Source organism: Burkholderia sp. Se-20378 (assembly GCF_017104665.1).
Classification (GTDB): Bacteria; Pseudomonadota; Gammaproteobacteria; order Burkholderiales; family Burkholderiaceae; genus Burkholderia; species Burkholderia lata.
Genome location: NZ_JAAGPG010000017.1, coordinates 1 through 45,279, shown reverse-complemented (window position 1 = coordinate 45,279; position 45,279 = coordinate 1). Strand labels below are relative to the sequence as shown.

The 45,279-nt window shown below is 64.6% G+C and carries 39 protein-coding genes; 12 read left to right on the top strand and 27 right to left on the bottom strand.

Features of this window, described 5'->3' with window-relative positions:
• Both G3N93_RS04470 and G3N93_RS04465 read right to left on the bottom strand, forming a co-directional pair.
• A partial coding sequence (locus G3N93_RS04470; protein ID WP_307873386.1) for an ESPR-type extended signal peptide-containing protein occupies positions 1-1,748 on the bottom strand: 1,748 nt, incomplete at its 3' end.
• A gap of 430 nt (positions 1,749-2,178) precedes the next feature.
• Positions 2,179-3,063 (bottom strand): LysR family transcriptional regulator, encoded by an 885-nt coding sequence (locus G3N93_RS04465; RefSeq protein WP_174985796.1) that lies wholly within the window; start codon positions 3,061-3,063, stop codon positions 2,179-2,181.
• 92 nt (positions 3,064-3,155) lie between these two features.
• Here G3N93_RS04465 and G3N93_RS04460 point away from each other — a divergent pair, with 92 nt between their 5' ends.
• On the top strand, positions 3,156-4,457 hold the full coding sequence (locus G3N93_RS04460; protein ID WP_206132357.1) for an aspartate aminotransferase family protein: 1,302 nt from the start codon (positions 3,156-3,158) through the stop codon (positions 4,455-4,457).
• Between the two features lie 35 nt (positions 4,458-4,492).
• On the opposite strand, the gene G3N93_RS04455 is transcribed toward G3N93_RS04460, so the two are convergent.
• The gene (locus G3N93_RS04455; protein ID WP_206132356.1) at positions 4,493-5,575 is read right to left on the bottom strand and encodes a LuxR C-terminal-related transcriptional regulator; all 1,083 of its coding nucleotides are present in this window, start codon (positions 5,573-5,575) and stop codon (positions 4,493-4,495) included.
• A 488-nt stretch (positions 5,576-6,063) separates the two neighbouring features.
• On the opposite strand from G3N93_RS04455, the gene G3N93_RS04450 reads away from it, so the two are divergent.
• Entirely contained in the window at positions 6,064-6,336 is a 273-nt protein-coding gene (locus tag G3N93_RS04450) for a DUF4148 domain-containing protein (protein ID WP_174936678.1), read from the top strand.
• A gap of 293 nt (positions 6,337-6,629) precedes the next feature.
• On the opposite strand, the gene G3N93_RS04445 is transcribed toward G3N93_RS04450, so the two are convergent.
• Complete coding sequence (locus tag G3N93_RS04445) at positions 6,630-7,379, bottom strand: SDR family oxidoreductase (protein WP_174936675.1); 750 nt, start codon at positions 7,377-7,379, stop codon at positions 6,630-6,632.
• 45 nt (positions 7,380-7,424) lie between these two features.
• Here G3N93_RS04445 and G3N93_RS04440 point away from each other — a divergent pair, with 45 nt between their 5' ends.
• Positions 7,425-8,402 carry an AraC family transcriptional regulator gene (locus tag G3N93_RS04440; RefSeq protein WP_174939034.1) on the top strand — a complete coding sequence of 326 codons (978 nt, stop codon included), beginning with the start codon at positions 7,425-7,427 and terminating at the stop codon, positions 8,400-8,402.
• 117 nt (positions 8,403-8,519) lie between these two features.
• Here G3N93_RS04440 and G3N93_RS04435 read toward each other — a convergent pair whose 3' ends face one another.
• The 7 genes from G3N93_RS04435 to G3N93_RS04405 all read right to left on the bottom strand — a co-directional run bounded on the left by G3N93_RS04435 (position 8,520) and on the right by G3N93_RS04405 (position 14,922).
• Entirely contained in the window at positions 8,520-9,323 is an 804-nt protein-coding gene (locus tag G3N93_RS04435) for an ABC transporter permease (RefSeq protein ID WP_174936669.1), read from the bottom strand.
• A 4-nt stretch (positions 9,324-9,327) separates the two neighbouring features.
• The gene (locus G3N93_RS04430) at positions 9,328-10,161 is read right to left on the bottom strand and encodes an ABC-2 family transporter protein (protein WP_206121772.1); all 834 of its coding nucleotides are present in this window, start codon (positions 10,159-10,161) and stop codon (positions 9,328-9,330) included.
• Between the two features lie 4 nt (positions 10,162-10,165).
• Complete coding sequence (locus G3N93_RS04425) at positions 10,166-11,146, bottom strand: ATP-binding cassette domain-containing protein (protein WP_206132355.1); 981 nt, start codon at positions 11,144-11,146, stop codon at positions 10,166-10,168.
• 425 nt (positions 11,147-11,571) lie between these two features.
• Positions 11,572-11,922, bottom strand: coding sequence for a VOC family protein (locus G3N93_RS04420; protein WP_174939031.1), 351 nt, complete (start codon positions 11,920-11,922; stop codon positions 11,572-11,574).
• A gap of 66 nt (positions 11,923-11,988) precedes the next feature.
• Positions 11,989-12,912: a DMT family transporter gene (locus G3N93_RS04415; protein WP_174939030.1), complete on the bottom strand. Its 924-nt coding sequence runs from the start codon at positions 12,910-12,912 to the stop codon at positions 11,989-11,991.
• 13 nt (positions 12,913-12,925) lie between these two features.
• On the bottom strand, positions 12,926-13,912 hold the full coding sequence (locus G3N93_RS04410; protein WP_206132354.1) for a 2OG-Fe(II) oxygenase: 987 nt from the start codon (positions 13,910-13,912) through the stop codon (positions 12,926-12,928).
• 29 nt (positions 13,913-13,941) lie between these two features.
• A complete protein-coding gene (locus G3N93_RS04405) occupies positions 13,942-14,922 on the bottom strand; it encodes a hypothetical protein (RefSeq protein WP_206132353.1) in 981 nt (326 codons plus the stop codon).
• Between the two features lie 132 nt (positions 14,923-15,054).
• On the opposite strand from G3N93_RS04405, the gene G3N93_RS04400 reads away from it, so the two are divergent.
• Positions 15,055-15,909 carry a LysR substrate-binding domain-containing protein gene (locus G3N93_RS04400; RefSeq protein WP_174936652.1) on the top strand — a complete coding sequence of 285 codons (855 nt, stop codon included), beginning with the start codon at positions 15,055-15,057 and terminating at the stop codon, positions 15,907-15,909.
• Between the two features lie 81 nt (positions 15,910-15,990).
• Here G3N93_RS04400 and G3N93_RS04395 read toward each other — a convergent pair whose 3' ends face one another.
• The 5 genes from G3N93_RS04395 to G3N93_RS04375 all read right to left on the bottom strand — a co-directional run bounded on the left by G3N93_RS04395 (position 15,991) and on the right by G3N93_RS04375 (position 20,973).
• Positions 15,991-16,692: an ABC transporter ATP-binding protein gene (locus G3N93_RS04395; protein WP_011354263.1), complete on the bottom strand. Its 702-nt coding sequence runs from the start codon at positions 16,690-16,692 to the stop codon at positions 15,991-15,993.
• Positions 16,692-17,465 carry a high-affinity branched-chain amino acid ABC transporter ATP-binding protein LivG gene (livG, locus tag G3N93_RS04390; protein WP_174936649.1) on the bottom strand — a complete coding sequence of 258 codons (774 nt, stop codon included), beginning with the start codon at positions 17,463-17,465 and terminating at the stop codon, positions 16,692-16,694. Before livG ends, G3N93_RS04395 begins: the two co-directional genes overlap by 1 nt.
• A complete protein-coding gene (locus G3N93_RS04385) occupies positions 17,462-18,733 on the bottom strand; it encodes a high-affinity branched-chain amino acid ABC transporter permease LivM (RefSeq protein WP_011354261.1) in 1,272 nt (423 codons plus the stop codon). Before G3N93_RS04385 ends, livG begins: the two co-directional genes overlap by 4 nt.
• Positions 18,734-18,744: 11 nt before the next feature.
• Positions 18,745-19,671, bottom strand: coding sequence for a high-affinity branched-chain amino acid ABC transporter permease LivH (livH, locus tag G3N93_RS04380; protein WP_041493199.1), 927 nt, complete (start codon positions 19,669-19,671; stop codon positions 18,745-18,747).
• Positions 19,672-19,854: 183 nt separating this feature from the next.
• On the bottom strand, positions 19,855-20,973 hold the full coding sequence (locus tag G3N93_RS04375) for a branched-chain amino acid ABC transporter substrate-binding protein (protein WP_006480712.1): 1,119 nt from the start codon (positions 20,971-20,973) through the stop codon (positions 19,855-19,857).
• Between the two features lie 811 nt (positions 20,974-21,784).
• Between G3N93_RS04375 and G3N93_RS04370 the strand changes: the two genes are divergently transcribed.
• Positions 21,785-22,411, top strand: a complete 627-nt coding sequence (locus G3N93_RS04370; protein WP_206132352.1) for a hypothetical protein — start codon at positions 21,785-21,787, stop codon at positions 22,409-22,411.
• 47 nt (positions 22,412-22,458) lie between these two features.
• Here G3N93_RS04370 and G3N93_RS04365 read toward each other — a convergent pair whose 3' ends face one another.
• The 10 genes from G3N93_RS04365 to G3N93_RS04320 form a co-directional block, all read right to left on the bottom strand.
• Entirely contained in the window at positions 22,459-22,908 is a 450-nt protein-coding gene (locus tag G3N93_RS04365) for an SMI1/KNR4 family protein (protein ID WP_206132351.1), read from the bottom strand.
• Between the two features lie 414 nt (positions 22,909-23,322).
• Positions 23,323-23,772 carry a hypothetical protein gene (locus G3N93_RS04360; RefSeq protein WP_206132350.1) on the bottom strand — a complete coding sequence of 150 codons (450 nt, stop codon included), beginning with the start codon at positions 23,770-23,772 and terminating at the stop codon, positions 23,323-23,325.
• Positions 23,747-28,066, bottom strand: a complete 4,320-nt coding sequence (locus tag G3N93_RS04355) for an RHS repeat-associated core domain-containing protein (protein ID WP_206132349.1) — start codon at positions 28,064-28,066, stop codon at positions 23,747-23,749. The genes G3N93_RS04360 and G3N93_RS04355 overlap by 26 nt, the downstream gene beginning before the upstream one ends.
• Positions 28,063-28,521 (bottom strand): DcrB-related protein, encoded by a 459-nt coding sequence (locus G3N93_RS04350; protein WP_206132348.1) that lies wholly within the window; start codon positions 28,519-28,521, stop codon positions 28,063-28,065. The genes G3N93_RS04355 and G3N93_RS04350 overlap by 4 nt, the downstream gene beginning before the upstream one ends.
• A 17-nt stretch (positions 28,522-28,538) precedes the next feature.
• Complete coding sequence (locus tag G3N93_RS04345; RefSeq protein ID WP_174936630.1) at positions 28,539-30,677, bottom strand: type VI secretion system Vgr family protein; 2,139 nt, start codon at positions 30,675-30,677, stop codon at positions 28,539-28,541.
• Positions 30,678-31,083: 406 nt separating this feature from the next.
• A complete protein-coding gene (locus G3N93_RS04340; RefSeq protein ID WP_174937278.1) occupies positions 31,084-31,593 on the bottom strand; it encodes an OmpA family protein in 510 nt (169 codons plus the stop codon).
• Between the two features lie 85 nt (positions 31,594-31,678).
• Complete coding sequence (locus G3N93_RS04335; protein ID WP_174936627.1) at positions 31,679-32,947, bottom strand: diguanylate cyclase domain-containing protein; 1,269 nt, start codon at positions 32,945-32,947, stop codon at positions 31,679-31,681.
• Positions 32,944-33,651 carry a YfiR family protein gene (locus tag G3N93_RS04330; protein ID WP_174936618.1) on the bottom strand — a complete coding sequence of 236 codons (708 nt, stop codon included), beginning with the start codon at positions 33,649-33,651 and terminating at the stop codon, positions 32,944-32,946. The genes G3N93_RS04335 and G3N93_RS04330 overlap by 4 nt, the downstream gene beginning before the upstream one ends.
• Before the next feature lie 281 nt (positions 33,652-33,932).
• Positions 33,933-36,179 carry a xanthine dehydrogenase family protein molybdopterin-binding subunit gene (locus tag G3N93_RS04325; RefSeq protein WP_206132347.1) on the bottom strand — a complete coding sequence of 749 codons (2,247 nt, stop codon included), beginning with the start codon at positions 36,177-36,179 and terminating at the stop codon, positions 33,933-33,935.
• Between the two features lies 1 nt (position 36,180).
• Positions 36,181-36,675: a (2Fe-2S)-binding protein gene (locus G3N93_RS04320; RefSeq protein WP_174936612.1), complete on the bottom strand. Its 495-nt coding sequence runs from the start codon at positions 36,673-36,675 to the stop codon at positions 36,181-36,183.
• Positions 36,676-36,804: 129 nt separating this feature from the next.
• Here G3N93_RS04320 and G3N93_RS04315 point away from each other — a divergent pair, with 129 nt between their 5' ends.
• On the top strand, positions 36,805-37,698 hold the full coding sequence (locus G3N93_RS04315; protein WP_174936607.1) for a LysR substrate-binding domain-containing protein: 894 nt from the start codon (positions 36,805-36,807) through the stop codon (positions 37,696-37,698).
• A gap of 9 nt (positions 37,699-37,707) precedes the next feature.
• Here G3N93_RS04315 and G3N93_RS04310 read toward each other — a convergent pair whose 3' ends face one another.
• On the bottom strand, positions 37,708-38,598 hold the full coding sequence (locus G3N93_RS04310) for a LysR substrate-binding domain-containing protein (protein WP_174939014.1): 891 nt from the start codon (positions 38,596-38,598) through the stop codon (positions 37,708-37,710).
• Positions 38,599-38,841: 243 nt separating this feature from the next.
• On the opposite strand from G3N93_RS04310, the gene G3N93_RS04305 reads away from it, so the two are divergent.
• The 6 genes from G3N93_RS04305 to G3N93_RS04280 all read left to right on the top strand — a co-directional run.
• Positions 38,842-39,744 carry an amidohydrolase family protein gene (locus G3N93_RS04305; RefSeq protein WP_206132346.1) on the top strand — a complete coding sequence of 301 codons (903 nt, stop codon included), beginning with the start codon at positions 38,842-38,844 and terminating at the stop codon, positions 39,742-39,744.
• Between the two features lie 36 nt (positions 39,745-39,780).
• The gene (locus G3N93_RS04300) at positions 39,781-40,686 is read left to right on the top strand and encodes an amidohydrolase family protein (RefSeq protein ID WP_174936598.1); all 906 of its coding nucleotides are present in this window, start codon (positions 39,781-39,783) and stop codon (positions 40,684-40,686) included.
• 81 nt (positions 40,687-40,767) lie between these two features.
• A complete protein-coding gene (locus G3N93_RS04295; protein ID WP_206132345.1) occupies positions 40,768-42,162 on the top strand; it encodes a UbiD family decarboxylase in 1,395 nt (464 codons plus the stop codon).
• Positions 42,159-42,773 (top strand): UbiX family flavin prenyltransferase, encoded by a 615-nt coding sequence (locus tag G3N93_RS04290; RefSeq protein WP_206132344.1) that lies wholly within the window; start codon positions 42,159-42,161, stop codon positions 42,771-42,773. Before G3N93_RS04295 ends, G3N93_RS04290 begins: the two co-directional genes overlap by 4 nt.
• On the top strand, positions 42,770-43,885 hold the full coding sequence (locus G3N93_RS04285; protein ID WP_206132343.1) for a GTP-binding protein: 1,116 nt from the start codon (positions 42,770-42,772) through the stop codon (positions 43,883-43,885). Before G3N93_RS04290 ends, G3N93_RS04285 begins: the two co-directional genes overlap by 4 nt.
• A 61-nt stretch (positions 43,886-43,946) precedes the next feature.
• Positions 43,947-45,279: nucleobase:cation symporter-2 family protein (locus tag G3N93_RS04280; RefSeq protein ID WP_206132342.1), on the top strand; the 1,333-nt coding region annotated here is incomplete at its 3' end.

Below are 45,279 nucleotides of genomic sequence, written 5' to 3'. Positions count from 1 at the left end.
TTCGCCGACGACAGGCCCGTCGAGGTCGAGGTAGACAGCGAAGTCACCGAACTGTTCGTCGAGCTGAGCCCCGTCGACAACGAACCAATCGAGCTGGTGGCTGACGACAGACCCGTCGACGTCGAAGTCGACAACGAAGTAATCGAGCTGTTCGCCGACGACAGGCCCGTCGAGGTCGAGGTAGACAGCGAAGTCACCGAACTATTCGTCGAACTGAGCCCCGTCGACAACGAACCAATCGAGCTGGTGGCTGACGAGAGACCCGTCGACGTCGAAGTCGACAACGAAGTAATCGAGCTGTTCGCCGACGACAGGCCCGTCGAGGTCGAGGTAGACAGCGAAGTCACCGAACTATTCGTCGAGCTGAGCCCCGTCGACGTCGAAGTCGACAACGATGTGATCGAACTGTTCGCCGACGACAAGCCCGTCGAGGTCGAGGTCGACAACGACGTCACCGAACTGTTCGTCGAGCTGAGCCCCGTCGACAACGAACCAATTGAGCTGGTGGCTGACGACAACCCTGTCGACGTGGAGGTCGACAGCGACGTGATCGAGCTGTTCGCCGACGAGAGACCCGTCGACGTGGAGGTTGACAACGAAGTAATCGAGCTGTTCGCCGACGACAGGCCCGTCGATGTCGAGGTCGACAACGACGTCACCGAACTATTCGTCGAGCTAAGCCCTGTCGACAACGAACCAATCGAGCTGGTGGCTGACGACAGCCCCGTCGACGTGGAAGTCGACAGCGAGGTGATCGAGCTGTTTGCCGACGACAGGCCGGTCGATGTCGAGGTCGACAGCGAAGTCACCGAACTGTTCGTCGAGCTGAGCCCCGTCGACAACGAACCAATCGAGCTGGTGGCTGACGACAGCCCTGTCGACGTAGACGTCGACAGCGACGTAATCGAGCTATTCGCCGACGACAAGCCCGTCGAGGTCGAGGTCGACAGCGAAGTGACCGAACTATTCGTCGAGCTGAGCCCCGTCGACAACGAACCAATTGAGCTGGTGGCTGACGACAGCCCTGTCGACGTAGACGTCGACAGCGACGTGATCGAGCTGTTCGCCGAAGACAATCCCGTCGACGCCGACGTCGACAGGCTCGCAAGCTGGCTGCCATTCACCGCATCCGTGCTCGCCGCGGACACCGTACCAGGAGCGAGATTGGTGATTTTCTGGTTGTTGAGGCTCGCGCCGCCATTCAATGACGCCAGGCCCGACACCTGGACGGCCCCGACGATGTTGGTGCCGTTCGTCCCACCGTTGATGTACGCGCCATTCGACAGCACATAGAAACCATATGCATTTGCGGTTGATCCGCCTGCCGTCGTCGTCCCGCCCGTCGACGTCGGCAACCCGCCGATCGCGCCCGTGCCGTTCGTTCCACCCACGATCAGGCTGCCGCTGTTCACCATGACAGCGGTCTGGCTGGCTGTGTTGCACGCGGAACTCCCGCCTGTCTGCCCGACCAGGCCTCCATCGTTAATTCGATAACACCCGGTGTCACCGTTATCGTTAACGATGAACTGTTGGGCATAGGCAGGAACAACGAAGCACGGAAAAAGAATAACGGATATACCTATTATTCTCAGCGCGTCTGATTCATATAATTTCCCAGACTTCTCAATTCCGTCATTCCGTATCGACACTCCCCCGCGAGACTTTTTTCCGCGAGATTTAACGATCTCTGCAACTGCGACCCACGTTCCGAGCGCTTCGCTCCAGATGCTCCGATAGCTGCGATTCACTGCGATTCCCCCGAGAATAAATCGCCAAACCCATGGCGGGCACGGTATTCGATTGCCTCTTCAAAATCGATTCGCAGGCCGTATTGAATCCGTCGTTGGCCTCGTGGAATTTCACAGAATTAATACACATAATTTGAAATTTTTTGTTGTCGTTTTCTTATTTTTTACAATGATTGACAATTACCGTGCCTTTATCGGGATGTTGCGTCATCGATGTAAACATGTGAACCGAGAATTCATCTGATGAAATGAAAAAATTACACAGGATTCCGATTTATCGCCCTGCCCCGGATTGCTCGCGCGCGACTTCGCTTGAATCAGCGCGACGATAAATCACAGGCAAACGTTTGCTTTTCGAGTGGCAAGTCGCCAGAGAAGTGAAAATGGAGAAATCAATCGAGGGCGACGATTGCCGGCGCCCCTCACGACATCACAGCAACGGCAACGCGTTCCGGATATGCTCGGCGAACGCCGCCGTCAGATGCGACGGCCGCTTGCGATCGAACTTCAGCGTAATGCCCACGGCCGGCAACGGCGGCAGACGCGGATCGCCGGTGACGATCGCCAGGTCGGCCGGCACCGCCGTCTGCGTCATCACCGCGAACGCCTGCCCCGAACGCACCAGCGCGATCAGCCCCGCGAGGCTGCTGCTCGCATATGCGACGCGATATTCGCGGCCCGCGCGATCCAGCGCGTCGCAGGCCGCGAGGTGATCGAGCGTGTCGCGATCGGACAGCGCCAGCGGCAACGGATCGAAATGCGCGGGTTCGAGCCCCGGATAGCCGATCCACACCAGTTGCTCGCGGCGAATGATGTCGTCGTTCGCGCCGTCGTCCGGCAATGAAATCATCGCCAGATCGACCGCGCGTTTCTCCAGCTGCTCGACGAGTCGCGGCGTCGGCCCGCACACGACTTCGACGATCGCCTGTGGATGCTGGCTCGAAAACTGCCGCAGCAGCGACGGCAGCCAGACCTCCGCGTAATCGTCCGGGCAGCCGAAGCGGATCGTCCCCGACAACCCCGTGCCGCACAGGTCGGCCATCGCCTCGTCGTGCAGCCGCAAGATGCGCTGCGCATGCACGAGCAGCCGCTCGCCCGGGTGGGTCAGCACCACGCCGCGCCCGGTGCGCTGGAACAGCGGCTGGTCGACGACCTCCTCGAGCCGCTTCATCTGCTGGCTGAGCGCGGACTGGGTCCGGCCGACGCGTGCGGCCGCGCGGCTGAGCGCGCGCACCTCGGCGATCACGACGAACGAGCGCAGCAGGTCGATTTCGAGCGAAAGCGCCAAGGTATTAGCTCCTTTTCTACCTTGCATAAGAACTATTCGTTTCCATCAAACCAGACGCGCGCCTAGACTGCAAGCGACCCTTGGCCCTTTGCCCCTTGCCTCTTGTCTGGAGACGCCCGATGTCCCTGAACGACGACCCGACCTTCTGGCGCAACGCCAGGCAGCACCTGGTCCGCTACGGCGGCACGTTCGAGCCGCTGATCATCGAGCGCGCGAAAGGCAGCTTCGTATACGACGCGGACGGCCGCGCGATCCTCGATTTCACATCGGGCCAGATGAGCGCGGTGCTCGGCCACAGCCATCCGGAGATCGTGTCCGTGATCGGCGAATACGCGGGCAAGCTCGACCATCTGTTCAGCGGGATGCTGTCGCGGCCGGTCGTCGACCTCGCGACGCGCCTCGCCGACGTCACGCCCGCCGGGCTCGATCGCGCGCTGTTGCTCAGCACCGGCGCGGAATCGAACGAAGCCGCGATCCGGATGGCGAAGCTCGTCACCGGCAAGTACGAGATCGTCGGCTTCGCGCAGTCGTGGCACGGGATGACGGGCGCGGCCGCGTCGGCCACGTACAGCGCCGGGCGCAAGGGCGTCGGCCCGGCGGCCGTCGGCTCGTTCGCGATTCCGGCGCCGTTCACGTACCGGCCGCGCTTCGAGCGCAACGGCACCTACGACTATCTGGCCGAACTCGACTATGCGTTCGACCTGATCGATCGCCAGTCGAGCGGCAACCTCGCGGCCTTCATCGCGGAGCCGATCCTCAGCTCGGGCGGGATCATCGAGTTGCCGGAAGGCTATATGGCGGCGGTCAAGCGCAAGTGCGAAGAACGCGGGATGCTGCTGATCCTCGACGAGGCGCAGACCGGCGTCGGGCGCACCGGCACGATGTTCGCGTGCCAGCGCGACGGCGTGACGCCCGACATCCTGACGCTGTCGAAGACGCTCGGCGCCGGGCTGCCGCTCGCGGCGATCGTGACGTCCGCGGCCATCGAGGAACGCGCGCACGAACTCGGCTACCTGTTCTACACGACGCACGTGTCGGACCCGCTGCCCGCGGCCGTCGGCCTGCGCGTGCTGGACGTCGTGCAGCGCGAGGGGCTCGTCGCACGGGCGAACGTGATGGGTGACCGGCTCCGGCGCGGCCTGCTCGACCTGATGGAACGCTTCGACTGCATCGGCGACGTGCGCGGACGCGGGCTGCTGCTCGGCGTCGAAATCGTCAAGGATCGCCGCACGAAGGAACCGGCGGACGGGCTCGGCGCGAAGATCACGCGCGAATGCATGAACCTCGGGCTCAGCATGAACATCGTGCAGTTGCCCGGCATGGGCGGCGTGTTCCGGATCGCGCCGCCGCTGACCGTCAGCGAAGCGGAGATCGATCTCGGGTTGTCGTTGCTCGAGCAGGCGATCCGGCGCGCACTGTAACGGAGCACCAGGCGCAACGCCGGGCGCCCCGAAACCTAGTCGAGCCGCCCGGCCCGAAACACGCTGCGCAATTCGTCGTGATTGTGTACGTTGAGCCGGCGATAGATCTTGCGAACATGATCGACGACCGTGCTGTCGCGCAGCGCGAAGTCGCGCGCAATCTCGCTGTGCGAGCGGCCCAGCACGAGCTGCACACAGAGTTCGCGTTGTCGCTCGGTCAGGCCGAACACGAAACCAAGGCGTTCGACCGTCAGCCTGAGCGGCGGAAAGTGTTCGATGTAGATCACGATCGCGGCATCGCGTTGCAACGCGGCCGCGTCGGTACATCGATAGGCCTTGAAGCGGAAACGCCCCGCCTGGTTGCGATGCTCGAGCATCGCGGGTGGCGCCGGGTAGCCGAGCCAGATCCGGTTGAGGTTCGACCGCAGCGGCGCGAGCCAGTCCGGCAAGCGTTCGTGATGGTAGAACGCGAGCGGCTCGCCGGTCGCGAGCGACAGCATTCGGATGCTGTCCGCGTTGTGCAGCAGGAGCCGGCCATCGTCGTCGACCACCATGATCGCGGACTCGCTGCATTCCGATTCGTGCAGCGTGGGCTGCACGGGCCGCGACAGTGCATGGGCCAGATGCCGCGCCACGGGTTCGATGTCGCGATGGTTCTTCTCCGAGAACGGACGGCAACCCGGTGCACGCGACAGCAGCAGACTGCCCCAGCCGCGCACGCCGTCCGTCGCGGTCAGCTCGAGGCAGTGGCGCATCGACACCGGCCGCCACAGGTCCGCATACATGTCGCTCGACAGCAATGCACGGTCGTAGTGCGCGCTGTTGTCGAAACCGCGCCCGCGGCGCATCGCATCGGAAAACGTGATGCCCAGCACCTCCTGCCGCGACGTGTTGTGGATGTTCGCGAAATACGTCGGCAACAGCGTATAGACCACCTCGTTTTCGCTGCACACGTCCGACACGGCGTAGTGTTCGTCGGCATAGAAGAACATGCCCCAATCGGCGCCGACGATATGCCGGGTCGCCTCAATCACATGAGGAATGACGAGATGCGGCTCGACGGCAAGCGAACAGAGCCGACGAATATGACTCGCAAGCGCGACGTGTTTGTCAGACATGACTGCGCTCCTCGAACATGCACCGGATTCGCTCGCGGGCCGCGGTGAGAAGCTCGACTTCATACGTTCCGCGATGTCTGTCCAGTGTAGGCACTCCACATGACAACGACGGCAATTACCCCCTTTCAGGAGGGCGTTAAACCGGCATGCGAGTTCTATCATTTCGCCATTCCGGCTGCATTCGCGTGACGAACCCACTCCTGCGTTCGGCATCGGGTATTTGCCCGGCGCGATGCCATGGCGGCGGAATGACGCGATTCACGATGCGCGAATCAAACGCGCACAAGACGACTCGACACGCGCGACAGAACCATCGCGCGAATCTGCGCAGGCCGGTGCGTCAGTCGCCGTAAAACCTTGGGGAATTGCCGGGGGAGGACCGACGTGACGCGTGCGGGCAACCGCACGCATGCGGAACGTCGACGTACGCGGACGATACGGAATCCGCGTCGTGGTTGTTGCATTGCTTTTTCATGTGGGGTGTCACGATGAAGAGCATGGTCAAGGCGGCACTGGCCGTCATTTGTGTGTTGGGTGCGTCAGGACTCGCCCGGGCACAGGACGATGGCGCCGCGGCAGCGTCGAGCAAGCCGTCCGACTCGGCGATCAGCGCGACGTCGATGGGCAGCATGCCCAGCGCCGGTTCGCAGGCGGGTGGGCCGACCGGGCTCACGCGCGCGCAAGTCAAGGAGGAATACCTGCGCATGCAGAAGTCGGGGGATCTTCAGCGTCTCAACCAGTTGTACGAAGGCGGTCAGTAGCAGCCGATGTCCGGCTCGGCATGGTCGCTCGTGTATCGGGTGGGGGGTAGCTGGCGCGACCATGCATGGCCGACGGATGGACCGGCAGCGAGCAGAAGCGCGCCCGGCGTTCTTTCATGCCGAGCGCGACCCGTTGAAACACACGGACGGCATCCGTCCGTGATGCATGCACATACGTGCATACCACCGCACCGCCGGCCCGTTGCAAGCCGGTGGCATCCCGCCTCACTCGCGCAAACAAACCTGCCTGATCCGGTCGTCGTTTAGCCCGTTCGCGCCCATGCTGGCGAGCCTCAACCCGCTTCGGCCGCCCACGCGATGGCATCGGCGCCCGCCGGAATGCGCATCGGGCACGAGGGATCGGTCGCCGCGCGCCACACGGCTTCGGCAACGTCCTGCGCATGGGTGATCGGCGCGGATTCGTCGACCAGGCGCGCGAAGGTCGCCGCGACGAATTCCGCATAAGCCTCGTGCTCGAAGCCGTGCATGTGCGCGCGCGCGTTGTCGGCGAAACGCGTGTCGGGCGCACGGCCCGGCAGCACGAGACGCGCACGCACGCCGAACGGTTCGAGTTCGAGCGCCACCGATTCGGTGTACGCATTGACCGCCGCCTTGCTGGCGCGATAGGCGGCAAGCAGCGGCAGCACCTTCAACGTGACGCTCGACGTGACGTTCACGACCACACCGGCCCCGCGCCGGCGCAACTGCGGCAGCACCGCTTCCGTCACCGCGATCGTGCCGATCGTGTTGGTCTCGAACAGCGCGCGCACGGTGTCGAGCGGCATCAGTTCGGCCGGTGCGGCCGCGCCGAAACCCGCATTGTTGACGAGCACGTCGATCGGGCCGGCGGCGTCGATCGCCGCGCGGATGCTGTCGGGGTTCGTGACATCGAGCGCCAGCACGCGCAGGTGCGCCGACGGCGGCAGCACGTCCTCGCGCGGCGTACGCATCGTCGCGACGACCTGCCAGTCGCGGGCCAGGAAATAGCGGGCAATCTCGAGGCCGAAGCCGGAGGAACAGCCGGTGATCAATACGGTCTTCATGCGAACTCACTCCTGTGACGTGTTGAGCATGTGTTCGTACGATAGATGGCCGGATCCGTATTCGCTACAATCGAAAATCCGATTTTCATTTGCGAGAGTCCGGCGATGATCGACCCGTTGACCGAAGTCGTGACGCTGCTGCAACCGGGTGCGCGGCACGCCAAATACATTCGCGGCGCGAGCCCGTGGTCGATCAGCCGCACGGTCGCGGGCGAGCCGTTCTATTGCGCGATCCTCGACGGCGGGTGCCGGATCGCGATCGACGGGCATGCGCCGATCGAACTGCTGCCCGGCGATTTCATGCTGATTCCGGCGGTGTACGGCGTCGCGATGTCCAGCCTCGAACCACCACCGCCCGGGGTCGAAACCGCCCCGCCGGTCGAACTCGACCCCGGCGAATTCCGGATCGGCGATCCCGCCAACCCGGTCGACACGCGGATGATGGCCGGCAACTGCACCTTCGGTTCGTCAGACGCATCGCTGCTGATTTCGCTCTTGCCCCGATTCGTGCACGTACGCGGCGAACCGCGACTGACCACGCTCGTGCAACTCGTGCGCGACGAATCGCGGGCCCAGCGCCCCGCGCGCGACATCGTGCTGGCGCACCTGCTGGAAGTGCTGCTGATCGAGGCGCTGCGCTTCACGTCCGGCACGAACGCGTCGCCCGGCCTCGTGCGCGGGCTCGCCGACAGCCGGCTGGCCGCCGCGATCCGCCGCATGCACGAACGCCCCGCGCATCCGTGGACGATCGTCGAGCTGGCGAAAGAGGCCGCGCTGTCGCGCTCGACCTTTTTCGAACGCTTCAGCCGCGCGGTCGGCCTCGCGCCGATGGAATACCTGTTGACGTGGCGCATGGCGCTCGCGAAGGATCTGCTCCGCCGCAACGAGGGCCGCATCGCCGAGATCGCGGGGCGCGTGGGCTACAGTTCGGCGAGCACTTTCAGCGTCGCGTTCACGCGCCACGTCGGCCGGCCGCCCGCGCAATATGCACGCGACGAACAGGCGGCGACGAACGAAACATGATGCGCATCCGCACGCCCTGCCCCGCGACCTGCGCCCCGTGTTTCCGGATTCCCGGATCGATCGACACGCGCCGGCGCCCGAGCCCGTTGCGCGAGACGAACAGGCAGGGCGCGTCGCTCAGGTCCCCGTCGACGTATATTTGCGCACGCCGAACCGCCACGCGACGAAGCACGCGCCCAGGAACACGAACGCGACCGCCGGCGCGAGCGGCAGGAACCAGCTCGGCGCGCCGAGCGGGTCGGGCTTGCCGAGGATCGCCAGCACCGGGAAATACGCGATGCACGCGATCGGCACGACGAACGTCAGGAAATGGCGGAGCCAGCCCGCATAGAGGCTGATCGGAAACTGCGCGGCCTGCACGCCGCCATACGTGACGACATTGACGATTTCCAGGCTTTCGACGGTCCAGAACGCGAGCGTTGCCTGCAGCACCATCAGCCCGAAGAACAGCGCGACGCCGCCGGCGATCGTCCACACGGCCAGCGCGATCGACGTGGCGTTCCAGTCGAAATCGAGCGCGCGCGTCGCGACGACCAGCACGACGATGCCCTGCAGCAACCGCCCGATCACGCGCAACCGGAAGTCATGGCCGATCAGTTGCAGCGTGGCCGTGCGCGGGCGCAGCAGCAGGCGGTCGAAATCGCCGGTCCGGATGAAATCGCTGCCGAACACGTCGAACCCGCGGCTGATGAAATCGGCGATCGCGAAGCTGACGCTGACCATCCCGAAGAACATGCAGATGTCGCCGAAACGCCAGCCCTGCACGTTGCCGAAGCGGTCGAACAGCGCCCAGATGCCGGCCAGCTCGATGATGGTCGTCAGGAACGTGCCAGCGCAGAGCATCAGGCTCGACGCCGGATACTGGAGCTGGGCGCGGATCGAGGTCGCGAAGTAGCGGGACAGCAGGCGAGCGGCATTCATCGGCTCAGCCTCCCTGCACGTGAAGCCGCGACATCACGCGGTGCAGCGCGATGCGCCCCAGCGTGACGAAGGCGGCGATCCAGAACGCCTGCAGCGCGAGCCCGGCCCAGGCGGCGCCCCCGCTCAGCGTGCCGATATAGATCCGCGACGGGATGTCGAGCATCCCCGCGAACGGCTGGGCGATCAGCAGCGGCTGCAGCCAGTCCGGAAACAGGCCGAGCGGAATCAGGTTGCCCGAGAACAGGATCACGAACGCGGGCGCGAGCGTGTTGATCCCGCGATCGGTCAGCGTCGCGGCGATGCACAGGTTGAGCAGCATCACGAAGGCGGCGGCGAGCCCGATCATCAGCAACACGGACACGACGAACAGCACGGCCCGCGCGGCATCCGCCGGCGGCTGCCAGGCCCATTCGCCGAAACCGGCAAGCGGCAGCGCGATCGCCGCCGCGACGAACATCAGCACGACGCGCGGCAACGCCCGCGCGCTCATCCACGCCATCGCCCGCACGTACCACCACGTGTAGGTATCGACCGGGCGCAGCCGGTCATAGCTGACCGCGCCAGTCCGCACCGCCGCCGCGACGTCGGGGTCGCCGGCCCACGGCAGCAGCGCGAACATCGCCTGCGCGATCCATGTGTAGGTCGTCACCTGTTCGAGCGTCATCGACGCGTGCGCGTGCGCGTGCGTGGCGTGACGATAGAACGCCGCGTAGATCATCACCTTGAGCGCCCCCCACCAGCATTGCGTGGTGAAGCCCGCGAGGGCGGCCGCGCGATACTGGAGCAGGGTCTTGAAGCGTGCCGAAAAGGCCGCGGCGTACGGGCGCAGGGCGTCCATCGGCTTACGCTTCCGTCGCGCCGTGCAGGCGATAGAAGCGCGCGATGACCTCCTCGATCGCCGGCTGCTCGACACGGATATCCTCGACCGCATGCTCGGCCGCGATGCGCGCGACGAGCGCGGGCGCACCGATGACGCCCGGATCGAACGCGAGCTCGACCGTGCGCCCCTCGCGTCGCAGCAACTGCGTCCCGGCGATGTCGAGTGCCGGTGCTTCGTTGGCGAAATCGACCAGGATGCGGCGGTCGGACAGCACGCCGGCGCGCAGCGCGTCGAACGTCTGGTCGGCCAGCACGCGGCCGTGCCCGATCACGATCACGCGCTCCGCGAGCGCCTCGATGTCGTGCATGTCGTGCGTCGTCAGCAACACAGTCACACCGCGCTCGCGATTCAGCGTCTTGACGAATTCGCGCACCGCGAGCTTCGACGGCGCATCGAGGCCGATGGTCGGTTCGTCGAGAAACAGGATCGGCGGCTCATGCAGCAGCGCCGCGGCAATTTCGGCACGCATCCGTTGCCCGAGCGACAACTGGCGTACCGGCTGGTGGAGCAGGCTGTCGAGGCGCAGCATCGCGACGAGCGCGTCGCGTGTCCGCCGGTACGCGCCGGGATCGACGCGATAGATGTCGCGCAGCAGGTCGAAGCCGTCGATGACGGGCAGATCCCACCACAACTGGCTGCGTTGCCCGAACACCGCGCCGATGCGCGCGACGTGCGCGATGCGGTCGTCGAACGGCACGCGGCCGTCGATGATCACCTTGCCGGCGGTCGGCCGCAGGATGCCGGACAGGATCTTGATGGTGGTCGACTTGCCGGCTCCGTTAGGGCCGATGAAACCGAGCAGTTCGCCGCGCTGCAGGCTGAAGCTGACGTCCTTGAGCGCTTCGACTTCACGCCAGCGGCGGCGCAACAGGCCGAGCATGCCGGGTTGCCGCTCGGCGATGCGGTAGGTCTTCGCCAGGCCTTCGACGATGATCTGGGACATGCCATCCTCGCGGGTTCGTTGACCGCCCGCGGCCGTCGTGCAGACGGTGCCGGCGCAGAAAGCGCGCGATCTTATCATGGGGCGGGACGAAGGATCGACAGGATGCCGCCGTGTGGCCGACCGCGACGTGTTTCGGGCAGGCGGTGCGGAGAATCCCGACTTCGTCGGGCTGGCGTTGCACGGGCCGGAGACGGCCGTAGGAAAGGCGGTGAAGGGGCGCGCGTTGCATGCCTGACGCAGCGCGTTCGACTACAAGATACCGCCCGCGTTGCCGGTTTTGTATCGATTCGGACGGTTTGCCCGGATGCAGCACATTTGGCTAGGCTCGAAGCCGATCTGGCTACACATTGACTGCGATCGGCACGCCGTCCGCCATGCCCAGGCGTTGCCGGTCACGACGCAGCCCACCACGATGCACGCCGGAATCAGCGATGCGCCAGCACGTTGACGAGCTTGCCGAACGGATCGCGCACATAGAACCGCCGCACGCCCCACGGCTCGTCCGCCGGGCCGTATTCGACCGGAATCCCGGCCGCCTGCACGCGTGCGAGCGCTTCATCGACGTCGTCGACCTCGATCGACAGATCGGGCGTCGGCGTGCCCGCCCCACCCTCCGATGCGAAGCTGATCTGCACGTCCATCTGCTCGGCGTTGCCGTAGGTCGCGATCCAGCCGTGATCCATCAGCAGGTCAAGGCCAAAGATCCGTTGGTAGAAGCGCTTTGCGTCGTCGACTGATCGGGTGTCGACATTGGCGACGATCCGTTTGACTTTCATCGGGTTCCTTCGCGGGGCATGACAGTACCGCGACGCTACACCGGAACCGCGCGCGCGACCAGTGCGTCAGCGGCCGGCCGCCTCCATGTTCGCCCGCCGCGCCCGCGCGGGCCGCTCCACGTGCTTGCCGGCCAGCCACACGCCAATCGCGACGACCACGATGCCGAGATAGGTCGTCACCTCGATCCGGTCGCCGAACATCCACGCGGCCCACATCAGCGTCACGGGCGGCTCGAGATAGACGAGGGTCGCCACGCGCGTCGCGGGCATGCGCTTGAGCAGCGCCCACAACGACAGGTAGGCGACGAAGGTCGAGAACACCGTCAGCCACACGACGGAGACCCACACGTTCGGCTGGGTCGGCACATGCAGGTTGCCCGTGGCGATCCCGCACGCCGCGAACAGCACGAGGCTCACGCAGCCCTGCACGAACAGCGGCAGGAACAATCCGTCCTCGTTGCTGCGCGCGGCCGTCAGCGCGCGGCGCCGCTGATAGATCGTCGCGATCGACAGCCCCAGCGCGGACACCAGCGGCAGCAGGTACATGACGAGCCCGACCGACCCGGCCGGCAGCGCATATTGCCCGCCGATCACGATGCCCACGCCGACGAACCCGACGACGAGCCCGGCCCACTGCCGCGCCCCGCTGCGCTCGCTGCCTTCGAGCGACGTCATCGCCGCGGTGATGAGCGGCTGCAACGCGGCGACGATCGCGGCGATGCCCGGCGGCAGGCCATGCTGAATCGCGATATACACGCAGGTCAGGTAGAGAAACTGCGACAGGAAGCCGATCACCGCGTGATAGCGAAGCTTCTCCCACGTCAGGCGCCCGAGCTGCCGGTTGAGGACGATCGCCAGACACAGCGTGACGAGCAGGAACCGCCAGAACAGCAGGTTGAACGCCCCGGCCGTCTCCGCGCCGAGCTTGGCGCCGATGAAGCCGGAACTCCACGACAACACGAAAACGAGCTGGAGCAGGAATAGCTGCATGGGGCGACGGCTCTCAGTAAGTTGCCGGGGACAGGCGCTGGTCTTCCAGATCCTCGGGGCGAATCGGTTCGAGCCCGAGGCGGAGGTACTGCAGTTCGGCGTCGTCCCGGAGCGCGCGCTGCAGCGCCAGCCAGTTGACGATCGTGCGCGGGATGCCGTCGTCGGACGCGAGATGCCAGAACCCGTTGTCGTCCTCCCGCGTATACGGGCAATGAAACGACAGCACCAGCGACATGCGCCGCCCCGACTCGACCGGTTCGACGCCATGGAACAGCTTGCTGCCGTAGATGAGCAGCGCGTCGCCCGCCGTGTCCAGATTCGCGGTCTTCACATGCCGGCGCTCGCGATCGTGGCGGTCGAACGTCTCGGCAGTCGATTCGTAGAACAGAAAGTTTCCGCCCTCGTAGTCGGATCGATCCGACAGCACGATGTTCAGCACGAAGCTGGTGCCGTCGGTGTGCCACATGCCCAGCTGCTCCTTGCCGTCGCGCTGGTCCATCGGGTAGTAGTAGTTGAACTGCGACCGCGCATTGACCATCGGATACGGAATCAGCGGCACACCGGCCAGACGCGACATCCTCAGCAGGAACGCGCGGTCGTGCATCATGTCGTCGATGAACCGCGAGCGCTCCGTCACCGCACGCACGCGCTTCGAGATGATCCAGTTGCTGCTCGACGCGCTGCGCTCCAGCGCGCGGCCGATCTCGCGCAACGCATGAACCGCTTCGTCGGAAAACAATCCGCGAAGATGGCACACCGCATTGAGCGCATCCGAGCGCGTGCCGCGCATCGGCACATCGCGATAGCCGAGATCGTCAAGGTTGCGCCGGTATCGCACTTCATAGCCATCGCGCAGGCAGACGCTGCTCCAGCGCATCGGTTCCGTCACGGCATCCAGCGTGCTGTCGACGTTCGCGCCGCCGGACAGCGACGTCTGCAGCGCGAGCCTCACCCGATCGAAGCCTCGCGCAAACACCGGCAATGCATTTCCCTTGTTCATCGCGTGCCTCGCTGTCGTGGTTGCGGCATTCAGCCCTTGAACTGGGCGATCTGGTACACGACGCTGCCGTCGCCGCTGTGCAGCTCGTCGATCACGCGGCAATTGGCGTGGCTATGGCGGACGTGGCGGAATTGCTCAGGCGTGTATTTCAGGCAGACGTTGGTGATCAGATGCCCGTCGGCCCCCGCTTTCGAAACGGGTTGCAGCGTGACCGCCACATGGAACTGGTCGCCGAGCAGATTGAGCCGGACGATCGACACATGGTGCTTGCCGAGCGGCTCGAAGCCCTGCTGCCGGCTGACGACTTCGGAGAACCGCACCATGTTCTCGTTCTGGTAGAAGTTGTAGATGGGCTCTTCGCGCCCCTCGACCAGCAACTGCATCTCCGACACGACGTAGGTCGACTTGCCGCCGAGATTGCGGATGAGCCGGCCGATCGTCACCGGCAATTCATTGCCCTCCTGGAACCCGAGCATCGTGATGAACGTCACGTCCTGGCCCACGTCGATGTGGTTCCATTGCACGTTCCGGTAATCGTCGGCGATGTAGTTGAAACAGCCGGGCGTTTTCAGGAACGGCATGATCGCGTGCCGCATCGCGTCTTCCGACGACTCGTTGATGTCGACGGCCGTGTAGCGCAGATGGTCCGGGCCGCCACCGCTGACGGCCTTCACGAGTTCGGTCGTCTTGACCGGCTCCGGCCCGAGCTCGATGTAATGCACATCGCGGCCGCGCGACAACGTCGCGAGCCGCTCGCTCAACTTGCCGATCGCTTCGCGCAACGAACCGTTGCCGTCGCGGTCCGCGCACAGCGCGGGGCTCCGCACGCCCAGCTCGTTCAGGTTCCGCATCAGCGAAAACACCTCGCGCCCTGCTTCCCTTCTCCTCGCGTCATCGTCGCCGTGCCTGAGCGTCGAATATTTTTCGTGATTCTCGACCGTCCATACCGACTCGGCCTTCAGCTTCCTGTCCCGCACCAATGCATCTACAACGAAATCGTTGATCGACATGAATCGTTCCCCGGATACGTGCAACGCCCGGCCGGCTGCCTGCCGTTGTCTGCCTGTTGACCGAGAATATGGGATGCCCAATAATTCCGTCAATCGACATTACCTGAATCACTGATTCGGAAAAACCAAATCATGCCGCGCACCCTGGACGTCGACCTGCTGCGTACCTTCCACGCCGTCGCGAAGCTCGGCCGCTTCAAGGATGCGGCCGCTCATGTGAATCGCAGCCCGTCGTCGGTCACGGCGCAGATTCAGAAGCTCGAGGAAATGGTTGCGCAGCGCTTGTTTACGCGGAACAACCAGGCCGTCGAACTCACGCAGTACGGCCACAAGCTGCTCAGCGACACCACCGAGTTTCTGCTGAGCCACGACCGGCTCGTCGAATCGCTGTCGCCGCAGATACTGACCGGCAAGTTGCGGCTCGGCATCCCCGATTCGTACGCCGCACACTTCATGGCGGAATTCCTGCCGCGCTTCGCCGCCGACCGGCCGCTGCTCGAGCTGACCGTCGAAGCGCGCTCCAGCGAAGAACTGCAGTCGCTGTTCTCGCGCGGCCAGCTGGACATCACGATCGCCGTGGTGCAGAAAGTGCCGCCGCACGGCGAGCTGCTCAGCAAGACCCATCCGGTGTGGGTCGCCGCGCGGACCTTCAAGTTCAATCCCGATGCGCCGCTGCCGATCGCCGTGCAATTGCAGGGCTGCCCGTACCGCGACACCGCGCTGAACGCGCTGAGGAAGGCGAAGATCGCGCACCGGATGCTGCTCGAAAGCGCCAGCTCGCCGGCGGTCGAGGCATGTATCGCCAACGGCCTCGCGGTCGGCCTCATCGAACACGATCGCGTATCCGGCAACCTGACGAGCCACGTCGCCGGGATCGTGCTGCCCGATCTCCCGCCGCACCTGATCACCATCCTGACGGACGACAGCAATCGCGCCGCGCTGCATCTGCGCGACGTACTGAAAAGCACGTTCAGGATCGGACTGTGAAGACAAGGCCGGGAACCGGCCTTGCAAGAGAAAGCAAAACAGAAGCGCCGCCGGCCCGTTGCAGGCCGGCGGCTTTCGGCATCAACCGCCGAGGTACGCCTGCTTGATGCGGTCGTTCGCGAGCAGGTTCGCGCCCGTATCGGCGAGCACCACGCGCCCCGTTTCGAGCACGTAGCCGCGATCGGCCACACCGAGCGCCTTGTTCGCGTTCTGCTCGACGAGGAACACCGTGACGCCTTCGTCGCGGATCGTGCGGATGATGTCGAAGATCTGCGCGATCACGAGCGGCGCGAGGCCGAGCGTCGGCTCGTCGAGCAGCAGCAGGCGCGGCTTGCTCATCAGCGCGCGGCCGATCGCCAGCATCTGCTGCTCGCCGCCCGACATCGTGCCGGCCCGCTGCGCCGCGCGTTCCTTCAGGCGCGGAAACAGCTTGAACACGTGCTCGATGCCGTCGTCGATCTCGTGACGGCTCGCGAAGAAGCCGCCCATCTTCAGGTTCTCGAGCACCGTCAGGCTCGGGAACACGCGCCGCCCTTCCGGCGAGATCGCCATCCCCTGCCGCATGATCTGGTGCGTCGACATCGCGGTGATGTCCTTGCCCTCGAACAGCACGCGGCCCGACGAGGCGCGCGGCGTGCCGCACACGGTCATCATCAGCGTCGTCTTGCCGGCGCCGTTGCTGCCGATCAGCGTGACGATCTCGCCCTTGTTCACCTCGATCGACACGCCCGCGAGCGCCTCGACCGCGCCGTAGTGCGTATGGACCTGTTCCAGCTTCAGCATCACTCTTCCCCCAGATACGCCTTGATCACGCGCGGGTCGTTGCGGACCGCTTCCGGCGTGCCGATCACGATCGGCCGGCCGTGCTCCATCACGAGGATGCGATCCGATACGCCCATCACGAGGCTCATGTCGTGTTCGATCAGCAGCACCGATACGCCGAACTCGCGGCGCAGCTTGTCGATCAGGTGCTGCAGCTCGATCTTCTCCTGCGGGTTGAGGCCGGCCGCCGGCTCGTCGAGCATCAGCAGGCGCGGCTCGGTGATCATGCAGCGCGCGATCTCCAGACGCCGCTGGTGCCCGTACGACAGCGTGCCGGCCTGGCGGTTGGCCACCGCCGTCAGCCCCATCCGGTCGAGCCACACGGCCGCGCGTTCGAGCGCCTCCTTCTCCGCGTGACGATACGCGGGCGTCGCGAACAGGCCGTGCAGCAACCCCGCCTTCACCTTGCGGTGCTGTGCGACGAGCAGGTTCTCAACGACGGTCAGCGACTTGAACAGGCGGATGTTCTGGAACGTGCGCACCAGGCCCTTCAACGCGATCTTGTGGCTCGGCAGCCCGGCGATCGCGTGGCCGTCGAGCACGACGTCGCCGCCCGTCGGCTTGTAGAAGCCGCCGACGCAGTTGAACACCGTGGTCTTGCCCGCGCCGTTCGGCCCGATGATCGCGAACACCTCATCGCGGCGCACGTCGAAATCGATGCCGTCCACCGCGAGCAACCCGCCGAAGCGCATCTGCAGCCCGGCGACCTTCAACAGTTCTGCATTCGCGCTCATTGCGGCAGCTCCACGTGGGGACGGCTCGCGGGCAGCAGGCCCTGCGGACGCCACATCATCATCAACACCATCACGAGACCGAAGATCAGCATCCGGTACTCGGCGAAGCCGCGCGCGACTTCCGGCAGCACGGTCAGCAGGATCGCCGCGAGAATCACGCCGAGTTGCGAGCCCATCCCGCCGAGCACGACGATCGCGAGGATCAGCGCCGATTCGATGAAGGTGAACGATTCAGGATTCACGAGGCCCTGGCGCGCCGCGAAGAACGCGCCGCCGATGCCCGCGAACGCCGCGCCGAGGGTGAACGCCGACAGCTTGATGCGCGTCGGGTTCAGGCCCAGCGAACGGCACGCGATCTCGTCGTCGCGCAGCGCTTCCCACGCACGGCCCATCGGCATGCGGATCAGGCGGCTCGTCACGAACAGCGTGAAGCAGACCAGCACCAGCGCGATCAGGTACAGGAAGATCACCATGTGCTCGCCGCTGTATTCCAGCCCGATCAGTTCATGGAAAGTCTTCGCGCCTTCGACGCTCGCGCTGCGCGCCATCTCGAAGCCGAACACCGTCGGTTTCGGAATGCTCGAGATGCCGTCCGGGCCGCCCGTGAGGCTCGTCAGGTTGTTCGCGAGCAGGCGGATGATTTCGCCGAAGCCGAGCGTCACGATCGCGAGATAGTCGCCGCGCAGGCGCAGCACCGGGAAGCCCAGCAGGAAGCCGAACGTCGCCGCCGCGATGGCCGCGATCGGCAGGCACTCCCAGAACGACAGCCCGAAGTACTGGTTCAGCATCGCGTACGTATAGCCGCCGACCGCGTAGAACCCGACATAGCCGAGATCCAGCAGCCCCGCGAAACCGACCACGATGTTCAGCCCGAGGCCGAGGATCACGTAGATCAGCGCGAGCGTCGCGACGTCCACCGCGCCGCGCGAGCCGAAGAACGGCCACACGAACCCGATCGCGAGCATCACCCAGATGATCACGCGCTGCTGCTGCGCGCCCATCGCGGGCACCGCCGGCAGCTTCACCGCCGCTTTCGCACGCACGAGCCACGGCTTGAACAACTGGAACAGGAACACGGCCGCGACCGCGATCCACACCGGGCGCCAGTGCGGCGTCAGCACGACCTGATAGCCGTCGAGCTTCAACTGCAGGCCGAGCACCGGAATCGTGAGGATCGCCGTCAGGAACGCGGCGGCCACGGCATTTTTCAGCGCCTGGCCGATCGATGCATCGGCGGCCGGGCGGCGAACGGAAATGACTTGACTCATCTGCGTCTCCCTCAAACCTTTTCGATGTCCGACTTGCCGAGCAGGCCGGTCGGGCGGAAGAGCAGGATCAGCACGAGCAGGCCGAACGCGACGACGTCCTTGTACTCGGCCGGCATGTAGCCTGCGGCGAAGGTTTCAGCGAGGCCGAGCAGCACGCCGCCGAGCATCGCGCCCGGGATGCTGCCGATCCCGCCGAGCACCGCGGCGGTAAACGCCTTGATGCCCGCGACGAAGCCGATATACGGGTTCAGCTTGCCGATCGTCAGCCCGATCAGCACGCCGCCGACGGCGGCCAGCATCGCGCCGAGCACGAACGTGAACGAGATCACGCGGTTCGTGTCGATGCCGAGCAGGTTCGCCATCTTCATGTCCTCGGCGCATGCGCGGCACGCACGGCCCATCCGCGAATGCGAGATGAACAGCGTGAGCGCGATCATCAGCACGAGCGTCACGCAGACGATCATCAGGCGCGAATACGGGATGGTCACGTCGAAATCGCCACCGAGATGGATGTCGAACGCGCCGGAGATCAGCACGGGCACGGACACGTCGCGCGCGCCCTGGCCGATCTGCACGTAGTTCTGCAGGAAGATCGACATGCCGATCGCGGAGATCAGCGGCACGAGGCGCGGGCCGCCGCGCAGCGGCCGATACGCGACGCGCTCGACCGCGAAACCGTACAGGCCGGTGACGATCACCGACACGATCAGTGCGGCGCCGAGCACGAGCGGCAGCGGATAGCCGGCGGAGATGCCGATTGCAGTGAGGGTCACGAGGCCCACGTAGGCGCCGATCATGTAGATCTCGCCGTGGGCGAAGTTGATCATGCCGATGATGCCGTAGACCATCGAATAGCCGATGGCGATCAGCGCATAGATCGCACCCAGCGTCAGGCCGTTGACCAGTTGCTGGGCGAATTGCGGAAAGAAGTCAGTCATGTGCGGGAAGCTCCCGTTGGCGTTGTGTCGCATGCCGCCGCCGGATCACGGCGTTCGGCCGCGCGCAACGCACGGTGTCGTCTCGGGCCGCCCCTTGGCTGCGCACTGGGCCGATGCGCAGCCAATACGCACCCGCCCCGTCCGGGTCTCGGACAGGGCGGGTGCGCGGGCGGGTACTCCGTATTACTTGGCGGCGGTCTTCGTCGCGTCCTTGTGCCACGTGTACACGACGAACTTGAACGCCTTCAGGTCGCCCTGTGCGTCATACGCGACCTTGCCGATCGGCGTGTCGAACGTCGTCTTGTGCATGTACGCGGCGACCTTGGTCGGGTCGGTCGTCTTCGCTCCCGCGATCGAGTCGGCGATGATCTTCACCGCTGCGTACGCCGGCATCTGGAACGGGCCGTTCGGGTCGCGCTTCTTGTCCGCGAACGCCTTCACGAGTGCCGCGTTGGCCGGATCGGCCGAGAAGTCGGCCGGCAGCGTGACGAGCATGCCTTCCGAGGCCGGGCCGGCGATTGCCGTCACGTCCTTGTTGCCCACGCCTTCAGGCCCCATGAACGTTGCCTTCACGCCCTGCTCGCGCGCCTGGCGCATCAGCAGGCCCATTTCCGGGTGGTAGCCGCCGAAGTAGACGAAATCGACGCCTTGCGACTTCAGCTTCGTGATGATCGCCGAGTAGTCCGAATCGCCGGCGTTGATGCCTTCGAACAGGACGACCGGGATCTTCGCGGCTTCGAGGTCCTTCTTCACCGACGAGGCGATGCCCTGGCCGTACGACTGCTTGTCGTGCAGGACCGCGACCTTCTTCGGCTTCACGTTGTTGATGATGTAGTGCGCGGCGGCCGGGCCTTGCTGGTCGTCACGGCCGATCGTGCGGAAGATGAAGTGGCGCTTCTTGCCTTCCGTCAGCTGCGGAGCGGTGGCCGACGGCGTGACCATCACGATGCCTTCGTTCTCGTAGATATCCGAGGCCGGGATCGTCGAACCCGAGCACACGTGACCGATCACGTACTTGATCTTCTGGCTGACGATCTTGTTGGCGACGGCGACGGCCTGCTTCGGTTCGCAAGCGTCGTCCATCATCACGACTTCAAACTTGTTGCCGCCCGCACCGCCCGCTGCGTTGATCTGCTCGATCGCGGTCAGCGCGCCGGCCTTCACCATGTCGCCGTATTGGGCGACCGAACCGCTCATCGGACCAGCGATGGCGATCTTCACGGTTTCCGCTTGCGCGGCGGCGGCGCCGGCGGCGAACAGCACGGCGGCGACGGAAATGGACGTAAGACGGGACAGCGTCATCAGGAGCTCCTCGATGTTGTTAGTCATACGGGCAAAGGCGGCATGACTTGCGCAATCGAACAGCACCCGGGGCGAGGACATGGGACACGCCCGAGACACATAGAAGACGGAACTCCGGCGGAATGTTGCGTAGCGGGGCCCGGCTCTTGCAGTCCCCGAAGGGGACGTCTGGTTCGGAAAGACATCGTGATGCGTCTTGCATTGCGCAAGCGTTTCGCCTGCCCCGCTTGCCAAATCGCTTGTTCGGAGGGATGGTCCGACAGCCGTTGGCAAGGCAGTCGAAATTATATGGGCGTTTTTAAATCGTCTGTCAAAAATGCCGGTCGACCGAGGGAAAACACGGAGGGTTTTGTGGGGTGGTGGTGGCGATCGGGGCGCAACCTTGGGCCGGGCGAGAACGTTTGCCTGGGGTGCAATTGGGTTGCTATGGGGTGGGCTGAATTGGCTGGTTGCCTTGCTGCGCGTGGTGTTCGACGATTGTTGATTCCGTGCGACGTGCTTTCGGGCTGCTAAGGGTCTGATCGTTGAAAATTAATCAACTGATGATTACTTGGCTGGGCACCAACTCGGGGCGTTCGCTTGAGGCGGCAATTCCTTCTGTTTACATACAAAACTAAACATTTGGAAGCAAGTTGTTATTTTCATGAAATAATACGAATTCGCTTCTGCAATCCAGCCAGCCTTCCTGTGAGTCGCGTACGCCGCGCCTCGCAGTCGCTTCAGGGTCGCTTCGACGCCCGTCCGTCGCCCAGCCGCCAGCCAGTGATCTGCCGTTTTTTTCTCATCGCATATCACCTGCTTCGGAACGCTGATGAATCACCTCCCCCGCTTTTCCTCCACCGCCGCCGCGATTGCGTGTGCGCTTTCTGTTTCTGCTGTCGATGCTTCCGGGCGCGATTCGTTGGCCGATCGGTCGGCGGGCGCCAATGTGTTTCGGTCGGAGCGTAGGGCTGCTGCTCGGGATGACGGGCATGCGGCGCGTATGGGCCATGGTCGCCTGGAGTACGCAGCGCCGGTGGAGCGCAGCCCGTTCGATACGCCGGATACGCGGCCGTTAAGGGTGACGGGCGATGCGCTTGTGGCGCCGACGCCTTCGGTTGAGCACGAGGCTGATTTTGTATTGCCGTCGAATCGCGTCGCGCTTGGTGCGGGTGGGAGCGATAGTTTTGGCCGTGCAGTGCCTGGGTATGAACAGCGCGAGCAGAACTGGAATGAATACCTGCGCGCTAACGGCTCACGGCCGGCTGGTAGTGGCGGTTCGTATGCGCCGCAGCGGCCGTACGATGCTCCGCGCGGTCCGCATGGTGCGCCGAATCCATTCGATCCTTCGGTGCCGCAATCGGAAACGCGGACGTTCTATGACAACGGCGCGGGGACGAAGTGCACGGCTACCGGCGGTGCGGGGACGTCGCGGTCGTCTTGCAATATTGGTTGGTGAGGGGTTGGGGTGGCTGCGGCGTGCTGGTTAGCCCAATTTCCACCCCATTAACTCGAAAGATACTTCACCAAATAATCCCCCCAGTTCTTCGCTGCCACCGAGCCCAATTTCCTTCCGTCAACAGGACTAATGAGTGCCATAGGCGACTCGCCATCCGCGTCCTTTTGAGACGTATCAATACACAAAATAGCGTCACCATCCTGGAAATCCAAGGCTACATATTGATTCGGCAAACCATAATTTCCACGCGTGTACCGTGTAAATGCCACGACATCGCCCATATCTCCGACGGGATTAGACGTGAGCCCAGCGAACGAGCGCCCATCGATCTCCATGGCACCATACTCTGACAAATATCCCCGATACGACGACGAAAACTTAACTCCAAGCAGAAGCTCTGCCTCTTGATTTTCTTCAATCGAAACAGGTCCAGAAATGACAATTTCAGATCCAGACCTTATATTTTCAGAAATCAGATCACCAAGGATTAAGCACATCGCAAGCTCCGCATCACCGCAATGGACGTCACCGGTACCCGGAGGTTACGCAGTGTTTCGAACGCCCACGGATATATTCCATCCGAATCACTTACGATTGGCGCCACTTCGAAGACGAGTTCATGGTAGCTTACGCGTCAATTTATTCGCCAGCACCTTTTTCCATCGATCAATATTCCCGCCTCCCCACAAACGTGGTTGACTTCGCGCAAGCCCGCCTCCCTGATCGAACAGTCCTACATTTTTTTGAAATACTTTTTAGCGCCTCCGAGATGAATCAAATCTGACCCACTCTCCCAAGGAAAGATCCCTGACACGAACCTCCAGACTCACCTCTTCAAGGGCACTTAAGAGTTATTCCATCCTGAGTCTTACACCTTTAGCGAGTCACACACGACAAAAAATTAAAACAAATTAAAGGTAATCCCTTTTTTCAGTTTGCACCACTTTTTTCGAAGAATCGAAATCATCCTCGTAACAAACAATATCCCCAAGAAACAAGTGATTTACAAAAAAATTCACCAACTTCACATCAATAAATTCATCAAATGAAATCAACACAGCCGGATACTTATCAAGAAAATCATAACCCTCCTGAAACTTCAATTCAACGGATCGAGAGGCAAAATAAACTTGACGTAGCCCACCGCATTGCGAGCTTCCTTGATCGTTTAGCTCAATTGTAGGTTCATTCAATCTCTCATCGTCTTCAAGATAGACGCAAGTCTGGATCGAAAAATATCCATCTTCCAACTTGAATGTGATCGCATTTGTATCCAATTCATCGAATACGAAATCGATCTCGATCGGATGTATTGTTAGTTTCACCACAGGCTCCTTACCTTGAGCATCCACCTGAACCACTCCCCTTTCTTGCGTTTCTTCGGGCAACGGCCTTCGCACCCTTGTCTGCGTCGGTGAACCATGAACCAGACTGCCCCTTGCCATCAGCCCAATGGTATTCAACCGTTAGATTCTTTGATGCCGCCGCTACGTTCATGTTGCCTCGACATCCTGAACATGGAGGCATGGTTGCATCCGTGAAGACCACCCGATCACCCGATTGAATTCGAGGATCAATAATACCCTTCGACTCCGTATGTGATGCTATTTGCTCTGGCCAAGAAGTTCCTGTCGCACCACCACTTTTCAGCGCTTCCGTGAACCTCGTGGTTCCATCGGGTGCGTAAACAGTCATCGTGGCGTAGTGAGGTGCCCAACCAAATGGGTCAGCCCACATAAGCGGATTCACTGCATAGCGATACAGATTTTCTCCGCCGAACAACCCGATTGGATCATGTGTAATAAATCGCCCGACGTCCGGATCGTAAAATCGGAAAGTGTTGTAGTGCAGGCCGGTCTCTCGATCCAAATACTGTCCTTGGAAGCGCAGGTTTTGTGGCCGTGGTGCGTGAGTCGGCGTTAGTACAGCTGCCTGCGCATCATTCCACGCAGGTGCAGGCCGCTGCGGCACACGTGCAATCCATTCCTCCTGTATTGCGTTGCCCCACACCTTGTAGCGGGCCTGCCATACGAGTTCACCGTCGACATCGGTCAACTCCTCCGGCAACCCTGATACGTCGTTGTGAAAATAGTAGACAGCGTCCCGTGCATCAGCGTCGTTCGCCGCAGGTGCGCTGTGATCGATCCGTGCAAGCGGAACATAGCTATTCGACTCGTACAGGTAGGTGAGCGCCTCTTCGCCACTCCTGTCATGGTATGTCTCCTGCACGAGCCGCATACCATCCCACAGGAAGTCCGTACTGGCGTAGCCACCGTTGAGTTTTCGAATCCGGCGACCAAACGCATCGTATTCAAAATGCGTGGTCGAGACGCCAAGCCGATCTTTTGTTACGACGGTCTTCAAATGGTGCCAGTCGTCATATTCGAGTATCAGCTCTTTGGCCGGTCCGTGACCGCTCAGTTTGCGCGCGAGCCGCCCGTACGCGTCATATTCGAAGCGCTTGTCTTCAAACATTTTCAGTCGATTGTGCTCGACATAGCCACCGGGGTAATCGCTTGACACCAGGTTCGCAGCTGCGTCCCAACGGAACACCTCCGACGGCAGCCCCGGCCCCATCGCCTGCTCGATGCGGCCTGTAGGATCGTAGCGGTAACTGACCGTGCCGTAGCGCTGATCGCGCTTCTGAATCACCTCTCCCACTGCATCGTACTGCCATTGTTTGCTCAACAGCGTGTCAGCGAGGGCACCCCGTTGTGCGGCAACTCTCGCACGGCGTCCGACCGCGTCATACCCGAATTGACTAGTCAGTCTGCCCTGCGTGCGCAGCACTTCTCGATGCAGGTCGTCGCGCTCGATGTCGGCGATCGCCGCACCATCGACACGGATCTGGTGGACGTGGCCTGAACCATAATGCAGCCAATCGATCGTACGCACACCTGAAATCGTGGTACTAACGCGGTTGCCGAGTTCGTCATACGTATGAACGAGCCAGCCAGTCGGCGTGTATTCTTCGAGCACGTCACCGCGCGCGTCGTATTTCAAACTGACTCGATTCTTCAGCGATGGTCCACGCGCCGTGACCGCGTACAGTTCGCCAGATGCGACGCGGCTCGCCTTGTCATACAAGTATTCGCAACGCTCACGCCCAGACGCCTTTGATACCAACCGACCGAGCGCGTCGCGCTCAAAGGTAGTCTGAAGTTTTCCCTCTCGGAGCGCGATGCCCAGTCCGCGAACATCGTACTCGTACGCGCGAACAATACCGTCCAGCCCGATCTCCTCACTCAGCAAATCACGACCGTCGTAACGGAAGCGGTAGGCTTCACGGTTCTCATTGGTCAAGCTCGCCAGTCGAAACGCATCGTCGTACCCGAATCGCACGACCCGATTAGCCGCGTCGGTACGCGAAAGCAGCAGCCCACGCGGATTGAGTTCATACCGTGTACTGCGCTGATTCGCATCAACAACCTCAATAAGACGCCCAGCCACGTCATAAAAGAACGCCTGACGCGCACCATCGGCCGTCCCGATCCCCGTGACCCGACCCATCGCATCCGTTTCGTACACGGTCGACTGCCCGGCCGCATCGGTCACACGTGCCAACGCACCACGTGCGTCATACGCAAACCGCGTGACCTTGCCGGAACAATCGGTATACGACGTCAACTGCGCACGTCCATTCCACCCGAGGAACTTGTACCCACCCCGCGCATCGCGAATCGTGTGCACGAGCCCACGCTCGTCCCGGTGATACTCGGTCGCAAAACCCGCGGGATCGCGCGTCATCGTCAGGTTGCCGAGATCGTCGTAACGGTAAATCCAGCGCGAATTCGCCGGATCGGTTTCCGCTACGGGCAGGTCGTAGTACCCGTTCCACTCGGTCCGCTCGACCTGGCCAAGCGCATCGATACGCTGCGTCTGCCGCCCGCGCTCGTCGTATTCGAAGCGCGTCGTGTTCCCGGCCGGATCGGTCGTGCTGACCAACTGCCGCTTTGCGTTCCACTCCAACTGCCACACGTGGCCTTCGGCATCCGTATGGCTCGTCGGCTGCTGATCCTCGTTCCACGTCCAGCGTGTCACACGACCGATCTGGTCGGTAATCGTCACCGAACGTTGCGCGAGATCTGCATTGAACGTGTACGCTTCGCCGTCGCTGGTCCAGTGGCGCACGACGCGCGCATCGCGACCGACACCTCGCCACTCGTAAAAACACTGCAGGCCGCCACGCAGCGTGTGCTGGACCATCAGCCCATGCTCGTACGCAAAGCGTCGCCCGATATGACCGCTACGATCGGTAACGGCCACCAGTTCGCCGGCGTTGCTGTATGCGTACCGCACCAGCGTGTCGGGTTGTTCTCCGTCGACCCCACGGGTCAATTCGATCGCGGAAATACGTTGCGGATGCAACTTGTCGTAGGACAGTGTCAGCAAGCGACCGGCGCTATCGTGCAACCGCACGGGCCGCGCAACCTCATCGTGCGCTTCTCGCTCCACCTCGATCCAGTTACCGTTGCGATCTTCGAGGCGCCACAGCTTGAGCGTCTCGCCATCCGCATCGGTACGAGCACGGCCGAAATCGCGATACACACCATCAACCGTCTCGACCACATAGTGGCCACCTGCGGTGCAGAGCAGGTAAATGCCTTCCGGCACGCTGAAATGGCTCTCACCCGGCAGCACAGACGGAAACACGATGTCGCGCCCCTGCTCGTCCCAGTACGTGATCGACGCAACCTCGCCATGTTCACGCGCGAGCCGCAATTCGACGCTGATCGGCACGCTCCACCCCGTTCCGAACAAGCTGTCGGCACGATCATCGAGGCTGCTATAGAAACGCTGCCACACGATCGGCAGCGGTCCGGGCAGGACGAAGTCGGTATCGTCCGTGCCATCGAGCACCTTGCTGCCGGTAATGACGTTAACCGGATGCCCCGCCGACGGCCTCGCCAGACTGCCCAGCCAGGTACCGAACGCGCCCGCCGCAAAATTCACTGCAAGACACGGCAGCTTGCTCTTCAGGAAGTCGCCCCAGCTCATCTTCCCGCGGCCGCACACCGCCAGCGCGATACCAAGCGCCGCCCCCAGCCACCCGAGCCGCGTGGCCGACTTCACGTCCCGCACTCGCTGCGTCCCACCGCCGATGAAAACGTTGTCCGAGCCTTCGGCAATCGTCCCGTCGCACGTCGTCTTGTCTCCAACCCGCGCGGCCGGTTGATCGTTGATATAAACGTTCCCCGACCCGTCGGCAATCATCTGCGGCCCGGGATGATCGGTACACGCAACGGTATCGAGATCCCCCGGCTTCGCCGCCCGCGCCGCCGGCTTGTCGTTGACGTAGACGTTCCCCGACCCGCTCGCGATCTTGCCTTTGATCACCGGCGGCACGAGCGAATTGGCTACCGACTTCGCGCCATCGTCGATGGCCTCGTTCATGCCGCTCGCTTCCATCAGCGCGCCCGAGCCGACCGCCACGCCTACGCCGATCGCAATCACGAGCGGCGTCGCCAACCCCGCGGTGCCGATCTCGAGCGCAGCGAGGCCGGCGAAGATCAGCCCCTCCATCGCCTCCGCCACCAACGCACCGACGATGGCGCCGCCGACTACCGATCCGACCGTGCCGACAAGCTCACCCAGGAGTGACGTGTGCTGGATCGGATCTTCGAAGCGAGCGGCCGCGAAGTTCTCCGCGCTCACGACGCGTCACCCGGCCCGAGCAGGGACGGCCGGGCCGCGCGCGGCTGGAAACTGGCGAGCATGCGTTCGGCGATCGCCTGCTGTTCTTCGGTCAGCGGTGCCGCGCTGGTCAACGTCATCACCAGCACGCGGCCGGCGTCATCCGACGGAAACATCGTCTGCACCTGATGCCAGAGCCTGCCGTCGCGCTCGAGCGTGGAATCGATCTGAACGCCCGCACGGGAACCCACCGTTACCGGCCGACGCGCTTTCTCGGTCAGCATCCTGGCATCGCGCGACGCCACGTCCCATTCGCGTGCGACGAACGCGTCGAGATTCTCCCCGTCGCGCAACCGCCCGCGAGCGATCACGAGGTTGAGGCCGCCGGGGCCGGCATTCATCATCAGGATGTTGACGGTGCGGTCGAGCGCCGCGTCCGGCAGTTCGAAGGTGCCTTCGTGGATTGCGTAGTGCATGGCTGGTTTCGTTCGAGTTATTTGTTGAGGTCGATGCGCGTGCCGTTGACCATCACGCCGTCGTCGGTCATCAAGATCACGGAGCCCTTGTGCTCGAGGCGGATGCCTTCCGGCGCGAGCGAGATCGAGCTGTCCATCACCTTCAGCAGGATGCCGCGCTCGGCCATGTGGACCTGCGTGCCGCCGCCACCATCCTTGGCCGGCGTCGTCACCTCGACGGTGGTCGCGGTCGTGCTGCGTTTCTCGGCGATCGTCTCGGTCAGGTTGCCCTGCGGAATCTGCTTCTCCTCGCTGCCCGTCGCCACCAGCACGGTACGCATCGGCCCCAGCACCTTGTGCGTCTCGTTGTTCTCGACGATGGTGTTCATGTCCTTCTGCGCATGCATGAAGAATTCCTGCATGCCGTTCGTGTCGGTCATGCGGATCTCGTTCGACCCCTGCCCCTTGTGCGTCTGGCTCTTGATCCCCATCGTCTGGCCGGCCGCACCGTGGTACGGATTGCCCTGTTCGCCGTTGAACACGCGGCCGACGATCACCGGGTTATCCGGATCGCCCTGGTTGAACGCCACGAGCACTTCCTGCTTGATACGCGGAATCGCGGCCGCGCCCCAGCCGTCGCCCGCCCACGGTTGCGACACGCGCACCCACATCGAATCGGAGCCGTCCTTCTTGCCGCGTCGGTCCCACGGGAAATGCACCTTCACGGCGCTGCCGTTCGTGTAGATTTCCTCGCCCTTCGGCCCGACGACCATCGCCGATTGCGTGCCATGAATCACGGGCTTCGGTGTACCGCGCGGCGCGCGATACGGCACCTTCTTCGGCAGCAGCGCGAAGCTGTTGCGGTACGGCAGCTTCGCGCTGTGTTGCGTGTAGTCGTTCACCGCCTCGTGACGCACCTGCAGGATCACGTATTCCTGGTTGTTCTCGAGCACCGGGTGATTCGCCACGGTGACGGCGCCCGCCGTGGTCATGCGCCACGCGTAGCCGCCGCCGGTAAAGCGATGGGCCTGCGCCTCCTCGGCTTCCATCGCGAAACGCGCGTAGCGGTTGCCGTCGTCGCCGTGGTCGTACAGCGACTGGTGCTCGAACCGCTCGGTCGCGTCGAGCCGCGCATGCTTGAGGTTCTGCGGCCCGGCCTCCACCAGCATCAGCGGCGACGACGGGTTCTGGTGGTTGAAGTCGCGGAACGTGACCTTGCCGACGCCGAAGCGCCGGCCTTCGTGCAGTTGATCGATACCGCTGTCCTCACTCGCCTCGGTGGCCGCGAACGGCACCGTCGCGAGCCCGTCGATCGGGCGGAACAACAGGTTCGAATCGCCGATCACCAGGATGTGCTTGTCCTTCTCGTAGCGGTGCGTCCAGACCAGCCCCTCCTGCTCCATCAGCCGCGCACAGAAGTTGAAGTAGCTCTCCTGGTACATCACGACATATTCGAGCGGCTTCTGGGCCGTCCGGATATCGAACACGAAATCGGAGAAGCCGTGCTCCTGGAAGATCTCGGTGAGGATGTCCTGCGCGGTCTTGTTCTGGAAGATCCGGCAGTCGGTCGAGCGCGTCAGGAACCAGAACCACGGCACCGCCGTCAGGTGATACTGCGTGACGTTGCCGGGATTGCCAGCCCGGTCGAACGACGCGACGTAGCCGTCGAAGTATCGGTCGTTGTCAGCGGCGCCCGATGCGACGACGCGCTCCAGCGTCGACAGGCGAGCCTGCTGGTCGAACCGGATCTTGACCTGCTGGCCGATCAAATCCTCGGGGCGCAGATCGTGTCGATGCGACAGCAGGTCGAGATGGATTTCCGGCAACCGGTTCACGTGCTCGTCGACGACGGCGGCGCTGACCAGCAGCACGTCCGGGCCGAGCGGCGTATCAAGTGTGACGTAACGGTTGAGCTGGGTCAGGCGCGCGGGGTTGGCGGCGCCGTTGATCGCCTCGGCTATCGCGCCGGGCGTCTTGTCCATCAGCGAGAAGCCGGTCTGCGCGAGCTGCATCGCGCGCTGAACGGTATCGACGTGCCCGGCCAGGCCCGCGAGCGGCCCGAGGCTGCCGGCGACACTCGACGCAACCGGGCCGGCGAGACCGCCGAGCGCGCTCAACGAGCCGAACGCACTACCGCCCATTCCTGTGGGGATACCCCCGTTCGGAGCGAAACTCATGCTTGTTCCTTCTTGTGTTCTCAGGTTCCAGGTGCCGGCTGATCGGCCCGAAGCCCCGATAATGTAGGACAAAACCCGGACGCGTGAAAGACACCCGCAAACGTTTCCGTTCAGGCCCCCGATAATACAAAAACAGGCCGGCGGCTGGCCGCCCCGGCGCGGCTGCCCATGCGCGAAGCATCGCGCCAACACGCGCGGAACACGACACAATCTGCATGAAACGTGTGACAGATCCGTACAGGGCGAGGCATCGCCCCTGTCACGATGAAATAGTGCGAACGCTCGGGAGGGAAACGCGCGCCGTCAGGCACGACAGCGCCGCTATGCTCTATCAATCATCGCGTTCGATAGCATGACTGCAGGTGCTTGCAAACGCCTTTCACGTGGCCCAGGGAAACCGCCCCCGTCACCGCGGCGACACCACGATCGCCGCCCGCCGGTTCTGCGCCCGCCCGCCCGGCGTCTTGTTGTCCCCGACCGGATCGCTCTTGCCCTTCCCGACGATCGCGATGCGCTTCGTATCGAGCCCGACGTCGACCAGTTCAAGCGCAACGACCTCCGCCCGCCGTTTGGACAACTCGAGGTCATACTCGTCCACGCCCTCCTGGTCGGAGTAGCCATAGACCCGTACCCCGTTGATCCCCGCCGACCGGAGCGTGCGACCGATCCTTTCGACGATCCTCCGCACATCGGGCTTGAGGTTGTAGCGATCGAAATCGAACAGGATCGGCCCGGTCGAGCCGAACTCGAAACCCTGCTGGGTTTCCTGGAAACCGGCCGACTTGAGCGCCGTGACCTGCGTCTGCGTCAATCCACGATGAAGCGGCGGCGTCTTGCAGCCTCCCAGCAGCATGCACAAAAGCAGCGCGCTGCCGACGCACAAGCGCCCAAAGCCCACCGGAAACGTGTTGTTCATCATTGACCCCTTCGATTGCACCCGCATCGCGAGCGCTTTTTCAACCCACTGCCGCGGCCTCGCCCGCAGCGTGAAACGATGAACCTCAAGCCGCCCCCGCGACCCCTTCCGCCAGTTGCCACGAGCCTGGCCGGGCGCGCTTGGCGCGGTACATCGCGGCATCCGCCGCCCGCAGCAAACCGCTCGCATCCGACGCGTGATCGGGATACAGCGCAACGCCGGCACTCATCATGGTGGCCACCACGCGGCCGTCGGACAGCTCGATCGACGGCGCCATGCCGGACAGGATCTCGTCAGCAATACGACATACGCTACCCGCTTCGCGCACGGCCGGCAGCATCACCGCGAATTCGTCGCCGCCCAGGCGCGCGACCAGGTCGGCCTCGCGCACCTGCGTGCGCAGCCGTGACGCGATGCCGATCAGCACCGCGTCGCCGGCGTCGTGGCCGAGGCAGTCGTTGATTTCCTTGAAACGGTCGCAATCGAGATACAGGATCGCGACCCGCTGCCCCGTGACCCCGGCTTCGCCGAGGGCGAGTGCAAGACGCGATTCGAACTGCACGCGGTTGGGCAGCCCCGTGAGCGCATCGTGCGTCGCCTTGTGTTCGAGCGACGCGTTCTCGTCGCGCAGCGTGTTCTGCCAGTCTTCGAATTCGTCGAGCAGCGCATTGAAGTCGTCGCCGAGCTGGTTGAGCTCGGCAATCGACGCGGGCTCGACGCGCTGCGCGAACGCACGTTCGCGTCGCACCGCGTGGGCGACGCTGGCCAGCGCGCGCAACGGCGAAACGATATTGCGCAACAGGCGCTTCGAGCTGATATACGCGCCGATCACGCTAACGGCCAGGCAACCGAGTATGCCGCCCACGCCGCCAAGCAGGAATCCGAAGAACTGATGGCCGCGGCCGCGCACGACGACGTGGCCGACGACGATGCCGTCATGCACCACCGGCGCGGTCACGGGCCCCGGCAGCGCGAGGTCGGCGACGACGCGTTCGAGCCGCGCGATCCCGCTGCCGGCGGGCAACTGCCACGTCGCGAACGGCTGGTCCTTGCTATCCGTCACCACCACCTGTGCGACGTCCTCGTCGCTGGCGATCAGCCCGATCGCCTCGGCCGCCGCGACGCGGTCGCCAAATACGAGCGCGGCCTCGACCGTATAACCGAGCGAGCGGGCCAGCAGGTTCAGGTTGTTGCCGGCATACGCACGCAATGCGATCACGGCCACCACGATCAACGACACGGCGGCCATCGCGACGGCGACGAACGCGAGGCGCAGGTGCGCGCGGCGCAGCACGCTTTGCAGCGTCGGGCGCGGCACGCGCCGCAGCGAAACGGGCGGGGCGGGCCGTGTCATGGCGCCCCCGGCCGCCGCGCGAGATTGAGCACGTTCGGATGCACGCGCACGCCGCTGCGTGCGACTGCGTCGAGATTGATGTCGAACGACACGCGTTCGCCGTCGACGTTGAGACAGAACATGCCGCCCGCGGTGCAGGATGGATCGTGTTCCGAAATCGTCAGCACCGGATGGCCGGCCACCGCAGCTCTCACGCGCGCTCTCTCATCTGCGCCCAGGTTGCCGAGATAGACGATGTCGCAGGCGATGCCGAGCGCGGGATCGTCGAAGCGCACACGCTGCACGTCGAGCAGTGTCGAGCCGGCCTGCAGCGTGTCGGTCAGGCCGCGCGCATAGTCGGGTCGGCCCGTGACGCACAGATGCAGGCGAACGGGTGTCGTCGGCCAGCGGGTGAAACTGACGATGCCCAGCACGACCTGGCGCACGGCCGTGTCGTGTGACGCAACAGCGGGATCGGCGGGATCGGCAGGGTTCGCGGCGGCAACCATGCGCACCATGTCGGCCGGATCGACAGCCTCGGCGGCAGCCCCGGCCAGCACGGCCTGCGCGGCCCCCAGAACGCAAACGATTGCGGCCAGCGCGTGGCGCAGCGGAGCGGTTCGACCAGGACGGCCGGGCACCGTTCGCGCGGCGATTGCCGCCGCGTCCGCTGGCGTCGCTGCAGTCGCGAGACTGGCAGCCGACGCGCACACTTTCGCATCCATGATGGCAACATCCGCTGGCGTCGCTCCGGCGCTGCCTCCCGCCTCCCTCCATGCGCGTGCAGGCACCGAATTACGCGCATGATGGCTTCATCTTAGGTAAAAATTCGCATCACCAACCAGTGGGAAACACCCGCGAGAAGCAGGGGAAAGTCTGCGGAATCGGCGTTTGCGCACGACGCCGCCGGCGAACGCGTTCGCCGACGTCGATCCGGTTGCGACGTCGGCAAATTGATCAGTGGATTGGCGGCCGATGCAGGTCAAACTTCATACGTTCCGTCACGCTACGCGACCGCCGACAAATCGAAAGGCGTCTCCCGCAACCGCTTCCCCGTCAGCCGGAACACCGCGTTCGCGATCGCCGGCGTCACCGCCGGGCTCGACAGCTCACCGACGCCGCCCGGCTTCGCCGGATCGCCCTGCACGATATGAATGTCGGTCTCGGGCATGTCGTTCATCCGCATCACGCGATACGTATCGAAGTTCGACTGTTGCACACGGCCGTGCCGGAAATCGATGCGATCGGACGTCGCATGGCCGAGCCCCCACATCAGGCCGCCGTACAGTTGCTCGTCGACGCCGGCCGGCGACACCGCGATTCCGCAATCAGCGACGCACGTCAGCTTCTCCACGCGCACCGCGCCGTCCTTGCGCACGACACGCGCGACCACCGCGACATAGCTGTCGTACGCCTGGTTCGTCGCGATGCCGAGTGCGACACCGTCCGGCAGCGGCTGCCCCCACCCCGCCCGTTGCGCCGCTTCACGCAGCACGGCCGCATGGCGCGGCCGGTCGCGCATGTGCGCGAGCCGGAACTCGACCGGGTCACGCCGTGCCGCATGCGCGGCCTCGTCCATCACCGATTCGACTGCGAACACGTTCGGGATGTAGCTCACCGCGCGAAACCAGCCGGTCGGCACGCCCGTCTCCAGCCGGATCCAGCCGATGTCGCGATGCGGCGCCGCATACGCGAACTCCCATTTCGTGAGCGCCTCGGTCGTGCTGAAATCCATCCGGTCGGTGCGCTCCAGATAGCCGGGCTCCCACTGTTGCGGCGATGCGGGCATCACACCGCGCAGCCACAGCGATGCCAGATTGCCCTGCGCATCGAGCACGGCGCGCGCGCGGTGGTAACTTGCCGCGTGATAGAACAGCGCACGCATCTCGTCCTCGCGGCTGTTCATCAGCTTCACCGGCTTGCCGGTCTTCACCGCGAGCCAGGTCGCCTCGAACAGCCAGTACTTCGATTCGCGTGCGCCGAAGCTGCCGCCCGACACCAGCTCGTGCAGCGTCACGCGATGCGAAGGAATGCCGCCGATCACTTCGGCCGCTTCCATCGCGGTGGACGGCACCTGCAGCCCGCCCCAGTATTCGATGCCGCCGTTGCGCGCCCACACGGTAAGGTTGATCGGCTCCAGCGGATTCGCGGCCTTGTGCGGCATCGCATACGACGCCTCGATCGTGCGCGCGCCGGCCGTATGGGCCTTCGCCGGATCGCCGTCGGCAATCGTCGGCACGACGCGCGCGGCCGGATCGTCGACCCACGCGGCCTGGCGCGCAGCGAGCGTGCTGCTGTCGAACGTCTCGAACAGGCTGTCCTCCCATTCGATCGTCAGCGCGGCCTGCCCTTTATGTGCTGACCAGTAGTCGTCCGCGAGCACCGCGACGCCGGCCTGGTTGCCGCCGAGCACATCGGGGCGCGGCGGAATCTGCAGCACGTCGCGCACGCCGGGAATCGCGAGCGCCGCCTTCGCATCGACGCTGCGCACGCGGCCGTCGATCACCGGCGCGCGCGTGACGACCGCGACCAGCATCCCCGGCAGCGACACGTCGATGCTGTACGGAAACGAACCGTCGGCCTTCTGCGCGGCGCCGCGCTTCTTGCGCAGCTTGCCGATGTAGCGGAACTGCGCGGGATCTTTCAGCACGACCTGTTTCGGCGCCGGCAACTGCGCGGCCGCCGATGCAAGCGAGCCGTACGTCGCCCGGCGGCCGCTCGCCGCATGCAGCACGGCGCCGTCTGCCGTCGTACACGCAGCGACGGGCACACCCCATTGATGCGCCGCCGCCTCGACGAGCATCGCACGCGCGGTTGCGCCCGCACGACGCAGCCGGTCGTACTCCATCGCGACGCTCGTGCTGCCGCCGGTCGAGAACACCTTCCACAGCGGGTGGATGTAATCGGCGAAGAACGGATCTTCCGGCGTGATCACGTCGACCCGGAACGGATCGACGTCGAGCTCCTCGGCCACCACCGCCGCGAGCGCGGTGCGCGTGCCGGTGCCCGAATCGTGCTTGTGCACGACGAGCTTGATCGTGTCGTCGGGCAGCACGCGCACCCAGGCGTTCGGTTCGAATTCGCCGGCGGACGGATGGGGATCGCCACTTGCGCTTTTGCCAGCAGCCGCCGCGTCGGGCATCCGGAAGCCGATCGCGATGCCTGCGGCAAGCAGCGCCGAACCATGCTTGAGGAAGCGCCGGCGCGGCGTGCCGTCGTCGCGCGGTGCATCCGGTGCGTGATCGTCGCGCATGTCACGCCTCCTTCGCGGGTTCGGCCGCGGCGTTCAACGCCGGATCGCCGGACGCCGCGCGCTTGATCGCGCGATGAATGCGCGCATACGTCCCGCAGCGGCAGACGTTGCCCGACATCGCCTGCACGATCGCGTCGTCGTCCACCGGCTGCCCGCCCTTCAACAGCGCGGCTGCCTGCATCAGTTGCCCCGGCTGGCAATAGCCGCATTGCGGCACGTCCTCGGCCACCCACGCGAGCTGCAGCGGATGCCGCCCGTCCGGCGACAGCCCCTCGATCGTCGTCACGTGCCGTCCGTGCGCGGCGACGGCCGGAATCAGGCATGCGCGTACGGCCTGCCCTTCGAGATGCACGGTGCACGCGCCGCACAGGCCCTTGCCACAGCCGAACTTCGTGCCGGTGAGCTTGAGCCGGTCGCGCAGCACCCACAGCAACGGCATATCCTCCGGTACATTCTCGAGCGAATGGCGTGTATCGTTCACGACGATGTCGATCATGCGCTGCCTCCTGATTCGCATTCGTGATGTCGGCCCGCGTCCGTCGCGCGGTTCCGGAGCATTATCGAAACGCGATGCACGGGTACGCCAGCGATCATTTCGTCGATTCCCTGTCAGTCGGACTAACAGATGCTCAAGCGATACCCTTCGATCCAGTCGATGCAGGCGTTTCTGCAGGCCGCGCGGGTCGGCAGTTTTTCCAGCGCGGCCCGCCAGCTGGCGCTCACGCACAGCGCGATCAGCCAGCAGATTCGCTCGCTCGAGGAATTCATCGGCCAGCCGCTGTTCGCCCGCGCCGGCGGCCGCGTGATGCTGACCGATGCCGGCACGCTGTTCGCGAACCAGTTGTCGGACGGGCTCGAACAGATCGATCGTGCGCTGTCGTCGGTAAAGGGGCGCACGACCGGGCCGTCGCTGCGGCTCGACGTCGATCCGGAGCTGATGCAGGGCTGGCTGCCCGCGCGACTGCCGGCACTGATGCACACGCTCGACGGCACGACGCTGACGGTACTGTCCGCGCCGCGCCACGACCGCGATGCATTCGATCGCGTCGATGTTGCGCTGCGCTACGGCTACGGGGAATGGGAAGGCGTGGACAGCGCGCTGGTCTGCCCCGACCGGCTGACCGCGATGGCCGCGCCCGCGCTGCTCGAACGTTACGGGCTGACCGCGCCGCTCACGCCCGAACAGGTGCTCGAACTGCCGCTGCTCGGCTACACGAAGCGGTCGTGGATTCCGTGGCTCGAAGCGGCCGGGCTCGAACCCGTCGAACCGGAAACGATCGCCGTGTTCGACAACGCGGCGGGGCTCGTCGCGACGCTCGCGTCAGGGCTCGGTGCCGGGCTGGTGCGCGGGCTGCTCGCCGCCGATGCGCGCCGCGACGGGCGGCTCGTCGAACTCTGCACGATCGCGATTCCGACCCACTACAACCTGCATGCGATCTGGCCGCGCGAGCGCCATGCGCGCGTGAAGCCGCTGATCGATGCGATCGGCGCGCTCGTCGCGCAATCGCTCGGGCACTGATACGCGCCGCTACGCGTTGAACTCCGCCGCGACCTCGCGCACGGTGTCGAGGAACGCGCCGAGCACCGCGGACGTATCGTCCGCGCGGTAACGCGCCTGCAGCGATACCTCAAGCTCCGGCGGCAGCAGCGGCACGAACGCGACGCCGCCCGTCGAGATCTGCCGCGACGACGCGGGCAGCAGCGCGACGCCCAGCCCTTCGCGCACCAGCGACAGCAGCGTGTGCACTTCGACGACCTCGTGTGCGATCTGCGGCGTGAAGCGCGCGTCGACGCAGCTCTGCTGCAGGAAGCGCGCCAGTTGCGAGTGCCGCAAGCCGAATGACACGAACTGTTCGCCGGCCAGCTCGGCGAGCGCGATCGCGTCGCGCGACGCGAGCGGATGGCCGGACGGCAGCACGGCCACGGCCGTTTCGCGCACAACGATCTCGCTGCGGATCGACGGATCGTCCTGGAACAGCCGGAAGAAGCACACGTCGAGCCGCTTCTCCTTCAGCGCGTCGATCTGCGCGGCCGGCGTCATCTCGTGCAGCGACCAGTGCACGTGCGGATGGCGCTCGGCGAACACGCGCAACGCACGTGGAATCGGCACGACCATCGCCGAGCTGATGATGCCGACCGCGAGCCGCCCCACTTCCCCGCGCCCCGCGCAACGCGTGAGATCGATCGCGCGATCGAACTGCGCGACGATCAGCGGCACCTGCTCCTTCAGTGTTTTCCCTGCCTCGGTCAATTCGACGCGATGCTGCGAGCGCACGAACAGCGCGGTGCCGAGCTGCTCTTCGAGCAGCCTGATCTGCTGGCTCAACGGCGGCTGCGAGATATGGAGCCGCGCGGCCGCGCGCCCGAAATGCAGTTCGTCGGCAAGCACCGCGAAGTAACGCAACACACGCATGTCCATATCGCAAACGTATCAAGAGCGTCAGTAAAAAATATTGTACAGAGCACATTCGGCTGGTGACACTCGATCCCAAGCAGCAGTGCACGTCGCAGTGTGTCACTCGATGCCGGCGAGGGGAAGGCGCAAAAAAATAATGCGCCTTGCAAAGGGCCGCATGAATCCGACCGACAGGTCGCTTCATCGACGTGCCTGCCCGCGATACGGCAACCGGCTTTTCCGGTTCCTCTCAAGGAGATCGAGTAGATGATCATCGACACCAGCTGTTACCCGACGAATCTCGTCGACCTCGCATGGCGTCACGACGGCCCGCCGTTCACCGGCGAGCGCCTGATCGAGACGATGAAGGGCCCCTTCCTCATCAACGGCAAGCCGCGCCGCGTCGACAAGGCATTCATCCAGCCGCCGCAAGGCAACACCATTTATACGTATACCGACGGCGAGAAGTCGGGCGCCGAATCGATCGACGCGTACATGGCGTACACGGTCGAGATGGTGCGCAAGCACCCCGACCGCTTCATCGGCTGCTTCGTCTACAACCCGCGCTGCGGCGTGGAGAACGGCGTGAACGCGATCGATCACTACGTGCGCAAGCTCGGCTTCAAGATGGTGCAGTTCCAGGCCAACATGCATGCGTACCGGCCCGACCGCGCGCTCGACTGGCTGCGCCCCGCGCTGAAGAAGTGCGCGGAGCTCGGCGTGCTCGTGAAGCTGCACACCGGCGACGGCCCGTACAGCATCCCGACCGAGTGGGTGCCGATGATCAAGGAATTCCCGACGGTCAATTTCATCATGGCGCACTTCGGTGTGCAGACCGGCGGCGTCTACTGTTTCGAGCCGTTCCAGCTCGCGATGGACCTGCCGAACGTGTATTGCGAATCGGGCTGGTGCCTGCAGTCGCGGATCGTCGAATTCGCGAAGGTGCTGCCGAAGCACAAGATCCTGTTCGGCTCCGACACGCCGCCGAACGAACCGGGAATGTGGCTGCGACTGCTCGAAGTGCTCTGCTTCGATCCGCCGCAAGGGATGAATCTCGACGAGGACACGCTCGAGGATTACCTCGGCAACAACACGGCCCGGATGATCGGTCTCGAACCGACGCCCGCGCCGCGCACTGTCGACGAAGCGAAAGCGCTGCTCGCCGCCTGACGCCCGCGCCCCTCTCTCCCGATTCCGGAGCATTGCATGATCATCGATACGCACCTGCACCCGACCAACCTCGTCGACGAGGCCTGGCGTCACACCGGCGAACCGTTCACCGGCGAACGCCTGCTCAAGATGATGGACGGCCCGTACATCATCAACGGCAAGCCGCGCCGCATCGACATGGGCTTCATCCAGCCGCCGCCCGGCAACACCGGCTATCGCGACGGCAACCGCCGCGGCCGCGAAGGCATTCGCGACTACATGGCGTACATCGCCGAACTCACGCAGAAGTACCCCGACCGCTTCATCGGCAACTTCACGTACAACCCGCGCTGGGGCCCGGAGAACGGCGCGGCGGAGCTCGAATTCCACATCAAGGAGTACGGCTTCAAGATGGTGAAGCTGCACGCGAACATGCACGGCTACCGGCCCGATCGCGCACTCGACTGGCTGCGCCCGGCGATGAAGGTCTGTGCGAAGTACAACATCGTCGTGCTGATCCACACCGGCGACGGCCCGTACACGATCCCGACGCAGTTCTATCCGATCATCCGCGAGTTTCCGATGGTGAACTTCATCATCGGTCACTTCGGCATCCAGACGGGTGGCAACTACTCGTTCGAAGCATTCTGGATGGCGATGGATACGCCGAACGTGTACTGCGAATCGGGCTGGTGCTACCAGTCGCGGATCGTCGAGTTCGCCCGCGAGCTGCCGCGCAACAAGATCGTGTTCGGCACCGATTCGCCGCCGAACGAACCCGGCATGTGGCTGCGCGAGCTGGAGATGCTGTGCGGGCCCGCGCCGCAGGGGATGGATCTCGACGAGGACGGCCTCGAGGACTACATGGGCAACAACATCGCCCGCCTCGTCGGCATCGAGCCGACCAGGCCTCCGAAGGATCTCGACGAAGCGCAGAAGCGCCTCACGTCGACCTACCTGTAACGCGCCGGCAGCCGGATCGCGTGCCGCCTTGAACACGCGCGCGATCCGGCTTTTCCCCTTCCGTATCCGACGGAGTGCATCATGGCGTCCAGCCTTTTCGCCGAGCAGCAGGATTTCCATCACTTCGCGAACGCGTATCGCGAACGCTTTCCGGACGACGTGCTGACGCTCGCGCAGCCGCTGTCCGCCGACCAGGACGTCACGGCCGTCGTCGCGTCGCTCGCCGCACGCGGGCGGCACGAGATGCTCGTCTGCGAGCGCGTCGACGGTCTTTCGACACCGCTCGTCACCAACGTGTTTGCGTCCCGCACGCGCATCGGCCGGCTGTTCTGCGTCGATGCGAACGGCCTGTTCGACGCGTGGCAGCAGCGCGCGAACGCGCCCGTCGCGCCGGTCGTCGTGCCGCACGGCCCCGTGCTCGATCAGGTGACCGAAGGCGACGCGGTCGATCTCGCACAACTGCCGATGATCCGCCACTTCGAAACCGATCGCGGGCCCTACGTGACCAACGCGGTGATCGTTGCCGAAGATCCGGTGACGGGCGTCGCGAACCTCAGCTACCACCGCTCGATGCCGCATGCGCGCAATGCGCTGGCGACGAGCCTTCATTCGCGCGGCCATCTGTGGCGGATGCTGCAGACCGCGAAGGCGCGCGGCGACACGCTGAAAGTCGCGATGGTGATCGGCGCGCATCCGCTGTTCATGCTCGCGGCCGCCGCACGCGTGCCGTTCGGCGCGGACGAGCGCGCCATCGCCGGCGGGCTGTTCGGCGCACCGCTGCAACTCGTGCGCACGCCGCATCACGGCATCGGCGTGCCAGCCGCCGCCGAGTTCGTGCTCGAAGGCACGATCGATCCCGACGCGCATGCCGAAGAAGGCCCGTTCGGCGAATTCACCGGCTACTCGTCGGACCGCTCGACCAACAACGTGCTGCGCATCGACGCGATGATGCGGCGCAAGGACGCGTGGCTCGTCGACGTGGTCGGCGGCCCGTACGCGGAACACCTGACGCTTGCGCGGCTGCCGCGTGAAGCCGAGATGAGCGAAAAGCTGAAGGCGCGCTTTCCTTCCGTCACCGCCATTCACTATCCGAATTCCGGCACGCACTTCCACTGCTACGTCGCGCTGAAGCAGTCGCGCGACGGCGAAGCGCGCCAGATCATGCTCGCGCTGCTCGGCTGGGACCCGTACCTGAAGAACGTCGTCGCGGTCGACAGCGACGTCGACATCACCGACGACGCGCAGGTGCTGTGGGCGATCGCGACGCACTTCCAGCCGCACCGCGACCTGTTCGTCGTCGACGGCCTGCCTGGCAGCCCGCTCGATCCGTCGTCATCGGCCGACGGCACGACGTCGCGGATGGGGATCGACGCGACGCGCGGCTCGCGCTTCGACGGCGTGCGCGCACGTGTCGGCGACGCCGCGATGCAGCGCGCCGCGCAAGTGATCGCGCAACTCGGCGGAGCGTCGCGATGAGCGCGCGGCGGCTCGTGGTCGGCATCAGCGGTGCGTCCGGCTTCGTGTACGGGATGCGGCTGCTCGCGTTGCTGCGCGAACTCGACATCGAGACGCACGTGGTCGTGTCGCGCGCCGCCGCGCTGACGATGGCGCACGAGACCGACTTCCGGCTGTCGGACATCACCGCGCTCGCGAGCGTGCTGTACCGCATCGACGACATCGCAGCGCCGATCTCGAGCGGATCGTTCCGCACGCTCGGGATGATCGTCGCGCCGTGCTCGATGAAAACGCTCGCCGAGATCGCGAGCGGTCTTTCATCCAGCCTGATCTCGCGTGCGGCCGACGTCGTGCTGAAGGAGCGCCGCCGGCTCGTGCTGCTCGCACGCGAGACGCCGTACACGCTCACGCATCTGCGCAACATGGCCACCGTCACGGAAATGGGCGCGATCGTCGCGCCGCCCGTGCCGGCGTTCTATGCGCGCCCTGCTTCGCTCGACCAGATGATCGACCACACGCTCGGCCGCGTGCTCGACCTGTTCGACCTCGATTCCCGCACCGTCCATCGCTGGAAGGACAGCGAATCCCCGCACAACCCGCAGCCCAACCGACTCAACGGAGACGCATCATGACCCACATCCACACCACCCACAGCGACGTCGAAAAGATTCCGGTCACCGTGCTCACGGGCTTTCTCGGGGCGGGCAAGACGACACTGCTGAACTACATCCTGCGCGAGAAGCACGGCCGCAAGATCGCGGTGATCGAAAACGAGTTCGGTGAAATCGGCATCGACGGCGGCCTCGTGCTCGAATCGACCGAGGAAATCTACGAGATGACCAACGGCTGCGTGTGCTGCGTCGGCGCGGTGCGCGAGGATCTCGTGCGGATCGTGCGAATGCTCGTCGCGCGCCCCGACCGGCTCGATCACATCATCGTCGAGACGAGCGGCCTCGCCGATCCGTATCCGGTCGCGCAGACCTTCTTCCTCGACGATCCGATCGCGAAGGAAGTCGCGCTCGACGCGGTCGTCACGATGGTCGATGCAAAGCATATCCGCGCGCATCTCGACGATCTGGTGCTCGACGGCCGCGACAACCAGGCCGTCGACCAGATCGTCTGCGCGGACCGGATCGTGATCAACAAGGTCGACCTCGTCGACACGCCCCACGTCGATTCGCTGACCGCGCGGCTGCGCGAGCTGAACACGACGGCCGAGATCGTCACGTCGAGCTACGCGCAGGTCGACCTCGACCGCATCCTCGGGATCGGCGCGAACGAATTCGCGCAGATCCTCGTCGAGAGCGACGGGCTGCAGGCCGATGCGCCGCATGCGGACGAACATGCGCACGGGCATGAACATGAGCACGAGCACGATGGCCACGCTCACGAAGCCCACGCACACGACGACGATCACGACCACCACGAACACGACGAAAGCGTGTCGTCGGTCGGCATCGAAGTCGATGCGGATGTCGATCTCGACGCGCTCGAAGCGTGGCTCGGCGAGCTGCGTCGTGCCGATACCGCGAACCTGTTCCGGATGAAAGGCATCCTCGCCGTGCAAGGCCGTGCGCAGCGCTACGTGCTGCAGGGCGTACACGGCGTGATCGAACTGCGCGCCGCCCAGGCGTGGGGATGCGAGCCGCGCTCGTCGCGCATCGTTTTCATCGGCCGCGATCTCGATCGCGCCGCGCTGACCGACCGTTTCCATGCCTGTCTCGCCGCGGCGGTCGCGGCCTGACGGGCACGCCAGGCGGGCGCATCGCGCGTCCGCCCGATAACGAACCTCAGAGGACACGCACATGAACGCTGCTTCACATCCCGTCGATCGGGTCCTGCCGCGCCGCCAGATGCTGACGCTCGGCCTGCAACACATGCTCGTCGCCTATATCGGCGCGATCGCGGTGCCGCTGATCGTCGCGTCGGCGTTGAAGATGTCGCCCGCGGACACGACCGTGCTGATCAGCACCGCGCTGTTCTGTTCCGGCATCTCGACGATCCTGCAAACGGTGGGCGTCTGGAAGCTCGGCGTGCGCCTGCCGATCCTGCAGGGCGTCGCATTCAGCAGCGTCGGCCCCGTGATCGCGATCGGCCTGACGCCGGGCGTGGGGTTCGCGGGCGTGTGCGGCGCGGTGATCGGCGCGGGCATCATCACGACCTTCGCCGCGCCGCTGGTCGGCCGGCTGCGCCGCCTGTTCCCGCCGGTCGTGACCGGCTGCATCGTCACCGTGATCGGGCTGCAGCTGTTTCCGGTCGCGTACCAGTGGGCCGGCGGCGGCGACGCGGCGAAGCTGCAGTTCGGCGAGCTGTCGTTTCTCGCGGTCGCGCTCGTCGTCGCGGTCGTGATCCTCGCGGTCAACCGCTTCGCGAACGCGTTCCTGCGCAACCTGTCGGTGCTGATCGGGCTCGTCGCGGGCAGCCTGCTTGCGATCGCGCTCGGGATGGGCAATTTCACGAACGTCGCGGCCGCGCCGTGGTTCACCGTGCCCTACCCGTTCCACTTCGGCACGCCGGTGTTCGCGATCGTGCCGGTGCTGACGATGGTCGTCGTGATGATCGTGCAGATGGTCGAGTCGATGGGCCTGTTCGTCGCGATCGGCGACATCGTCGAGAAGCAGGTGAGCGAGGAGGACGTCGTGCGCGGGCTGCGGGCGAACGGCGTCGCGAGCGCGATCGCCGGCACGTTCGCCGCGTTTCCGTTCATCGCGTTCATGGAGAACGTCGGGCTCGTGATCCTGACCGGCGTGCGCAGCCGCTGGATCGTCGCGGTCAGCGGCGTGCTGATGTGCGTCGTCGCGCTGGTGCCGAAGATCGGCGCGATCGTCGCGTCGACGCCGTCGGCCGCGCTCGGCGGTGCGGGTATCGCGATGTTCGGCGTGGTCGTCGCGGCCGGCGTGCAGACGCTGGCGAAAGTCGACTTCGAAGGCAACCGCTACAACGTGCTGATCGTCGGCTTCACGATCGCGACCGCGCTGATTCCGGTGATGGCGCCGAAGGTGTTCGCGCACATGCCCGACTGGACGCAACCGTTCCTGCACAGCGGTGTCGTGCTCGCGTGCCTCGTATCGGTCCTGCTCAATGCCTTGCTCAACGGCGTGCCGGCGGCGGCGCCCGTCGAATCGCACGCGCATGCCA

Bases quoted from the DNA above. Each gene is read 5' to 3' on its own strand.
- G3N93_RS04465 (WP_174985796.1), bottom strand. From the start codon at position 3,063: ATGCAAGGTAGAAAAGGAGCTAATACCTTGGCGCTTTCGCTCGAAATC.
- G3N93_RS04460 (WP_206132357.1), top strand. From the start codon at position 3,156: ATGTCCCTGAACGACGACCCGACCTTCTGGCGCAACGCCAGGCAGCAC.
- G3N93_RS04455 (WP_206132356.1), bottom strand. From the start codon at position 5,575: ATGTCTGACAAACACGTCGCGCTTGCGAGTCATATTCGTCGGCTCTGT.
- G3N93_RS04450 (WP_174936678.1), top strand. From the start codon at position 6,064: ATGAAGAGCATGGTCAAGGCGGCACTGGCCGTCATTTGTGTGTTGGGT.
- G3N93_RS04445 (WP_174936675.1), bottom strand. From the start codon at position 7,379: ATGAAGACCGTATTGATCACCGGCTGTTCCTCCGGCTTCGGCCTCGAG.
- G3N93_RS04440 (WP_174939034.1), top strand. From the start codon at position 7,425: ATGGCCGGATCCGTATTCGCTACAATCGAAAATCCGATTTTCATTTGC.
- G3N93_RS04435 (WP_174936669.1), bottom strand. From the start codon at position 9,323: ATGAATGCCGCTCGCCTGCTGTCCCGCTACTTCGCGACCTCGATCCGC.
- G3N93_RS04430 (WP_206121772.1), bottom strand. From the start codon at position 10,161: ATGGACGCCCTGCGCCCGTACGCCGCGGCCTTTTCGGCACGCTTCAAG.
- G3N93_RS04425 (WP_206132355.1), bottom strand. From the start codon at position 11,146: ATGTCCCAGATCATCGTCGAAGGCCTGGCGAAGACCTACCGCATCGCC.
- G3N93_RS04420 (WP_174939031.1), bottom strand. From the start codon at position 11,922: ATGAAAGTCAAACGGATCGTCGCCAATGTCGACACCCGATCAGTCGAC.
- G3N93_RS04415 (WP_174939030.1), bottom strand. From the start codon at position 12,912: ATGCAGCTATTCCTGCTCCAGCTCGTTTTCGTGTTGTCGTGGAGTTCC.
- G3N93_RS04410 (WP_206132354.1), bottom strand. From the start codon at position 13,912: ATGAACAAGGGAAATGCATTGCCGGTGTTTGCGCGAGGCTTCGATCGG.
- G3N93_RS04405 (WP_206132353.1), bottom strand. From the start codon at position 14,922: ATGTCGATCAACGATTTCGTTGTAGATGCATTGGTGCGGGACAGGAAG.
- G3N93_RS04400 (WP_174936652.1), top strand. From the start codon at position 15,055: ATGCCGCGCACCCTGGACGTCGACCTGCTGCGTACCTTCCACGCCGTC.
- G3N93_RS04395 (WP_011354263.1), bottom strand. From the start codon at position 16,692: ATGCTGAAGCTGGAACAGGTCCATACGCACTACGGCGCGGTCGAGGCG.
- livG (WP_174936649.1), bottom strand. From the start codon at position 17,465: ATGAGCGCGAATGCAGAACTGTTGAAGGTCGCCGGGCTGCAGATGCGC.
- G3N93_RS04385 (WP_011354261.1), bottom strand. From the start codon at position 18,733: ATGAGTCAAGTCATTTCCGTTCGCCGCCCGGCCGCCGATGCATCGATC.
- livH (WP_041493199.1), bottom strand. From the start codon at position 19,671: ATGACTGACTTCTTTCCGCAATTCGCCCAGCAACTGGTCAACGGCCTG.
- G3N93_RS04375 (WP_006480712.1), bottom strand. From the start codon at position 20,973: ATGACGCTGTCCCGTCTTACGTCCATTTCCGTCGCCGCCGTGCTGTTC.
- G3N93_RS04370 (WP_206132352.1), top strand. From the start codon at position 21,785: ATGAATCACCTCCCCCGCTTTTCCTCCACCGCCGCCGCGATTGCGTGT.
- G3N93_RS04365 (WP_206132351.1), bottom strand. From the start codon at position 22,908: ATGTGCTTAATCCTTGGTGATCTGATTTCTGAAAATATAAGGTCTGGA.
- G3N93_RS04350 (WP_206132348.1), bottom strand. From the start codon at position 28,521: ATGCACTACGCAATCCACGAAGGCACCTTCGAACTGCCGGACGCGGCG.
- G3N93_RS04345 (WP_174936630.1), bottom strand. From the start codon at position 30,677: ATGAGTTTCGCTCCGAACGGGGGTATCCCCACAGGAATGGGCGGTAGT.
- G3N93_RS04340 (WP_174937278.1), bottom strand. From the start codon at position 31,593: ATGAACAACACGTTTCCGGTGGGCTTTGGGCGCTTGTGCGTCGGCAGC.
- G3N93_RS04335 (WP_174936627.1), bottom strand. From the start codon at position 32,947: ATGACACGGCCCGCCCCGCCCGTTTCGCTGCGGCGCGTGCCGCGCCCG.
- G3N93_RS04330 (WP_174936618.1), bottom strand. From the start codon at position 33,651: ATGGATGCGAAAGTGTGCGCGTCGGCTGCCAGTCTCGCGACTGCAGCG.
- G3N93_RS04325 (WP_206132347.1), bottom strand. From the start codon at position 36,179: ATGCGCGACGATCACGCACCGGATGCACCGCGCGACGACGGCACGCCG.
- G3N93_RS04320 (WP_174936612.1), bottom strand. From the start codon at position 36,675: ATGATCGACATCGTCGTGAACGATACACGCCATTCGCTCGAGAATGTA.
- G3N93_RS04315 (WP_174936607.1), top strand. From the start codon at position 36,805: ATGCTCAAGCGATACCCTTCGATCCAGTCGATGCAGGCGTTTCTGCAG.
- G3N93_RS04310 (WP_174939014.1), bottom strand. From the start codon at position 38,598: ATGGACATGCGTGTGTTGCGTTACTTCGCGGTGCTTGCCGACGAACTG.
- G3N93_RS04305 (WP_206132346.1), top strand. From the start codon at position 38,842: ATGATCATCGACACCAGCTGTTACCCGACGAATCTCGTCGACCTCGCA.
- G3N93_RS04300 (WP_174936598.1), top strand. From the start codon at position 39,781: ATGATCATCGATACGCACCTGCACCCGACCAACCTCGTCGACGAGGCC.
- G3N93_RS04295 (WP_206132345.1), top strand. From the start codon at position 40,768: ATGGCGTCCAGCCTTTTCGCCGAGCAGCAGGATTTCCATCACTTCGCG.
- G3N93_RS04290 (WP_206132344.1), top strand. From the start codon at position 42,159: ATGAGCGCGCGGCGGCTCGTGGTCGGCATCAGCGGTGCGTCCGGCTTC.
- G3N93_RS04285 (WP_206132343.1), top strand. From the start codon at position 42,770: ATGACCCACATCCACACCACCCACAGCGACGTCGAAAAGATTCCGGTC.